The sequence below is a fragment of the Streptomyces sp. NPDC040622 genome, assembly GCF_055593965.1.
On the sequence record NZ_JBVIXD010000009.1, the window covers coordinates 236,329 to 292,131 of the forward strand.

Annotated in this window: 54 protein-coding genes and 3 tRNA genes (2 of these 57 cut by a window edge); 22 read left to right on the top strand and 35 right to left on the bottom strand. The window is 71.2% G+C overall.

The annotated features are described in order from the left end of the window. Window positions 1–461, top strand: partial view of a response regulator gene (locus ACZ592_RS26715; protein ID WP_471584399.1) — the 3' portion only. 181 nt of this gene lie to the left of the window's left edge; 461 of the gene's 642 nt are visible here — the last part of the coding sequence; its start codon lies off the left edge, out of view; the stop codon is at window positions 459–461. Between the two features lie 65 nt (window positions 462–526). Next, window positions 527–901 (top strand): hypothetical protein, encoded by a 375-nt coding sequence (locus tag ACZ592_RS26720; RefSeq protein WP_471584174.1) that lies wholly within the window; start codon window positions 527–529, stop codon window positions 899–901. 135 nt (window positions 902–1,036) lie between these two features. Here the strand turns inward: ACZ592_RS26720 and ACZ592_RS26725 are convergent, their stop codons facing one another. The 9 genes from ACZ592_RS26725 to ehuB form a co-directional block, all read right to left on the bottom strand. Next, the gene (locus tag ACZ592_RS26725) at window positions 1,037–1,681 is read right to left on the bottom strand and encodes a response regulator transcription factor (protein WP_471584175.1); all 645 of its coding nucleotides are present in this window, start codon (window positions 1,679–1,681) and stop codon (window positions 1,037–1,039) included. Beyond that, window positions 1,672–2,826: a sensor histidine kinase gene (locus ACZ592_RS26730; RefSeq protein WP_471584176.1), complete on the bottom strand. Its 1,155-nt coding sequence runs from the start codon at window positions 2,824–2,826 to the stop codon at window positions 1,672–1,674. The genes ACZ592_RS26725 and ACZ592_RS26730 overlap by 10 nt, the downstream gene beginning before the upstream one ends. 10 nt (window positions 2,827–2,836) lie before the next feature. Next, window positions 2,837–3,517 carry a DedA family protein gene (locus ACZ592_RS26735; RefSeq protein ID WP_471584177.1) on the bottom strand — a complete coding sequence of 227 codons (681 nt, stop codon included), beginning with the start codon at window positions 3,515–3,517 and terminating at the stop codon, window positions 2,837–2,839. Between the two features lie 191 nt (window positions 3,518–3,708). Beyond that, window positions 3,709–3,782, bottom strand: a tRNA-Lys gene (locus ACZ592_RS26740). Between the two features lie 70 nt (window positions 3,783–3,852). Next, the gene (locus ACZ592_RS26745; protein WP_471584178.1) at window positions 3,853–4,620 is read right to left on the bottom strand and encodes an IclR family transcriptional regulator; all 768 of its coding nucleotides are present in this window, start codon (window positions 4,618–4,620) and stop codon (window positions 3,853–3,855) included. Window positions 4,621–4,800: 180 nt separating this feature from the next. Further along, window positions 4,801–5,616, bottom strand: coding sequence for an ectoine/hydroxyectoine ABC transporter ATP-binding protein EhuA (ehuA, locus tag ACZ592_RS26750; RefSeq protein ID WP_471584179.1), 816 nt, complete (start codon window positions 5,614–5,616; stop codon window positions 4,801–4,803). Then, complete coding sequence (gene ehuD, locus ACZ592_RS26755; protein ID WP_471584180.1) at window positions 5,606–6,253, bottom strand: ectoine/hydroxyectoine ABC transporter permease subunit EhuD; 648 nt, start codon at window positions 6,251–6,253, stop codon at window positions 5,606–5,608. Before ehuD ends, ehuA begins: the two co-directional genes overlap by 11 nt. Next, a complete protein-coding gene (gene ehuC / locus ACZ592_RS26760; RefSeq protein ID WP_471584181.1) occupies window positions 6,250–6,984 on the bottom strand; it encodes an ectoine/hydroxyectoine ABC transporter permease subunit EhuC in 735 nt (244 codons plus the stop codon). The genes ehuD and ehuC overlap by 4 nt, the downstream gene beginning before the upstream one ends. Beyond that, window positions 6,981–7,913, bottom strand: a complete 933-nt coding sequence (gene ehuB / locus ACZ592_RS26765) for an ectoine/hydroxyectoine ABC transporter substrate-binding protein EhuB (RefSeq protein WP_471584182.1) — start codon at window positions 7,911–7,913, stop codon at window positions 6,981–6,983. The genes ehuC and ehuB overlap by 4 nt, the downstream gene beginning before the upstream one ends. A gap of 97 nt (window positions 7,914–8,010) precedes the next feature. Between ehuB and ACZ592_RS26770 the strand changes: the two genes are divergently transcribed. Further along, on the top strand, window positions 8,011–8,511 hold the full coding sequence (locus ACZ592_RS26770) for a DUF3830 family protein (protein ID WP_471584183.1): 501 nt from the start codon (window positions 8,011–8,013) through the stop codon (window positions 8,509–8,511). Window positions 8,512–8,572: 61 nt separating this feature from the next. On the opposite strand, the gene ACZ592_RS26775 is transcribed toward ACZ592_RS26770, so the two are convergent. Further along, window positions 8,573–9,976: an amidase gene (locus ACZ592_RS26775; RefSeq protein ID WP_471584184.1), complete on the bottom strand. Its 1,404-nt coding sequence runs from the start codon at window positions 9,974–9,976 to the stop codon at window positions 8,573–8,575. Between the two features lie 103 nt (window positions 9,977–10,079). Continuing rightward, a complete protein-coding gene (locus tag ACZ592_RS26780) occupies window positions 10,080–11,036 on the bottom strand; it encodes a D-2-hydroxyacid dehydrogenase (RefSeq protein WP_471584185.1) in 957 nt (318 codons plus the stop codon). Window positions 11,037–11,322: 286 nt separating this feature from the next. Here ACZ592_RS26780 and ACZ592_RS26785 point away from each other — a divergent pair, with 286 nt between their 5' ends. Together ACZ592_RS26785 and ACZ592_RS26790 are read left to right on the top strand one after the other, a co-directional pair. Continuing rightward, a complete protein-coding gene (locus tag ACZ592_RS26785; protein ID WP_471584186.1) occupies window positions 11,323–12,144 on the top strand; it encodes a maleate cis-trans isomerase family protein in 822 nt (273 codons plus the stop codon). Continuing rightward, on the top strand, window positions 12,141–12,878 hold the full coding sequence (locus ACZ592_RS26790; protein WP_471584187.1) for a maleate cis-trans isomerase family protein: 738 nt from the start codon (window positions 12,141–12,143) through the stop codon (window positions 12,876–12,878). The genes ACZ592_RS26785 and ACZ592_RS26790 overlap by 4 nt, the downstream gene beginning before the upstream one ends. A gap of 69 nt (window positions 12,879–12,947) precedes the next feature. On the opposite strand, the gene ACZ592_RS26795 is transcribed toward ACZ592_RS26790, so the two are convergent. Together ACZ592_RS26795 and ACZ592_RS26800 are read right to left on the bottom strand one after the other, a co-directional pair. Continuing rightward, entirely contained in the window at window positions 12,948–13,139 is a 192-nt protein-coding gene (locus ACZ592_RS26795) for a hypothetical protein (RefSeq protein ID WP_471584400.1), read from the bottom strand. A 65-nt stretch (window positions 13,140–13,204) separates the two neighbouring features. Then, the gene (locus tag ACZ592_RS26800; protein WP_471584188.1) at window positions 13,205–13,453 is read right to left on the bottom strand and encodes a hypothetical protein; all 249 of its coding nucleotides are present in this window, start codon (window positions 13,451–13,453) and stop codon (window positions 13,205–13,207) included. Window positions 13,454–13,574: 121 nt separating this feature from the next. On the opposite strand from ACZ592_RS26800, the gene ACZ592_RS26805 reads away from it, so the two are divergent. After that, on the top strand, window positions 13,575–14,708 hold the full coding sequence (locus tag ACZ592_RS26805; protein WP_471584401.1) for an LLM class flavin-dependent oxidoreductase: 1,134 nt from the start codon (window positions 13,575–13,577) through the stop codon (window positions 14,706–14,708). Between the two features lie 452 nt (window positions 14,709–15,160). On the opposite strand, the gene ACZ592_RS26810 is transcribed toward ACZ592_RS26805, so the two are convergent. Further along, window positions 15,161–16,990 (bottom strand): putative bifunctional diguanylate cyclase/phosphodiesterase, encoded by a 1,830-nt coding sequence (locus ACZ592_RS26810; protein WP_471584189.1) that lies wholly within the window; start codon window positions 16,988–16,990, stop codon window positions 15,161–15,163. 327 nt (window positions 16,991–17,317) lie between these two features. Here ACZ592_RS26810 and ACZ592_RS26815 point away from each other — a divergent pair, with 327 nt between their 5' ends. Then, window positions 17,318–18,598, top strand: a complete 1,281-nt coding sequence (locus ACZ592_RS26815; protein ID WP_471584190.1) for a M6 family metalloprotease domain-containing protein — start codon at window positions 17,318–17,320, stop codon at window positions 18,596–18,598. Between the two features lie 69 nt (window positions 18,599–18,667). Here the strand turns inward: ACZ592_RS26815 and ACZ592_RS26820 are convergent. The 7 genes from ACZ592_RS26820 to ACZ592_RS26850 form a co-directional block, all read right to left on the bottom strand. Next, a tRNA-Lys gene (locus tag ACZ592_RS26820) sits at window positions 18,668–18,741 on the bottom strand. After that, window positions 18,732–19,394 carry a bifunctional DNA primase/polymerase gene (locus tag ACZ592_RS26825; protein ID WP_471584191.1) on the bottom strand — a complete coding sequence of 221 codons (663 nt, stop codon included), beginning with the start codon at window positions 19,392–19,394 and terminating at the stop codon, window positions 18,732–18,734. Before ACZ592_RS26825 ends, ACZ592_RS26820 begins: the two co-directional genes overlap by 10 nt. A 115-nt stretch (window positions 19,395–19,509) precedes the next feature. Beyond that, complete coding sequence (locus ACZ592_RS26830) at window positions 19,510–19,860, bottom strand: hypothetical protein (RefSeq protein ID WP_471584192.1); 351 nt, start codon at window positions 19,858–19,860, stop codon at window positions 19,510–19,512. Window positions 19,861–19,997: 137 nt separating this feature from the next. Next, on the bottom strand, window positions 19,998–21,362 hold the full coding sequence (locus ACZ592_RS26835; RefSeq protein WP_471584193.1) for an AAA family ATPase: 1,365 nt from the start codon (window positions 21,360–21,362) through the stop codon (window positions 19,998–20,000). Then, complete coding sequence (locus ACZ592_RS26840) at window positions 21,362–23,011, bottom strand: hypothetical protein (protein WP_471584194.1); 1,650 nt, start codon at window positions 23,009–23,011, stop codon at window positions 21,362–21,364. The genes ACZ592_RS26835 and ACZ592_RS26840 overlap by 1 nt, the downstream gene beginning before the upstream one ends. Window positions 23,012–23,150: 139 nt before the next feature. Beyond that, window positions 23,151–24,332, bottom strand: a complete 1,182-nt coding sequence (locus ACZ592_RS26845; protein ID WP_471584195.1) for a hypothetical protein — start codon at window positions 24,330–24,332, stop codon at window positions 23,151–23,153. Then, on the bottom strand, window positions 24,241–25,212 hold the full coding sequence (locus ACZ592_RS26850) for a phosphatase PAP2 family protein (RefSeq protein ID WP_471584196.1): 972 nt from the start codon (window positions 25,210–25,212) through the stop codon (window positions 24,241–24,243). The genes ACZ592_RS26845 and ACZ592_RS26850 overlap by 92 nt, the downstream gene beginning before the upstream one ends. A gap of 255 nt (window positions 25,213–25,467) precedes the next feature. On the opposite strand from ACZ592_RS26850, the gene ACZ592_RS26855 reads away from it, so the two are divergent. Then, a complete protein-coding gene (locus ACZ592_RS26855; RefSeq protein WP_471584197.1) occupies window positions 25,468–26,061 on the top strand; it encodes a histidine phosphatase family protein in 594 nt (197 codons plus the stop codon). A gap of 61 nt (window positions 26,062–26,122) precedes the next feature. On the opposite strand, the gene ACZ592_RS26860 is transcribed toward ACZ592_RS26855, so the two are convergent. After that, window positions 26,123–27,598, bottom strand: a complete 1,476-nt coding sequence (locus ACZ592_RS26860) for a tetratricopeptide repeat protein (protein WP_471584198.1) — start codon at window positions 27,596–27,598, stop codon at window positions 26,123–26,125. A gap of 294 nt (window positions 27,599–27,892) precedes the next feature. Between ACZ592_RS26860 and ACZ592_RS26865 the strand changes: the two genes are divergently transcribed. Together ACZ592_RS26865 and ACZ592_RS26870 are read left to right on the top strand one after the other, a co-directional pair. Next, window positions 27,893–28,405 (top strand): hypothetical protein, encoded by a 513-nt coding sequence (locus ACZ592_RS26865; RefSeq protein ID WP_471584402.1) that lies wholly within the window; start codon window positions 27,893–27,895, stop codon window positions 28,403–28,405. Between the two features lie 100 nt (window positions 28,406–28,505). After that, complete coding sequence (locus ACZ592_RS26870) at window positions 28,506–29,366, top strand: spermidine synthase (protein WP_471584199.1); 861 nt, start codon at window positions 28,506–28,508, stop codon at window positions 29,364–29,366. Window positions 29,367–29,414: 48 nt separating this feature from the next. Here the strand turns inward: ACZ592_RS26870 and ACZ592_RS26875 are convergent, their stop codons facing one another. After that, entirely contained in the window at window positions 29,415–29,948 is a 534-nt protein-coding gene (locus ACZ592_RS26875) for a hypothetical protein (protein ID WP_471584200.1), read from the bottom strand. A 122-nt stretch (window positions 29,949–30,070) separates the two neighbouring features. On the opposite strand from ACZ592_RS26875, the gene ACZ592_RS26880 reads away from it, so the two are divergent. The 3 genes from ACZ592_RS26880 to ACZ592_RS26890 all read left to right on the top strand — a co-directional run bounded on the left by ACZ592_RS26880 (window position 30,071) and on the right by ACZ592_RS26890 (window position 33,600). Next, on the top strand, window positions 30,071–30,775 hold the full coding sequence (locus tag ACZ592_RS26880) for a response regulator transcription factor (RefSeq protein WP_471584201.1): 705 nt from the start codon (window positions 30,071–30,073) through the stop codon (window positions 30,773–30,775). Continuing rightward, on the top strand, window positions 30,772–32,160 hold the full coding sequence (locus tag ACZ592_RS26885) for a sensor histidine kinase (protein ID WP_471584202.1): 1,389 nt from the start codon (window positions 30,772–30,774) through the stop codon (window positions 32,158–32,160). The genes ACZ592_RS26880 and ACZ592_RS26885 overlap by 4 nt, the downstream gene beginning before the upstream one ends. Before the next feature lie 387 nt (window positions 32,161–32,547). Beyond that, window positions 32,548–33,600 (top strand): chitinase, encoded by a 1,053-nt coding sequence (locus ACZ592_RS26890; RefSeq protein WP_471584203.1) that lies wholly within the window; start codon window positions 32,548–32,550, stop codon window positions 33,598–33,600. Between the two features lie 119 nt (window positions 33,601–33,719). Here the strand turns inward: ACZ592_RS26890 and ACZ592_RS26895 are convergent, their stop codons facing one another. The 7 genes from ACZ592_RS26895 to ACZ592_RS26925 form a co-directional block, all read right to left on the bottom strand. After that, window positions 33,720–35,369: a bifunctional aspartate transaminase/aspartate 4-decarboxylase gene (locus ACZ592_RS26895; protein ID WP_471584204.1), complete on the bottom strand. Its 1,650-nt coding sequence runs from the start codon at window positions 35,367–35,369 to the stop codon at window positions 33,720–33,722. 47 nt (window positions 35,370–35,416) lie between these two features. Next, the gene (gene aspT, locus ACZ592_RS26900) at window positions 35,417–37,120 is read right to left on the bottom strand and encodes an aspartate-alanine antiporter (RefSeq protein WP_471584205.1); all 1,704 of its coding nucleotides are present in this window, start codon (window positions 37,118–37,120) and stop codon (window positions 35,417–35,419) included. Window positions 37,121–37,123: 3 nt separating this feature from the next. Beyond that, complete coding sequence (gene aspT, locus ACZ592_RS26905; RefSeq protein ID WP_471584206.1) at window positions 37,124–38,800, bottom strand: aspartate-alanine antiporter; 1,677 nt, start codon at window positions 38,798–38,800, stop codon at window positions 37,124–37,126. A gap of 183 nt (window positions 38,801–38,983) precedes the next feature. Further along, entirely contained in the window at window positions 38,984–40,441 is a 1,458-nt protein-coding gene (locus tag ACZ592_RS26910; protein WP_471584207.1) for a GH1 family beta-glucosidase, read from the bottom strand. A 64-nt stretch (window positions 40,442–40,505) separates the two neighbouring features. Continuing rightward, window positions 40,506–41,357: a carbohydrate ABC transporter permease gene (locus ACZ592_RS26915; protein WP_471584403.1), complete on the bottom strand. Its 852-nt coding sequence runs from the start codon at window positions 41,355–41,357 to the stop codon at window positions 40,506–40,508. Between the two features lie 57 nt (window positions 41,358–41,414). Next, window positions 41,415–42,434, bottom strand: a complete 1,020-nt coding sequence (locus ACZ592_RS26920; protein ID WP_471584208.1) for a carbohydrate ABC transporter permease — start codon at window positions 42,432–42,434, stop codon at window positions 41,415–41,417. Between the two features lie 5 nt (window positions 42,435–42,439). Next, window positions 42,440–43,774 carry an ABC transporter substrate-binding protein gene (locus ACZ592_RS26925; RefSeq protein ID WP_471584209.1) on the bottom strand — a complete coding sequence of 445 codons (1,335 nt, stop codon included), beginning with the start codon at window positions 43,772–43,774 and terminating at the stop codon, window positions 42,440–42,442. 289 nt (window positions 43,775–44,063) lie between these two features. Between ACZ592_RS26925 and ACZ592_RS26930 the strand changes: the two genes are divergently transcribed. The 8 genes from ACZ592_RS26930 (at window position 44,064) to ACZ592_RS26965 (ending at window position 50,164) form a co-directional block, all read left to right on the top strand. After that, window positions 44,064–45,137, top strand: coding sequence for a LacI family DNA-binding transcriptional regulator (locus tag ACZ592_RS26930; protein ID WP_471584210.1), 1,074 nt, complete (start codon window positions 44,064–44,066; stop codon window positions 45,135–45,137). Between the two features lie 373 nt (window positions 45,138–45,510). Beyond that, window positions 45,511–46,122: a hypothetical protein gene (locus ACZ592_RS26935; RefSeq protein WP_471584211.1), complete on the top strand. Its 612-nt coding sequence runs from the start codon at window positions 45,511–45,513 to the stop codon at window positions 46,120–46,122. A gap of 48 nt (window positions 46,123–46,170) precedes the next feature. After that, window positions 46,171–46,341 carry a hypothetical protein gene (locus ACZ592_RS26940; protein WP_471584212.1) on the top strand — a complete coding sequence of 57 codons (171 nt, stop codon included), beginning with the start codon at window positions 46,171–46,173 and terminating at the stop codon, window positions 46,339–46,341. Between the two features lie 449 nt (window positions 46,342–46,790). Beyond that, entirely contained in the window at window positions 46,791–47,027 is a 237-nt protein-coding gene (locus tag ACZ592_RS26945; RefSeq protein ID WP_471584213.1) for a hypothetical protein, read from the top strand. Then, on the top strand, window positions 47,024–48,379 hold the full coding sequence (locus tag ACZ592_RS26950) for a hypothetical protein (protein WP_471584214.1): 1,356 nt from the start codon (window positions 47,024–47,026) through the stop codon (window positions 48,377–48,379). The genes ACZ592_RS26945 and ACZ592_RS26950 overlap by 4 nt, the downstream gene beginning before the upstream one ends. Before the next feature lie 64 nt (window positions 48,380–48,443). Continuing rightward, window positions 48,444–48,857 carry a hypothetical protein gene (locus ACZ592_RS26955; RefSeq protein WP_471584215.1) on the top strand — a complete coding sequence of 138 codons (414 nt, stop codon included), beginning with the start codon at window positions 48,444–48,446 and terminating at the stop codon, window positions 48,855–48,857. Continuing rightward, on the top strand, window positions 48,844–49,476 hold the full coding sequence (locus ACZ592_RS26960; protein ID WP_471584216.1) for a hypothetical protein: 633 nt from the start codon (window positions 48,844–48,846) through the stop codon (window positions 49,474–49,476). Before ACZ592_RS26955 ends, ACZ592_RS26960 begins: the two co-directional genes overlap by 14 nt. 40 nt (window positions 49,477–49,516) lie before the next feature. Next, window positions 49,517–50,164, top strand: a complete 648-nt coding sequence (locus tag ACZ592_RS26965; RefSeq protein WP_471584217.1) for a hypothetical protein — start codon at window positions 49,517–49,519, stop codon at window positions 50,162–50,164. A gap of 138 nt (window positions 50,165–50,302) precedes the next feature. On the opposite strand, the gene ACZ592_RS26970 is transcribed toward ACZ592_RS26965, so the two are convergent. From ACZ592_RS26970 to ACZ592_RS26985, 4 genes are all read right to left on the bottom strand, one after another. Then, window positions 50,303–50,375 (bottom strand) — tRNA-His (locus tag ACZ592_RS26970). A 110-nt stretch (window positions 50,376–50,485) separates the two neighbouring features. Then, the gene (gene orn, locus ACZ592_RS26975) at window positions 50,486–51,088 is read right to left on the bottom strand and encodes an oligoribonuclease (protein ID WP_471584218.1); all 603 of its coding nucleotides are present in this window, start codon (window positions 51,086–51,088) and stop codon (window positions 50,486–50,488) included. Window positions 51,089–51,098: 10 nt separating this feature from the next. Beyond that, window positions 51,099–52,328 carry a helix-turn-helix domain-containing protein gene (locus ACZ592_RS26980; RefSeq protein WP_471584219.1) on the bottom strand — a complete coding sequence of 410 codons (1,230 nt, stop codon included), beginning with the start codon at window positions 52,326–52,328 and terminating at the stop codon, window positions 51,099–51,101. A 405-nt stretch (window positions 52,329–52,733) separates the two neighbouring features. Then, window positions 52,734–53,057, bottom strand: a complete 324-nt coding sequence (locus tag ACZ592_RS26985; RefSeq protein ID WP_471584220.1) for a hypothetical protein — start codon at window positions 53,055–53,057, stop codon at window positions 52,734–52,736. A 497-nt stretch (window positions 53,058–53,554) separates the two neighbouring features. Between ACZ592_RS26985 and ACZ592_RS26990 the strand changes: the two genes are divergently transcribed. Continuing rightward, window positions 53,555–54,079, top strand: a complete 525-nt coding sequence (locus tag ACZ592_RS26990) for a universal stress protein (protein ID WP_471584221.1) — start codon at window positions 53,555–53,557, stop codon at window positions 54,077–54,079. Between the two features lie 368 nt (window positions 54,080–54,447). Here ACZ592_RS26990 and glmS read toward each other — a convergent pair whose 3' ends face one another. After that, a protein-coding gene (gene glmS, locus ACZ592_RS26995) for a glutamine--fructose-6-phosphate transaminase (isomerizing) (RefSeq protein WP_471584222.1) crosses the window boundary here: on the bottom strand, window positions 54,448–55,803 show its 3' portion. Its footprint extends 462 nt past the window's final position; the window shows 1,356 of its 1,818 coding nt (coding positions 463–1,818); its start codon lies off the right edge, out of view; the stop codon is at window positions 54,448–54,450.

Genomic DNA, 55,803 nt, shown 5'->3' on the forward strand with positions numbered 1-55,803 from the left:
ACGAGGGACTGCGTGCGGCGGTCGAACTCAGGGCGAAACGGCCGACGTTGCCCGTGCTCGTGCTGAGCCAGTACGTCCAACGGTCGTACGCGGCCGAGCTCCTGGACACCGGGGACGGCACGGGCGTCGGCTATCTGCTCAAGGACCGCGTGGGCCAGGTGGAGCAGTTCGTCGAGGGACTGACGCGGGTGGCGCGGGGCGGGACGGTCGTCGACCCGGAAGTCGTACGGCAGTTGCTGCGCCGCCGCCGCGACCCGCTGGAGCAGCTGACCCCGCGCGAGCGCGAGGTGCTCGCCCTGGTCGCCGAGGGCAGGTCGAACGCGGCGGTCGCCGCCGAACTCGTCGTGTCCGAGGCGGCGGTGGGCAAGCACATCGGCAACATCCTCGGGAAGCTGGACCTGCCGCCGGCGGACGGAACGCACCGACGGGTGCTGGCGGTGCTCGCGTACCTGCGGGCGTGAGGGATCCGTGGGGAAGGGACACAAGTCGGTAAAACCGCTCGGATGACCGATTACGATCCACACCCATGAGCGCGTCCGAGCAGACCGAAGAGGAAGCCCTTCGGGAGGAACCCTGTCGGGAGGATTCCCTTCGGGAGGAAGCTCCTCAGGGGGAAGCCCTCCAGGAGGACACCCCCCACGAGGGCCCCACCCCCGCCGCCCGAGCCCGCCGCGCCCGCATGGCCGCCGCCTCGCTGTTGATGGCCGCCGCGGCCGTGGTCCTCGCGCTGCGGCTCGCGAGCCGTTCCTCCGTGCTGGTCGTCGGGGTCTACGGGCTGCTGCTCATCCTCTGCGGCGGAGTGATCGAACTGAGCCGCCGAGGCCGGACGAGGCTCGGCACCTGGCTCCTCGCCGCGGGACTCGCGGCGGCGCTGTTCATGGACGGGTTCGTACTGTCGTAGCGCCGGACCCGCCGGACCCGCCGGACCCGCCGGACCCGCCGGACCCGCCGGACCCGCCGGACCCGCCGGACCCGCCGGACCCGCCGGACCCGCCGGACCCCGCCGACGTCGGAACTCCTGGAATCCCAGACCGCTTCAGGACTCCAGATACCGCAGCACCGCGAGAACCCGACGGCTGTACCCCGTCGTCCGGTTCAGCCCCAGCTTGTCGAAGATCGCGTTGAGGTTCTTCTCGACCGCGCTCAGGGAGATGTGCAGCTTCTCGCCGATGGCCGCGTTGGTGTGGCCCTCGGCCAGGGCCTCGAGGACCGTGCGCTCCCTGGGGGTGAGGCGTGTCAGCGGGTCGACGTGCGTGGTGCGGATGAGCAACTGCCGTACGACTTCGGGGTCGATGGCCGCGCCTCCCGCGTGCACCCGCTCCAGCGCGTCGAGGAACTCCTCGACTTGGGCGACCCGGTCCTTGAGGAGGTAGCCGACGCGTTCGGCGCTCGACGTCAGCAACTGGGCCGCGTAGTTGCGCTCGACGTACTGGGAGAGGACCACCACGCCGATCTCGGGGCGCTGTTCACGGATGCGCACCGCGGCCCGCAGGCCCTCGTCGGTGTGGTCGGGGGGCATCCGGATGTCGGTGACGACGACGTCGGGTGCGTGCGCCTCGACCTCGCGCAGCAGTGCGTCGGCGTCGCCCACGGCGGCGAGGACCTCGTGCCCTTCTTCGGCGAGCAGCCGGACCAGGCCCTCCCGCAGCAGGGTCGAGTCCTCGGCGAGGATTACGCGCACGGCAGCTCCGCGGTGATGGTGGTGGGTCCCCCTGGGGGGCTGTCGACCTGCAGTGTGCCGTCCAGCGCGGCGACCCGGCTGCGCAGCCCGGTCAGCCCGCTACCCGCGGGGTCGGCGCCCCCGGCCCCGGTGTCCCGCACGACGACGGTGAGCGTGCCGCCGTCCCCGCGCACCAGGACGGAGACCTCGTCGGCCAAGGAGTGCTTGGCGGCGTTGTTCACGGCCTCCGACACGACGAAGTACGCGGCGGTCTCGACGGCGGACGGCAGCGGATCCGGTACGTCGTACTCCATGCGCACGGGCAGCGCGCACCGCTCCGACACCCCGCCGAGCGCCTCGCGCAGGCCCAGGCTGTCGAGCGCGGTGGGGTAGACCCGCCAGGCCACCTCGCGCAGTTCGGTCAGGACTTCCCTGGCCTCCTTGTGGGCCTGTTCCAGCAGGGCGTCGGCCCGCTCAGGGGTGCGGCCGCGCCGGGCCCTGCCGAGCAGCATGGCGAGGGCGACGAGCCGCTGCTGGACGCCGTCGTGCAGGTCGCGCTCGACCCGGCGCCGCTCCACGTCGACGGCCCGGACGACCGCGGCACGGCTGGTGGCGAGCTCGTCGATGCGGCGCCGCAGGAGCTCCCGCTCGGAGGGGCCGAAGCACTCGCGGGCCAGCCGGGCGTCCTGCTCGGTCAGGGCGCGCAGGCCCTGCACGGCGAGGAAGAGCAGGGTGCCGCCGAGGACGACCTGGCTGAGCAGGTCCACCCAGGTCATCTGGGACCGGGTGATCGAGACGGCGAAGACTCCGGCGAGGACCGCGCCGAAGTCGACCAGGCCGACCACGACGGCGCAGAGCAGTCCGGAGTACGTACGGGCCGCGAGGTAGCGCAGGATCTGCTGGTCGGAGGCGCGGTGCTCGGGGAAGCTGTCGCGGAAGAAGACGGACCGGCGCCGCCGCTCCAGGGCGGCGAGCCTGCGGGCGCCCGCCGCGAGCAGGGCGTGGGCGCGGCCGCGGGTGCGCGGCCAGAGCAGGAAGGCCCCGAGGGCCGCTCCGGCGACGACGAAGTACAGCAGCCCGAGCAGGGCCGTGAGGCAGCCGACGAGGACACCGGCGACCCGGAGGACGAACGGGGCGGCCACGGGCTGCTTCACGTCGACCGACATTAGCCGACCCCTAGTCGACGCGGCGGTGGCGGGCCTCGGCACCGGCCCGGGGCCGGTTGCGGGAGCGCACGCGCAGCGCCACGTAGAGGGCGACGGCGGCGAGGGCGAGGACCAGGACGACCTTGGAGAGGAGCCCCACGTACGTCTCGACGGCGTCCCACCGGTCGCCAAGCCAGTAGCCGGCCAGGACGAGCACGGAGTTCCAGACCAGGCTGCCCACCGTGGTCAGGGCGAGGAAGACCGGCAGCCGCATGCGCTCCACACCGGCCGGTACGGAGATCAGGCTGCGGAAGATCGGCACCATCCGGCCGAACAGGACCGCCTTGGTGCCGTGCTTGGCGAACCAGGCCTCGGTGCGCTCCAGGTCGGAGGCCTTGACCAGGGGCAGCTTCGCCCAGAGGGCGTGCATGCGCTCACGGCCGAACAGCACACCGATGCCGTAGAGGGCGGCGGCGCCGACCACCGAACCGAGGGTCGTCCAGAACAGCGCCGAGAACAGGCTGATGACTCCCTGCCCCGCGGCGAACCCGGTCAGCGGCAGGATCACCTCGCTGGGCAGCGGCGGGAAGAGGTTCTCCAGGGCGATGGCGAGCCCGGCGCCGGGGCCGCCCAGGGTGTCCACGAGGTCGGCGGCCCACCCGGCGATGCCGCCGGCGGGCTCCTTGGCGAGGGCGAACGTCATGAGGTCCATGGAAGTAACGCTAGAAAGTGCAGGTCAGTGGCGGTATGGGGGTTGCCGTCGGGTCAGGGTGCGGTTTCCCGCACCCCTGTACCCCCGCACCCCCGCAGCTCCCGCCGGGCGGGGAGGGGGACGCGCCAAGGTGTCAGGGGTACGCGAAAGGGCGTTCCCGGAGACCGGGAACGCCCTTTCGCATTCGCAAGTGCGCCGCCAGGGACTCGAACCCCGGACCCGCTGATTAAGAGTCAGCTGCTCTAACCAACTGAGCTAGCGGCGCCTGCTGACTCGTAAATAGTACCTGCTCCACGGGGGTGCCTCTGACCGCGGCCCGGAGCGCGGCCCCGCCTCTAGATCGCCAGGGACAGCAGGACCGGCGCCGCCCCGCGGTTCAGCGTCTCCGCGGCCTCCCGCAGCCGGTGCGCGTGCTCGACCGGCAGGGACAGCGCGAGGCACCCCACCGAGGACCCCGCAGTGATCGGGACGGCCGCGCACACCGTGCCGACCGCGTACTCCTGGAGGTCGAGGACCGGCACGGTCGCGGGCTGCGCGGCGAGCCGGTTCAGGAGCACCCGCTCGTTCGTGATCGTCCGGGAGGTGAGCCGCGCCATCTTGTGCCGGGAGAGGTGGTCCCTGCGGCCGTTCACGTCGAGCTGGGTCAGCAGGCTCTTGCCGACCGCGCTGGCGTGGGCGGAGGAGCGGAAGTCCACCCACTCGTTGACCGCGGGGGTGCGGGGACCCGCCGCGAAGTCGGTGACGCGGACCTCGCCGTCCACATATCGGCTGATGTAGACCGCGGCGCCGATGGAGTCGCGCAGGCCGTCCAGGGTCCGCTGGAGCTTCTCGCCCAGCGCCTCGGCGTGGTCGACGGCCGAGCCGAGGCGGCTGAGGGCCTCCCCGGTGACGTACGCCCCGACGGCTCCGTCGGTGAGCTGCTCGACGTACCCCTCGCGGGTCAGCATGCGGAGCAGGGGCGTGAGGCGGGCCGGGGGCAGGCCGGTGTCGCGGGCGATCCGGGCCGAGGTAACTCCGGTGCCGTGCCGGGCGACGGTCTCCAGCACCCGCAGCGCGCTCTGGACGGAGTGGTACGGCGTCGTCGCCTCGTGCTTCAACGCCACGGCTTCCCCCTGCGTGGAACGGTTCCGGACAGCTGGGCTCGCTACCACGATAGCCGTCAACCGGCGTATTCGGAGCTTCCGTTGAGCGCCAGGATGACGCGCACCCGCCGTGTCAGCAGGAACGCGCCACCTTGGCATATGCCCAGGTCATGAACCGGGGCGGGGGTTTCCGTCCGGCGGTCAGAGAACCGCGCTGAGGAACTCCCGGGTCCGCTCGTGCTCCGGCTCCGTGAAGATCTTCTCCGGGGTCCCGGACTCGATGACGCGGCCCGCGTCGAACATGAGGACCTGGTCGGAGATGTCCCGGGCGAAGTTCATCTCGTGCGTCACACAGAGCATCGTGATGTCCGTGGTGTGCGCGATGTCGCGGAGCACGTCGAGGACGCCCGCCACCAGCTCCGGGTCGAGCGCGGACGTCACCTCGTCGAGCAGCAGCACCTGGGGGCGCATCGCCAGGGCCCGCGCGATGGCGACCCGCTGCTGCTGGCCGCCGGAGAGCTGCGTCGGGTACGCGTCGCAGCGGTCGCCGAGCCCGACCAGGTCGAGCAGCCCGCGGGCCCGCTCGTCGGCCTCGTCCTTGGACAGGCCGAGGACGGAGACGGGCGCCTCGGTGACGTTCCGCAGCACCTTCATGTTCGGGAAGAGGTTGAACTGCTGGAACACCATCCCGATGTTCTTGCGGACCTCGCGGACGTGCTTCTCGCCCGCGGGGACGAGCTTGCCGTTTCTCTCCTCGTGGGTGAGGTACTTGCCCCCCACCTTGATCGTGCCCTCCTCCGGCTTCACCAGCGTCATCAGGAGCCGCAGGATCGTGGTCTTGCCGGAACCGGAAGGTCCGATCAGCGTCACGTGCTTGCCGGAGGCGACGGAGAAGTCGAGCTCGTCGAGGACGGTGTTCGCGCCGTAGCGCTTGACGACCTTGTCGAAGCGGATCAACTCGCTGCCGTCGACGGCCGGGTTGGGGATTTCCTGGGAAGTGCTGCTGTCAGCGGACAAGGCGACGCTCCAAAACTCGCAGAAGAAGAGAGGCCGGGTAGGCGATGACGATGAAGGCGACACCGACCACGCTGATCGCCTCGTAGGTGAAGGTCGCCTGGCTGTAGCCCTGGGCCTGGCCGAGCATGTCGAGCGCGCCGATGGCGGCCATCTGCGGCGATTCCTTCAGCATGACGATCACGTAGTTGCCGAGCGCGGGGATCACCCTGCGCACCGCCTGCGGCAGGATCACGGTCGTCCAGGTGCGGCGCCTGGAGAGGCTGAGCGCGGTCGCCGCCTCCCACTGGCCGGCCGGCACGCCCTCGATCCCGGCCCGGTAGACCTCCGAGGTGTACGTGGAGTAGTGCAGCCCGAGGCCCACGATGCCCGTGGTGAGCGGGGACATCGAGGGGCCCCACTCCGGCACCACGTAGAACAGGAAGAACAGCTGCACCAGGAGCGGGGTGTTCCGGATGAACTCCGTGACCACCGTGACGGGCCAGCGGATCCACTTCTTCTCCGAGCGCTGGGCCACCGCCCAGACCAGGCCGAGCGAGAAGGCGATCAGGGTGCCGAAGAGCAGCGCCTTGAGGGTGAGCTCCACGCCGTCCCAGAAGAGCGGCATGAAGTCGTCGACGTGCGACCAGTTCCAGTTCACTTGGCACCCCCCGTGCCGGTGACGGCATCGATCGTCGACTTGGAGCGCATCCCGCCGAACAGGCTCGACTTCTCGGGGGTCTGCCCGATCTGCTTCTTGGCGTGCCGCTCCAGGAGCCGCATGAGGCGCGTGAGGATGAACGCGAGGACGAAGTACAGGCCGAGCAGCAGCGTGTAGATCGGCGCGCTCTCGTTCTTCACGAGCCGTAGCAGGTCACCGGCGAAGGTCATGTCGGCGACCGCGATGAGGGACACCAGGGACGTGCCCTTGAGGAGCTCGATCAGCAGGTTGTTGAACGGCGGGATCATCTCCGGCCAGGCCTGCGGGAGCTCGATGCGGCGCAGCCGCTGCAGCGGGGTGAAGTTCAGCGCGATGCCCGCCTCGCGCTGCGCGGGCGGCACCGCGGCGAGCGCGCCGCGCACGATCTCGGAGGCGTACGCGCCGTACGTGATGCCGAGCGCCAGCACGCCCGCGAACATCGGCTGGAAGCTGATGTTGAAGACCGGCGGCACCGTGAACGCGATCCAGAACATGAAGACCAGCGACGACGTGCTGCGGAAGATCTCGAAGTAGGCCCCGGCGAGGAAGCGCACGATCCAGAGCCGGGACGTGCGCAGCACGCCGATCGGGAAGGCGATCACGAAGGCGAGGGCCGCGCTGAGGAAGGTGACCTGCACGGTGATCCAGACACCGGGCAGGAACCAGTTCGTGAAGAACTCCGACGACATCATGAGGAGGCGCCCTTCGCAGGGGGGCACAGCTTCTGCACGGTCAGATCGGTCATCTCCGCCTCGGTGAATCCGAACGGCTTCACGATCCGCAGGAGCTCGCCGCTCTCCTTGAGCTTGTGCAGCTCCTTGTTGAACGCGTCCCGCAGGTTCTTCTCGGAGGGGCGGAACGCGAAGCCGCCGGCGCCGTAGGCCGGCTTGCCGTCGACCTCGGGCTGGAAGGGTTCCGTCGCCTCGACCTGCCGGTTCTTCTTGATCACCGTGCGTACGGTGACGTTGGTGCCGGCGAAGGCGTCGACCCGGCCCTGGGCCACGGCGTCCAGCCCCGCCACCTGGTCGGGCAGGATGAGGACGGACTTCACGCCCGCGGCCTTGGCGTAGTCGATCTCCGCGTAGGCCGTGCCGCTCGCCAGCTTCAGGCCCTTCTTGGCGATGTCCTCGTACCCCTTGATGCCGTGCGGGTTGCCCTTCTTCACGATGAAGGAGTCGAGCATGAGGTAGTCGGGGTCGGAGAAGAGCACCTGCGCGCAGCGCGTCGGGTTGATGTACATGCCCGCCGACACCACGTCGAACTGCCGGGCCTGCGTCAGCCCGGGGATCAGCGCACCGAACTTCGTGGGCACCGCCTTGACCTTGGGCACGCCGAGGCGGGGGAAGATGACCTTGGCGATGGCCGGCGCCTCGCCGGTGACCTCGCCGTTCTCGTCGATGTATCCGAACGGGACCTCGCCCGCGACACCGATCCTGACCGTGCCGCTGTCGCGGAGCCGGTCCAGCAGATCGCCCCCCTCAACCTTCCCCTCGTCGGGGACCCGGCTGCATGCCGATACCCCGAAGGCGCCCAGCGCCGCCCCGCCCGCTCCGGTGAGCAGGGCGCGGCGGCGGACCGCTCTGCCTATGAATCCCTCGTTGTTCCCAAGTGGTGGAGCCATGGGCGCGCGGCTACCCGACTCGAAGCAAGATATGCCGATGAATTCCGGCCCCTGATGCAATCGTTGTGGTCTTGACCCAGGGAGGAGCATGGGACACATGTCAGAGCGATTCATCGAAGTCTCCCTCGCCAAGCGGGGAGTTCAGTGCAAGGCGAAACTGCTCGACGACCGGGCGCCGTTGACCTGCGCGGCGGTGTGGGAGGCGCTGCCGCTCGGTTCGGACGTCTATCACGCGAAGTATGCGCGCAATGAGATCTACGCCCTCTTCCCGGCTTTCGCGGACCGCGAGCCGCCCCTGGAGAACCCGACGGTCACCCCCATCCCGGGCGATCTCTGCTATTTCTCCTTCTCCGGTACGGAACTGGGCACTCAGGCGTACGGGTACGAGCCCGGGGCCGACGTGCGGGCGGGCACCACGGTCGTCGACCTCGCCCTCTTCTACGAACGGAACAACCTGCTCCTCAACGGCGACGTGGGCTGGGTCCCCGGCATCGTCTGGGGCCAGATCGTCGAAGGCCTCGACCGGATGGCCGAGGCCTGCAACGACTTGTGGCGGGCGGGAGCACAGGGCGAGACCCTGAACTTCCGGCGGCTGTAGCGGGGGGTGGAGCCGTCCGGCGACGGAGGACCGGTGGCGCCGGGGCGCAGTCCCCGAGTGCCTAGCCCACGACGGGCGGTGCGATACCGCCGGCCCCCGCGTCGTACAGCGCCCGCGCCGCTCGCAGCACCACCGCGTCGGCGTGGCGCGCGCCCACGATCTGCACCCCGACCGGCAGCCCGTCACCGTCCGTGCCGCACGGCACGGACGCGGCGGGCTGCTGGGTGAGGTTGAAGGGGTACGTGAACGGGGTCCAGCCCGTCCACCGCCGGTGCCCGGAACCCTTGGGCACCTCGACGCCCGCCTCGAACGCGGTGATCGGCAGCGTCGGTGTGATCAGCAGGTCGTACGTCGAGTGGAAGCGGCCCATGCGCCGGCCGAGGTCCATGCGGGCGTCGACGGCCGCGAGGTAGTCCAGCGCGCTGTACCGCGCACCCTGCCCGCAGACCTCGCGCAGCCCCGGGTCGAGCAACTCCCGCTGCGCGGGCGCGAAGTGCTGCACGACGCGCGCCGCCCCGCTGAACCACAGGGTGTGGAAGGCGTCCACCGGGTCGGAGAAGTCGGGGTCGGCCTCCTCGACGTACGCGCCCTGCGCCGCGAGGGACTCCACCGCGCGCCGCACCGCCGAGGCCACGGCGGGCCGCACCGCGACCTGACCGCCCAGCGAGGGGGAGTAGGCGACCCGCAGACCGCGCACGCCGCCCTCGGTGCCGGCCAGGAAACTCCCTGCCACGGGCCCCAGTTGGGACCAGTCGCGCACGTCGGGCCCGGAGATCACGTCCATCATCAGCGCCGCGTCCGCCGCGTCCCGCGTCATCGGCCCCACGTGCGCGAGCGTCCCGAACGGACTCGACGGGTACAGCGGCACCCGGCCGTAGGTCGGCTTGAGCGCGAAGACGCCGCAGAACGCCGCCGGGATCCGCACCGAGCCGCCGCCGTCCGTGCCCAGCGACAGCGGGCCCGCGCCGACCGCCACGGCGACCGCGCTGCCCCCGCTGGAGCCGCCCGACGTGCGCGTCGGATCGTACGGGTTTCGGGTGATTCCGCTCTGCGGGCCGTCGGTGACGCCCTTCCATCCGAACTCCGGCGTCGTGGTGCGCCCGACGAAGACGGCGCCGTGCTCGCGCAGGCGCGCCACCGAGGGCGCGTCCTCGTTCCACTTCCCCTCCGGGCGGACCGTCATCGAGCCCCGCAGGGTCGGCCCGCCGCGCAGAAGGAGCAGATCCTTCACCGTCACCGGAACGCCGTCCACCAGGCCCTGCGGCGCACCCCGCCGCCACCGCTCCGCACTGGCCCCTGCCTGCGCGAGGGCCGCTTCCTCCTCGATGCGCACGAACGCGTTCACCGCCGGCTGGGTCTCCTCGGCCCGCCGCAGCACGGCACGGGTGGCGTCGACCGGGCTGAATTCGCCCTTGCGATAGCCGTCGACGAGTTGTACCGCGGTGAGATCCGTGAGCTCGGTCATGCGCACTCCTCGAGAAGCAGTCAGAACCAGTCGGAGCAGTCGTGAGACGGTCGTGAGTCGGTCGCGAGGCAGTCGGTGCGGCTGCCGGGCGCGGCGGGGACGATCAGTGCCCCGGGACGTACCCGCGTTTCTTGTCGACCACGTTCGCGAGCGGCCTGCCCGCCTCCCACGCCTCGTACAACTCGACGAACTGGGCGCCCAGTTCGTCACGCCAGCCGATCGTGTCGCCGCTCATGTGCGGGGAGACCAGCAGCCCCGGCGCCGTCCACAGCGGGCTGTCCGCGGAGAGCGGTTCGTGCTCGAAGACGTCCAGGGCCGCGCCCGCGATCCACCGCTTGGACAGGGCCTCCACCAGATCGTCCTCGACGACGAGGGGGCCGCGCCCGATGTTGACGAACCGCGCCGACGGCTGCATGAGGCCAAAGCGCCGCGCGTCGAACATCCCGCGCGTGTCGTCCGTGAGGGGCGCCGCGCACACCACCCAGTCGGCCCTGGCCAGGAGCCGGTCGAGGTCGCCGGGCCCGTGCACCCCGGCCCGCTCGGTGCGGCCCACCAGCGCCGCGGTGATCCCGAGTGCCTCCAGCGTGGCGACGATCGCCCGGCCGATGGGGCCCGAGCCCACGACGCACGCGCGGGTACCCGCGATACGTTGCGTCTCGCGATGTCGCCAGGAGCGCTCGCGCTGGAGCTCCAGGGTGTGCGGCAGGTCCTTGCCCATGGCGAGGACGAGCGCGGCGACGTACTCGGCGATGGGCTGATCGAAGACGCCCCTGGCGTTCGTCACCAGCGTGTCGGACGCCGCGAGTTCGGGACACATCAGATGGTCCACGCCCGCGCTCGCGGTGTGCACCCAGCGGGGCCTCGGGCCGTCGCCGGGCCAGGCTCGGCGCACCGCGTCCGAACTGAAGTCCCAAACCAACAGGACGTCGGCGAGCGGGAGTTGGGCGGCCAGCGTCGCCTCGTCGGCATGCGCGACACGGGCGCGTCCGGTCAGGCTGCCCAGGCGGGGAGGGGGTGCGGGGGGTCCGGCGTCAAGGACTAGAACGGTCGGTTCGGTCATCGAGGGGAAACCGTTTCGCAATGAGATTCCGCTTCTCTGGAGAGAGGTTCGGTTCAGCCGTCTGAGATGTGCGGATTGACCACGCTCGCACCCGAACCTACCTTCGTCAACAGAGGCACTGCCGTACCGGCAGCGCGAGAAGAAGTACTGTCCGTGCGACCACTCGCACACTCTGTGTGGTACGCCCGCGCAGGCACCCCGTCCCGACGTCCCGGCGCGTCGCCGGCAATGTTCGTCCCGGCCTCCGGCCGGTCCCTGAAACCACGCTCGTACTTGGGGACTGCTCATGGACGTCTCTTTCCTCGGTGGACCGCACCCACAACGCGGTGTCGGTGTCGTCGCCCCTTTCGACTTCGCCCTCGACCGTGAACTCTGGCGCTGGATCCCGGACGAGATCTCGCTCCATCTGACCCGCACCCCCTACGTGCCCGTCGAGGTCAGCCTCGACCTGGCACGCCTGGTCAGCGAGCACGAGACGCTCGCCGAAGCGGTCCGCGCACTGACCGCCGTAGAACCCGACGTCCTCGCCTACGCCTGTACGTCGGGCAGCTTCGTCGGCGGCACCGCGGGCGAACGGGCGATGTGCGAGGCCATGACGCGCGAGGGCGAGGTCAGCTCCGTGACCACGTCGGGCGCGCTCCTGGAAGCCCTCGAAGAACTGGGCGCGCGACGCATCGCGCTCGTCACGCCCTACACCTGGTCGGTCACCCAGTCCCTGGAGGAATACCTGGCCGAGGCGGGGGTGGTCGTCACGGGCCGCGCCTACCTCGGCCTCACCCGGCACATCTGGAAGGTCCCCTACCGGGACGTGGCCGACATGGCACGCCTCGCGGTGGACGGAAGCATCGACGCCCTGTTCATCAGCTGCACGAACCTGCCGACGTACGACATCATCCCGCAACTGGAAGCGGAACTGCGGGTGCCGGTGATCTCGGCGAACCAGGTGACGATGTGGTCCGCCCTGCGTCGGCTGGGTACCCGTGCGGTAGGGCCCTACCAGGCACTGATCAATCCGTCGGCCCGGCCGGGCGCGAGTCCGCTCGACCCGCCGGCACCGCCGCAGGGCCTGCCCGAAGGACCATCCGCAGAAGGAGGAGGCTGGACGTGACGGCACTCGGATTTCTCTACCCGGGGAACTCGGCCGAGGACGACTATCCCCGCATGGAGCAGATGCTCGGCAGCGACATCCGGCTGCAGGTCGTCCACACGGACATCGGCGAGGACGCCCACCGTGTCGACGCGCTGCTGGAGATGGGCTCGGCCGAGCGGCTCGCCGCGGGCGTCGAGGAACTGCGGCTCTCCGGCGCGGAGGCGGTGGTGTGGGCGTGCACCAGCGCCAGCTTCGTCTTCGGCTGGGAGGGCGCCCACGACCAGGTCCGCAAGCTGGCCATGACGGCGGGCCTGCCCGCATCCTCTACCTCGTTCGCCTTCGTGCACGCCGTACGGGAGGTGGGCGCGGCCCGCGTGGCGGTCGCGGCGACGTATCCGGAGGACGTGGCCGGGCACTTCTCGGCCTTCCTCAAGGACGCGGGCGCCGAGGTCGTGACCTCGCGGGGGAGCGGCATCATCACGGCGGCGGAGGTCGGCACGTGGGGCCGCGACGAGGTCCTCGCGCTGGCCCGCGAGGGCGACCACCCCGACGCCGAGGCGCTGCTCCTGCCGGACACGGCCCTGCACACGGCCGCGTACGTCACGGAGCTCGAGAAGGAGCTGGGCAAGCCGGTCCTGACGGCCAATCAGGTCACGGTCTGGGAGGGCCTGCGCCTGGCCCGGCGCCGGGTGAACGCCCCGGACCTGGGCGCCCTGTTCACGAAGGAGCCGCTGGTCCAGGTCAAGGGCTGAGGCGTACGGGCCAGGGCTTTGCCGTACGGGCCAGGGCTTTGCCGTACGGGTCAGGGCTTTGGCTACGGGTCAGGGGCTGAGGATCAGTCTGACCACCGTTAACGTCTGGACCGAACCGGAGACGTAGTAGAGGACGATGGCGCCCTCGACCGTGGCCTCCCTGCGGTCGGGGTCGTCCCGTACGGGCGTGGAGCCGTGCCCGTAGGGGTCGCGGCCCACGGTGCGGGCGAGGGTGGCGCGGAAGGTGTCGGCGTCCCCCATCTTGGTCAGGGTGTCGTCGGCGGGCGGCGCGTAGGTCACGCGGTGGCCCCGGCGATGGCGAGGGCTCACGACGTGCTCCGCCTCTCGGCCTCGTCGGAGGCCAGCCGGGCGAGCCGGGCCTCGGCCTCGGGATCGGGAACGGCCTCCAGCATCCAGTGCCGCATCACGGAGTGGATCTCGTCGACACCGGCCCTGTTGATCGCCCGGTCGAACTCGGCGCGCCGCTCCTTCGGCAGGGCGGCGCGGATGTCCGGGATGGTGTTGGGCACCTCGACCTCGACTCCGTCGACGAGGGTCTTCAGGGGATCAGCCATGGTCAGCACCGTAGCCGCGCGACCGCGCCGACGTGCGGGGAATAAAACGGAGTGACCCTCCTGTTGTGCCGCGCGTACCCACGAGACGCATGTACGCAGTGCAGGAGGCACCCCAGTGACAGTGGACCCGACCGGCGACGGCACCCGTGACGACCGAGGGGCGCGACCGGACGACGACGGCATCCGCGGCGAGCGGCACGGCACCGCGCCCGTACCCCTGTCCGTGCTCGACCTGGTCACCGTCGGCGCGGGGCGCACCGCCACCGACGCGCTGCGCACCAGCGTCAAGATCGCCAAGCTGGCGGAGGCCCGCGGCTACCACCGCTACTGGGTGGCCGAGCACCACTCCATGCCCGGCGTCGCCTCCTCGTCCCCGGCCGTGATCCTCGCCCACCTCGCCGCGCACACCGGGCGCATCCGCCTCGGCTCGGGCGGCGTCATGCTGCCCAACCACGCCCCGCTCGTCATCGCCGAGCAGTTCGGCACCCTGGAGGCGATGGCCCCGGGCCGCGTCGACCTGGGCCTCGGCCGTGCCCCCGGCACCGACGGCGCCACGGCCGCCGCCCTGCGCCGCAGCGACCGCCTGAACGAGGGCGCCGACGACTTCCCGCAGCAGCTCGTCGAGCTCACCCGCTTCCTGGACGACGACTTCCCCGACGGCCACCCCTACGGGCGCATCCACGCCGTCCCCGGGCCCATCCAGGCGACCTCGCCCGGCGGCGTCCAGTCCCCGCACCGCCCGCCGCTCTGGCTGCTCGGTTCGTCCGGCTTCAGCGCCCGACTCGCCGGTGTGCTCGGCCTGCCGTTCGCCTTCGCGCACCACTTCTCCGCGCAGAACACCATCCCGGCGCTCGACCTCTACCGCGAGTCGTTCAAGCCCTCCGCGCTCCTCGACGCCCCGTACGCCCTGATCGGCGTCTCGGCGCTCGCGACCGACGACGAGAAGGAGGCCCGCCGCCAGGTCATGGCCGCGGCCCTGAACATGGTCCGCCTGCGCACCGGCCGCCCCGGCCTCGTGCCCACGCCGGAGGAGGCGGAGGCGCACGAATTCAGCGAGATGGAACGGGACTTCATCACCAGCTGGAACTCCAACGTCATCCACGGCACCGCGGACCAGGTCCGCACGGGCCTGGACGACCTGGCCAAGCGCACGGGCGCCGACGAACTGATGATCACGGGCAACGCGCACGGTGGCGACATCCGCCTGCGCTCGTACGAACTCATCGCCGACGCATACGGGTTGCCCACGGCGTAGGTGGGGGTGGTGCGCGCCCCGTAAGGGGCGCGGGGAACGGCGCGAGCAACCACGCCAGGCCGGTGGTCGCGGTCGAACCGCTGTGGGCAGACGTGTCCGCGCGGTGCGGGCTGGCGCGGGTGGGCCTGTCGGGGGCGCGGGGAACGGCGCGAGCAACCCAGTGGGGCCGGCAGCCGCCGTCGAACCGCCGTAGGCAGACGCGTCTGCGCGGTGCGGGCTGGCGCGGGTGGGCTTGTCAGGGGCGCGGGGAACGGCGCGAGCAACCCACGACGGCCGGCAGTAGCCGTCGAACCGCCGTAGGCAGACGCGTCTGCGCGGTGGCCGCGCCGGCCCGACCCGGCCCGCAGGGGGCTGGCCGCGCAGTCCCCCGCGCCCCGGGACGGGGCGCACCCCGTACCGGCCCGCCCCGCACCCCTGGAAGGGGCGCACCCCGTACCGCCCCCCCGCGCCCCTTAGGGCGCGCCCCGCAGCAACGCGGAGATACGATCCGGCGCCACGGGACGGGAGTACAGCCACCCCTGCCCCGTGTCACAGCCGATCCGACGCAAGCGCGCGGCCTGCGCCGCGGTCTCCACGCACTCCGCGGTCACCGTGAGCCCGAGCCGGTGCGCGAGCTGCACCATCGCCTCGACGATGACCTCGTCGGCGGGGTTGGTGTGCGCCTCGCCCTCCTCGTACTGGAATCCCCGGACGAAGGACCCGTCGAGCTTCAGCACGGACACCGGCAGGCGGCTCAGGTACGCGAGGTTCGAGTACCCCGTGCCGAAGTCGTCGATGGCGATCCGCACACCCATGTCGCTCAGCGCCTGCAAGGCCTGCAGCGGACGGCCGGCCGATCCCATGACGGCGGACTCCGTGAGCTCCAGCTGCAGCAGCCGCGCGGGGAGCCCGGTCTCGGCGAGGATCTCGGCGACGTCCGCGACGAGGTCCGAGTCCCAGACCTGCCGCACCGCCACGTTGACGCTGACGAACACCGGTTCGCGCTCCGGGTGTTCCAGCTGCCAGCGCCGCGCCTGCCGGCAGGCGCTCCGCAGCACCCAGCGGCCGAGCTGCACGATCGAGCCGTCCTCCTCGGCCAGCCCGATGAACCGGTTCGGTGTCAACAGGCCGAACTGCGGGTGCTGCCACCGCACCAGCGCCTCGACCCCGTGCACGCCCTCGTCGTCGAGCCCCACCAACGGCTGGTATTCCAGGACGAATTCGCCGCGCTCGACGGCGGGCCGCAGCGAACTGGCCAGCGCCTGGCGGGTCATGCGGTGCGCGTTGCGCTCGGGATCGAAGAGCGTCCAGCGCGCCTTGCCGTCCGTCTTCGCCCAGTACAGCGTGGTGTCGGCGGCCTGCATCAGCCCCGTCGTGGTGGTCCCCGCGGCCCGCCGCTCCACGACGCCGATGGACGCGGAGACGGAGAGCCGCTGCCCGGACAGGTCGAACGGCTCCTGCAGCGCCTTCAGTGCCGTCTCGGCGAGGTCCACCAGCTGGTCGGTGCCGGTCGAGTCCTCGACGAGCAGCGCGAACTCGTCGCCGCCGAGCCGCGCGACCAGCGGCGCCGGCGCCCTGCCGTACCCGGCCCTGCCGTATCCCGCCCGGTCGGCGCAGCGCGTGAGCCGCGCGGCGACGGCGGCGAGCAGCCGGTCCCCGACGCGGTGGCCCAGGGTGTCGTTGACCGCCTTGAACCCGTCGAGGTCGAGGTAGCAGAGCCCGATCCGGCCGGTGCTCGTGTCGTCGTACGTGCCCGCCTCCAGCGCGCAGGCCAGGCGCTCGAAGAAGAGGTTGCGGTTGGGCAGCCGCGTCACCGGGTCGTGCATCTGTACGTGGCGCAGCCGGGCCTGCAGCTCGCGGCGCGCGCTGATGTCGGCGACGGACAGGAGAACGGCCCCGTCCTCGCCGCGCCCCGCGGGCTCCGGCATCGGCGAGACCGTGATCTGCACCCACAGGGAGTGCCCGTCGGGGTGCTTCAGGCGCCGCGCGCAGCGCAGCCTGGCCTGCCGGCCGCGCAGCACCTCGCGGTACGCGTGCCAGGTGCGGGCGTCGGAGGTCAGGTCGACCAGCTCGGCGGCGACGCGTCCGGCGAGGGTGCCGTGGGCCGCGCCGAAGAGGTCGGCCAGGGCGTCGTTGGCGCTGATGACCAGGCCCTCGCTGTCGACGACGGCGAGGGGCAGCGGTGCGGCCGCGAAGGCTCCGCGGTAGTCGGACCGCTCGGCGGCGCGACGCTCCGTGACATCGCCACGGGTTCGGTCGGGCGCCGTGACCGTGGGGGTGGGCCCTTCGGACGTTCCGTTCACCGCTCGCTCCCGCAGTGCAGTCGTTCTCGAACAGGTCTCGTCGGGCGGCGGGCGGCCGGCGGGCGATGGTGGGGAGGCCGGGCCCGCGCTGGAAAGTGTGCCGATCATAGAGGCTGGCCAGAGGCCTGTTCCAGCCGTGCCACCGGCCCGGGGCGTGCCCGAGGCCGATGGCAGATCGTTTCTGCTCGCCGCTGAACTGGTTCCGTCGCGACTCGATCGGTTGTGACGTTCCGTGAACGGTCGGGGTGTCGTCCCCTCGCCTCGTACTCACTCGGAAGGGCCAGACAAACAGGGCGAACTTCAACAAAACATCACAGGGTGGGTGGGGTGTCCCGCATTCCGCACCCGGAGGTCGACGTGCCGCGTCAGCTCCCCCCTTGGGGACTCACCCGTGGAGGGGGGAACTCCCGTCTTCGCAGCACCGCCGCCCTGCTCACCTCCCTGACCGCGCTGGCCGCCACCTCACTGGTCGCCGGACCCGCGATCGCCGACTCCGCCGCGGGACCGTGTGCCCTGCGCCGCACCGCCGCGCACCACTCGGAGGGCCTGGACACCTGGAACAGCGCCTACCCGCGCCCGACCAGGACCCTGAACGCGGTGATGGTGTTCCTCTCCTTCCCCGACTCGCCGCCCCTGACCACTCCCGGGGAACTGGCCGCCGACTATTTTCCGGCGACCAGCCAATTCTTCGAGCGCGCCTCGTACGGAAAGTTCAAGCTGAACCCGCATCCGCGGCGCGAGTGGGTCCAGATGCCGGAGAACTCCCTCTCGTACGCCATACAGCGTGACTGGAACGCCCAGCGGCGCAGCGCCTACCTGCGCGACGCGGTGGCGGCCGCCGATCCGCACGTGGACTTCTCGCGGTACGACGTCGTCTACTTCGTCGCCGACCCGGACGCGCCCGGCGTCGACTCGGACGCCACGAAGGTCGTGAACTTCGACCGGCCGATGCGGGCCGACGGCACCGACCTGCGGCGCATCGTCACGGTCTTCGAGCGGCACCCGCCGGACCGCAACGTCCTGGCCCACGAGACCGGCCATGTGTTCGACCTGCCCGACCTGTACCACCGGCCGACCGACGGCAAGGGCGACTGGGACACCTACGTCGGGGACTGGGACGTCATGGGCAGCCAGTTCGGCCTCGCCCCCGACCTCTTCGGCTGGCACAAATGGAAGCTCGGCTGGCTGGCGCCGCGGCAGGTGCGGTGCGTGGGCGCAGGGACGGAGCGGCTGAGCCTGGACCCACTGGCGGCGCCGCGCGCCCCCGGCGCCGTCGGCGGCACCCGGCTCGCCGTGGTCCGCACCGGGCGGGGCACGGTGCTGGCCCTGGAGGCGCGCGGCTCGGTGGGCAACGACCACGCGACGTGCACGGAGGGCGTGCTCGTCTACGAGGTGCGCAACGAGACGGCGTCGGGCGGCGGCCCCGTAGAGGTCGTCGACGCCCATCCGGAGTCCGAGTCCTGCTGGGGCGAGTCGGTGTATCCGCAGCTGGCGGACGCGCCGGTGCGGGCGGGGGAGAGCTTCACGGTGCCCGGCGAGGACGTACGCGTCGAGGTCGAGGGGCGCACGGCGTCCGGGGCATGGACGGTGCAGGTCACGACGGGCTGAGGAGCCGGAGCCGGCCCGTGGGCACACGCAAGAAGCCCCTCGCTTCCGCGAGGGGCTTCTCACCGTCTGTGCGCCGCCAGGGACTCGAACCCCGGACCCGCTGATTAAGAGTCAGCTGCTCTAACCAACTGAGCTAGCGGCGCCTGCTGACGTCGTAGACCTTAGCACTCTGATCGCCGCCAGGAAAAATCGATATCCGCACGGCGGAGGAGGCCGCCGACCTGGCCGCACGCACACAGGCCCAGAGCATCACCTCGGGCCCCGGGAGCCAGGGATGCCGGGTGTCGGGGGCCACGAGCCAGCGTGATCCGAGGCGGTCGCCGGAGGCGGCGCCCGGGGTGTCCGCGGCCGTGAGCGGGGGCACGGTGACCGCGTCGCCGGTGCCGTGACAGAGCACGGAGGGGACCGCGCGGCCCCATTCCTCCCACTCCAGGAGGGCGGGCAGGCGCGAGGCGGTGCCGGGGGCGGCGAAGAGCAGGACGCGGCCCCGGTGGGCGGCCACCGGCCCCGAGCCGGGGCCGTCCTCCCATAACCGGTCGAGCATGCGGCGGCCGAAGACCGCGGGCACGCTCACCACGTCGAAGGCGGAGCCGCAGGGGAGCACGGCGGGGGCGCTCGGCCTGCTCCGCCAGAGGGCGAGGGCGCTGTGCGGATACGTTTCGGCCGAGACGAGCCAGGCGGCGCCCGCGGCGGTGACGTCACAGGCGTCGTGGGCCGGTCCCGCGGGGGGCGGGCCGAGGGGGGACCCGGTGGTGGGGGGCGGGGGTGCGGCGGTGTGGAGGGGAGTGCTGCTCATGCCGGCTACATGTACCGGTAGTGAGCGTTCCATTTCTGAGAGTTGCCGGAAACCGGGACAGCGGCGGATGGGGTGAGGTACCTTGCCCCCCTGGCATATGCCGGGCGAGGGTGATCTAGCGCTTCTCGACGCCGCCCCGCAGCAGCTCACGGCCGAACTCGATCATCTTCTTCGTGTAGTCCTCGGTCCACTCCGCGCGCTCCGCGATCAGCGCGAGCGTCAGCCGGTCGAAGCGCCGGGGATCGGCGAGCTGGGCCGCCGCGATCGCCTGGAACTCGATGGACCGGTCCGTCGCGGCGCGGAACGCGTGCGTCAGCTCCGTCGCGCGGGCCAGCAGCTCCCGCGGGTCCTCCATCGACTCCAGGTCGAAGAAGTGCTCGGGGTCGGTGCTCGCCTCCGCCGGCTCGAAGAGCAGGGGCGCGGGGCGCATGCGCTGTTCGGTCCGGGGCCGCTCGGGCTCCGCCATGGTGGATCCTCCTCGTACGGTGCGTAGCGTTCGTCCGGTGTCCGGCCGACTCTCATTCTCCCTTGCCGCGCAAGTGGGCCGGGGGCCCGTCAGGGGTGGTTGCTCGCGCAGCCCCCGCGCCCCTGACGGGGCGGCCCCTAGTGGGGCCGCCAAGTGATGCGGTGTTCCCTCAGTCGGGCCAGGACCGCGTGGTTGGCCTCCCAGCCGTCCGGGAACTTCACCGTGACGCCCAGCTGGACCGGCTCCGTGGACGGGTGGTCGTCGAGGAGCTCGCTGACCCCCGCACGGCAGACCACGACGCAGGCGTGCCGGTGGCGGGAGGCCAGGACGCAGAGGCGGCCCGTCTCCAGGTGGAAGGCCGTGGCGTCCGGGCGGCCCGAGAGCGGGTGCAGGACGACCGTCACGTCGTACTCGCGGCCCTGGAGGCGGTTGGCCGTGTCCACCGTGACGTCCGTGACGCCGAGGTCCGCGAGGGCCGCGCGCACCGCCGCCGCCTGGTCGCGGTGCGCGGTGCCCACGGCGACGCGGTCGGCGGTGAGCGGAGTGGGGTCGGGGCCGCGCTCCGAGGTGGCCGCGCCGCCGCGGTCCAGGAGGCGCCGGACGACCTGGGCGAGCGCGCGGACCGCCTCAGGGTCCGTGCGCGGCGTGTTCCGCGCGGGCAGCTCCAGCAGGCCCCAGCCCGTCTCCGCCGCCTCGTCGATCACCCGGTCGGGAGCCGAACCGTCCGACGCCACCGCGAAGCGCAGCGCCCTGTCCCCGTGGCCCGTGCCGCTGCGGAAGGGCGTGTACGGGTAGAACGCGTCCGAGACCAGGGGCGCCGCCGAGGCGGGCAGCCGCCAGGACACCGGCAGACGGTGCTGAGGCAGCTCCGGATTGTGGGCGAGCAGCGTCGACACCGCGGACGCCGAAGGGTCGTACGAAAGCCCCGCCCACTGCTCCGCGCCGACGATCGAGAACGGGTCGAGCTGCCCCGGGTCGCCCACGAACAGCGCCCGCTCGAAGAGCCCCGCCACGGCGAGCAGCGCGTCCGAACGCATCTGGTACGCCTCGTCGACGATGGCGTGCCCCCACGGCGCGTCCAGCTGGTCGGCCTTGACGTGCGCCCACTTCGCGGCCGTCGAGATGACCACGTCCAGGCCCGCCAGATCGCCCGCCTTCGTGGACTTGCGGACGTTGGCCAGGTCGTCGAGCGCCTTGTCGTACGGGTCGGGGTCGCTGCTGTGCAGCCGGCCGACCGGAAGCCCGGGATCCTTCTCGGCGAGCCGCAGGACCAGGTCGTCCACCTGCGCGTTCGTCTGCGCGATCACCATCAGCGGGTGGCCGGCTGCGGCCAGCTCGCGCGCGGCGCGGACCACGAGCGTCGACTTTCCGGCGCCGGGCGGCGAATCGACGACGACTCCGCGCTGCGTGCCGTGCAGCGTGTCGTGGAGGATCGCCGCCGTGGCACGCGCCGCCTCGGCGCCGGGGTCGAACGTGCCGCCCGCGGGCGGGGCGAGCTGCATCACAGGATGTCCTCCGCGGTCACGGGGTCGGGGAGCTCTGCGGTGGCCGTGGCGACGGCACTCCCGGCGTCAGCGGCGGCACCGGCGCTTCCGGTGTTCTCCGCGTGCTCGCCGGGCGGCCCGCCGTGTGTCCACGGCGTGGCCTCGGGGTCGGGCAGTTTGGGGCCGCCGCGCTGCTCGTGCTCGAAGAGCGTCCAGCAGATCCGGTCGCCCTTGGCGGGGACGGACCCCTGGTCGGGCTCCTTGCCCCGGCCCATCTTGTCGGTCAGGCGCAGCACGACGACGCCCTCGCCCTCGTACGCCACGAACTCGGCGCACTGCGGCTTGCCCCCGAGCGCGCGGTACACCTTCGTGCGCTCGCCCAGGTGCGGGTGGTCGTCCGTGCGGACGGTGACCAGCGGGCGCGGCCGGGGGCTCTTGGCCTCCGTGTACGCCATCACGACCTCGGTCACCTCACCGGCGAAGGCCTCGCCCGCGAGCCGGCGGCCCGCCATCACCAGGGGGTCGTCGAGGGCCTCCTGGGCGTCCAGGCGGGCCTGTTCACGCTCGCGCGCGGCCAGTTTGCCGGCCGCCGTGACGGCGTCGTCGACGCGCGGCTGCGGGGGCTCGCCCGCCGTCACGCGGTCGCGGTGGCCGGTGAACGACCAGCGGTCGCGGGTCCACCGGTCGGGGGCGTGCGCGGCCTCGGGGAGCGTGCACAGGGCGTCGAGGCCGCGCCACACGGCGTCCCAGGTGGGGCGGGTCCTGCTGTCGATCAGGGCGTGGATCTCCCGCTCGGCGGCGGTCAGCGCGCCCAGCCGCTCGTCGGCCTCGACGCCGTCCTCGGCGGCCGCGAGGGCGGTGCGCGCGCGGTCGTAGCGCTCCATGGCGGGGGCGAGCAGGTCGTTGTCGAACGCCGGGTCGGTGGCCGGTCCCGCGGGCGGGCACAGCAGCTGCCCCTGCCCGTCGCGGGCCAGCTCGGCGCGGAGCGCGGCCTCGGCGCCCGAGGTGCCCTCCGGGGCCTCGATCCAGGCGAGCAGGGCGCCCAGGTGCTGGTCCTCCAGGCTGGACTGGCCCGTCGCCCAGTGCCGGGAGAGCAGCTCGGTCATGGCGGTGAGCAGGGACGATCCCGGGACGCGTGCGCGCTCTGCGAAGTGCGTCAGCCAGCGGCCGAGGAGGGGCACGCGGGGCGGGGCCGGGTAGGGCGTTTCGGGGTCCTGTTCGGCGGTGCGGCGAAAGCGCATGGAACGGCCCAGGAGCCGCACGAACTCGATGCCCGCGCGGCTCGGGACGATCAGCTGCGGGGCGTCCGAGCAGAGCTCGACCTCGACCTTGACGCGCTTGCCGGTCTCCGGGTCGGTCTCGTTGCGCTCGGCGGCCTCGACGTCGTGCGCGAACGAGTCGACGTACGGCAGGACGATCTCGGCGAGCTCCGCGAGGAAGGCGAAGCGCTGGTCGCGGTCGCGGGGCTGCGGCACGGCCAGGAGCCGGGGCGAGGTCCGTTCGGTCCCCACGAGGGCGCCGAGCGGCGCGCCCGCCTCACCCGCGGTGATGAGCGGCACGAGGACGAGGGGCCGCTGCGAGACGTGCCGGTGCCGGACCGTGGCCCTGGGCCGCGCCCGCCCCGTGGTGGCCGCCTCCAGACGGGCCAGACTGTCGATCAACGACATGGACGGACCTCCAGTGCCGGGTGCGTCGGGCAGAAGGACGGGTGGGTGGGAGAAACCCGCCGCGAAGCGGCGACCCGCACCCCGAGCCCCCACGACCGGCTGCGATCCCGTCCCCGCCGGGAGGTGACCCACGCGCGGTTCAGCATGCGGATCCCCCTGAGGCGCCCACGCCGGACAACGCCTCGCTGCGCAGCCCCGCCGCCCTGCGCAGCGCCGCCACCGCCGGGTCCGCGGGGTCGCCCGCCGTGCCCGCGGCCGCCGCCAGGACCTCGCCGATGGTCGTCAGACCGCCCAGCTCGCCGCGGATCGCGCGGCCCAGGGACGTCACCTCGCCCTCGTCGCGGGCCCGGTCGCGGCAGTGGAAGGCCAGCTCGCAGGCGGCCAGGCACTCGGGTGCGTACGTCGCGGGGACCGACTCGACCGCCTCCGTCAGCTCGGCGGCCGGGCGCCGCACGTCGAACGTCGTGCCCGGCGGCAGCTCCGCTGCGATGTCCTCGACGCGGGTCAGGCGGTCCAGCTGGCGCCGGGTCACCGAGAGCTGCTTGCGGACGTCGATCGCGGAGGCCGTGGGGAGGTTCGAGAAGTCCTTGGGGCAGACCAGGAGGACGTGGTGGCGGACGTGGGGAGCCGGGTCCATGCGCTCGGCGACCCGCTCGAGGGCCAGCGCGTACACCGCGGACTGCCGGGCGGCCGCGCCGACCTTCGCCGCGTCCGCCGAACCGTCGATCATCGGGAAGGACTTGATCTCGACGACCGTCCAGGTGCCGTCCGGATGGACCACCACCGCGTCCGGCTCGAGGAAGGCGGGCGTGCCCGCGACGTCCAGGGCCAGCATGGGGTGGTCAAGGAGCGTCCAGCCGCCGGATCCGGTGGCCTCCCGCAGGGCGAGCGCGGTGCGTGCGGCGCGGCCCTCGGGGCCTGCCGCCGACAGGTCGGGCACGGCGGCCTCGCCCGGCACGGGCTCGGGCCCGCCGCCCAGGCGGCTGTGGGTCAGGCGCAGCAGCTCGGCGCCGCCGTCGGCCTTGACCCGCGCCTCGAAGGCGTTGCCCCGCATGAACGCGAACTGGGACTGGCCGAAGCCGGAGGGCGAGCCCAGGGTCTGTGCGAGCGCCGTCTTGTCCACGCCCGCGCCGTCGAGCAGCGCGCGGCGTCTGCACCCGGGGTTGGCCGCGAGGGCGGCCAGGGCACGGGCGTCCAGCGGGCGCGGGGGAAGGTCCGCGCCGCGCAGCTCAGTGAGCCGGTGCCGGAGCGCCGTCACCGGCGTCCGCGGGTCTGGCGGCGTCGGCCGGCCGGGCACTCGACTCGGCGCCGGGGGTGGCACTTTGCTTGCGCTGTCGGGGGATTCGCTCACCCGTCGAAGTCTGGCACCCGGCACTGACAATCGTGGACTCTGTGGCGGACGAGGGTGTGGAGGCCGACAGGAAACGGGCCCGCAGCCGGTTCGTCACGGGGTCCGCGAGCCGCTGCACGGGCCGTACGAGCAGGAATCCCACGCCCATCACGGCGGCGCCCGCGAGCGCGTCGAAGAAGTAGTGGTTGGCGGTGCCCATCACGACGATCGTGGTGATGAGCGGGTAGGCGACGGCGGCCACCCTGGTCAGCGGCGAGCGTCCGTACCGCCACAGGACGACACCGCACCACAGCGCCCATCCCACGTGCAGGCTGGGCATCGCCGCGTACTGGTTGGTCATTCCGCCGAGGCCGCGGGGCGCGCTCGCCTCGCCGCCCCACCAGCCGTAGTCGCTGTACTGCGCCATGGTGTCGACGAAGCCGTGGCCCTTGCTGAGCAGCCGGGGCGGGCAGGTCGGCAGGAGCGTGAAGCCGATCAGGCCGATCATGGTGGAGACCATCAGCCACGCGCGGGCCGCGCGGTAGTGGACCGCGCGGCTGCGGAAGAGCCAGACCAGGACGGCGGGCGTGACGAGGTAGTGCAGCGAGGCGTACCAGAAGTCCGCGGGCACGCCGATCCAGGCGTTGGCGGTGAAGAGGCGGTTCAGCGGGCTCTCCGCGTCGAGCCGCAGGAACTGCTCGACCTTGAGGATTCCCACGCCGTGGTCGACCGCACTGGCGACGTCGCCGCGCACGATCAGCCGGCCCGCCGAGTACGCCGCGTACACCAGCACGATCAGCGGCAGCTCGGTCCACCAGCGGAGCCGGTGCCCGGTTATGCCCGTGGTGCCCGGCACGTCGGTCTTCGGCATCCGGTCGGTCCCCCATCGTCTCTGTTCATGCGGTGTACGCCGCCGCCACACTTTACGGCCCACGCGGGGGACGTCGAGGCGTCCCCCGGTCGTCTTAGACGCAGAGATCCGCGACCGGGTTGCCAGTACGGACGAGCCCTCCGTCACAGGTGGGTGATGATGGAGGGGGCGGGCGACCACTGTCCGCACAAAGCAACAAAAGTCCCTCTCGGCACGTGTGGCCGAACGGACATGTGTACGAGTTGGAGAGATTCCATGGCACCCCGCATCCTGCTGGCCCGGCACGGACAGACGGAATGGTCACTGTCCGGGAAGCACACCGGCAGGACCGACATCCCTCTCCTGGACGAGGGCCGGCGCGGCGCCAAGCTCCTGGGCGAGCGGCTGCACCGCGCGCCGTACGACGGCCTCCCGGACGTGGAGGTGCGCACCAGCCCGCTCTCCCGCGCGCGGGAGACCTGCGAGATCGCCGGTTTCGGTGACCGTGCCACCGCGTGGGACGCGCTCATGGAGTTCGACTACGGGGCGTACGACGGCATGACGCCCGCCGACATCCAGGCGATCCGGCCCGGCTGGTTCATCTGGCGCGACGGTGTCCCCGAGGGCGAGACGCTGGCGCAGGTCTCCGCGCGCGCGGACGAGGTGGTGGAGTGGGCCAGGAGCGCCGACCGCGACGTGCTGGTCTTCGCGCACGGCCACATCCTGCGGGTCATCGGCGCGCGCTGGCTGGGTCTCGGCATCGAGTTCGCCGCCCGCGTCCGCCTGAACCCGACGTCCCTCTCGGTCCTCGGCTGGGCCTACGGAGAGCCCGCCATCGAGACGTGGAACGAGACGGGTCACCTCTCCTAGGGCCTGTCGTCCGCCCCTGCCGCGCGCGATCACCCCCCCCGCACGGTCAGCCCCCGCACGGTCAGACGGCGCGCGGCAGACAGGCGTGCCCTTCCAGGAACTCGCTCACCTCGGGGGTGCTGCGGTGCGGCAGGAGCACCCGCGCCGTCGTGGCGAGCATCGACTGGATGCGGGAGGACTGCACCTCGCCGAGGAGCGCGAGCACCCGCAGCCCCGCCGTCGCGGCCTCCTCGGGGCGCCCCGCGCGGGCCAGGTCGTCGGCGAGCTCGGCGGTGTAGAGCGCGATGTTCCGGGTGAACTGCGGGGTCTGCGAGGCCGCCGTGGCCGCGGCGAGCCGCGCGTGTCCCGCGGCCCGCGCCCACTCGCCGAGCGCCGACCAGCACTGCGCCTCCAGTCCTGCCAGCTCCGCCGGGCCGTAGAAGCTCATCCACTCCGGGTCGCCGTCGCACGCCCCGCGGGCGAAGAGGCCGTGGGCGCGGGTCAGCGCCTGCTCGCAGCCCACGCGGTCGCCGAGCCCCGCCCAGCCCCCGGCCTCCCGCAGCGCGATGAGCGAGAGCAGCCGCGGTGAACCGAGGTTGCGGGCGGCGCGCGTGGCCGCCTGGGCCGCCCGCACCGCCTCCCGGGGGCGTCCCGCGTCCCGGGCCAGGAAGGCGGTGTTGCAGAAGGCGTGTGCCTCCAGGGCGGCGTCGCCGGAGACCCGGGCGGTGGCCAAGGCCTCCGCGTAGTGCGAGCGGGCGTCGTCGAAGCGCCCGGAGTCGTGGGCCAGCCAGCCGACGGAGATGGCCAGTTCGCCGGCGCCCGCGTGCAGCCGGTCCGAGGTGGACTGGCGGGTGGTGGTCCCCGCGTCGAGCAGGGTGAAGGCGGTGCGCAGCGGGGCGGACGCGCGCCGGTAGAGGCCGTCGGCGCCGTGCCGGTCGTCGAGCAGGCGGATCTTGCGCACGGCCTCCTCGACCGCGCCGACCTCGGCTTCCCCGACGCGCCGCCCGCGCAGCGCGGCGGCCTCCGCGGGGCCGCCCAGGGTGAGCCCGATGGGCCCCAGGGCGGCGGCCACGGTGGCCGTGGAGCCGGTCATGAACGCGCGACGCTGCACGTCGCTCTCCTCGTGGGTCTGGACCGCGTACGGATCGCAGACGCGGGGGTCGGACCCGGACGGATGGGACTCGTACAAGTGGATCGTGGTCGGTTGGTGGAACGTGGTGCCGGTGTGGAGCGTGCCGTGGCCCGGGGGCGCGTCGGTGTCGCCGCGCGCGCCCCGTCCGCGCACCAGGGCGCGGGGGGCGAATCCCAGGTCCGTCAGCGTCCGGCCCGGGAACATGTGCAGGAACACGCGTTCGTAGGCGTAGTTGGGGCAGCGGATCTCGCCCGCCTCCACCCGCCCGATGTAGCGCGCGTCGCAGCTGACCCGTTCGTCGATCTCACGGGCGGCCCGCCGGACCGCCGAGGCGAACTCGCCCGGTGAGCGCTGTCCGCGGAGCTGTCGGAAGGCAAGGTTCGGTCGTGGGGACTGAGTTGACGATGCCATCGGGGAGGACGCCATGGCCGGACCCTCTCGTACGGATCATGCCGGACCGTGCTCACGCTCGCGCACTCGATGCCGCGCCCACGCACGTGCTCTCGTGGGGCTGCCCCTGTTCCGGCGGAGCACGAACGTACCCGCTGTGACGGGTCCGGCACGCGGAGTTTGGCTACAAACGGGATATCTCACCCGAGATCCGCCATGAACTGCCATCCTTTGCGGCGGCGTGCCGCAGTGCCTGTTGACGCCGACGCGCGTTGGACAACGAGGAGCGGGAGCCGGGCGGCTGTCGCACTGCGAGGAGGGGTCCCCTTGTTGGAGATCGGCACGAAGAACAGCGACTCCCGTACGGACAGCGGTGCGTCCCCGGCGGCTCCCGCGTCCCTGACGACGGCGCGCCACCGGCCCACCCAGGACCACAGCGCCCCGCCCCCCGGCGCGGCGCCCTGCGACGACGAGTGCTGCGACCTGGTGACGGTGCCGGCCAGGCAGGGCCTCGAAGCCGTCGACATCCTGCGCCGCGGGGCGGGCGACACCGTCGGCCCCGTGCTGCACGACGGGGGCTGCGACACCCTCGGCTTCCTCGTGCCGCCCGGCACCGCCGACGGCTGGGACCTGCCGGGCAGCGCCTGCACCCAGACCTTCGGGCGCGGCATGAGCGTGTACACGGACCCCGATCCCGGGCCCGTCGTCCCCGAGCCGCCGGTCGCCGGCACCGGCTGGCTCCTGCCGCCCGGCGAGAGCGACCCCCTCACCGACCCGGCCGTCCTGCGGGCCGCGCTCGGCCAGGCCGCCCGCACCATCGAGGCCGCCGACAACTGCCGCTGAGCGACCCCCGCGCGATCTCGCACGACCCCGCGTCCCTGCCCCCGCACGGCCCCCGCACCGCCGTCGGGCCGCTTCCTCCCCGGACGCGGATAATGGCCTGATGGCTAGGAACAAGCGGTCCCGGGAAGCGCGGGAGGCCGTCGTCGAGAAGGTGGACGGCGGACTCGCCGAACTCATGCCGGACCGGGACAGGCCGCGCGCCTGGACGCTGCTCGTGGACGGCGCCCCGCAGTCCCACGTCGACCTCGACGACCCCACGCACCTCGACTTCGAGTACCAGCGCAGACTCGGCCACATCGCCGACCTCGTGGCCCCGCCCGGCAAGCCGGTCCACGCCGTGCACCTCGGCGGCGGCGCCTTCACCCTCGCCCGCTACACAGCCGCGACCCGCCCCCGCTCCACCCAGCAGGTCGTCGAGCGTGACACCGCCCTGATCCAACTCGTCCGCCGGGAAATGCCGTTGGACCCCCAGGCGCGGATACGGGTGCGCGGCACCGACGCCCGCGAGGGCCTCGCCAAGATCGCCGACGGCTGGGCGGACCTCGTCATCGCCGACGTCTTCAGCGGGGCCCGCACCCCCGCGCACCTGACCAGCACGGAATTCCTCACCGACGTCCGCAGGGTCCTGAAGCCCGGCGGGTACTACGCGGCCAACCTCGCCGACGGCCCGCCACTGGCCCACCTGCGCGGCCAACTCGCCACCGCCGCCGCGCTCTTCCCCGAACTCGCCCTCGTCGCCGACCCCGCCGTCCTGCGCGGCAAACGCTTCGGCAACGCCGTGCTGCTCGGCTCCGACCGCGCGCTGCCCGTCGCCGAACTGACCCGGCGCTGCGCGGGCGACCCGCACCCCGGCAGGGTCGAACACGGCCGCGGGCTCGCGGGCTTCAGCGGGGGAGCGGCGGCCGTCACGGACGCCGCCGCGGTCGCCTCACCCGCGCCGCCGCCCTCGGTCTTCCGCTGACGGCCGACGCCGTCACGCAGTGCTTCCGCACGCCCGCACGTCGATACGTCAGTATGTGTCGATCTGTACCCGCGGTGCCGTGTCGTGCCAGGTGCAGAAGACCGAGACCTGGGCCGCGCCTGCCGTGAACTCCACACGGATCCACGTGCCCTGCTTCCACGTCTGCACCGACCAGCCTGCCGCCGGGGTCGCCGAGACCAGCGTCGCGGAGTCCTTCGCGAGATCGAAGACGACCCGGCCGCCGTCCGTGTTGTAGCTCTTGACCGTGCCGGTGCTGGAACTGGTGGGCGGGGGCGAGGTGCGCCTGCCCGAGGGTGTTCCGGACGGTTCGGGGGCTTTCGGGGACTTCGACGGCTTGTGGGACGTGGTGGGCTTTTCGGCCGGTGACGACTCGGGGCGGTGCGTCGAGGAGGCCTGTGGCTCCGCGCGGTCCTGGCCGCCGTCGTCGGCCGCCAGCGGCAGGGCGCGCGGCGGGTCGTAGGCCGTGCCCGACATCACCGTGTGGACGCCCCACCAGGAGAGCGTGACCGCCGCGCCGGTGGCGAGCGACCAGGCGATTCCGTGTACGAGTCCTCTGTGCATCGCGGGCCATACTGCACCACGCCGCGCGCCCCTGTCCCGCCGGGCATCCGCACATCTGCACGCAGGGGGAGCCCGCGTACCGGAGAGGACCGCGTTCCTCCGTATGGCGTACGGTGCCGCCCATGGCAAGTGTGCTCGTCGTCGAGGATGACCAGTTCGTACGCTCCGCCCTCATCCGGCACCTGACCGAGGCGTCGCACACCGTGCGCAGCGTCGGCACGGCCCTGGAGGCGCTGCGCGAGGTCGCCCATTTCCGTTTTGACGTGGTGATCCTGGATCTCGGCCTGCCCGACCTCGACGGGTCGGAGGCGCTGAAGATGCTCCGCGGCATCACGGACGTCCCCGTGATCATCGCGACCGCGCGGGACGACGAGGCGGAGGTCGTCCGGCTCCTGAACGACGGCGCCGACGACTACCTCACCAAACCGTTCTCCGTCGAGCACCTCTCGGCCCGGATGGCCGCCGTGCTGCGCCGTGCGCGCGTCACCGCCGGCGAGGCGCCGCCCAGCAACGTGCTCCAGGTCGGCGGGCTCTCCATCGACCCGCTGCGGCGCCAGGCCGAGCTGGACGGGGCGCGGCTCGACCTGACCCGGCGCGAGTTCGACCTCCTCGCCTTCCTCGCCGGGCGGCCCGGCGTCGTCGTGCCCCGCAAGGAGCTGCTCGCCGAGGTCTGGCAGCAGTCGTACGGCGACGACCAGACCATCGACGTACATCTGTCGTGGCTGCGGCGGAAACTGGGCGAAACGGCCGCGCGCCCGCGCTACCTGCACACCCTGCGCGGGGTCGGCGTGAAGCTGGAGCCACCGCTGCCGGAGCCACCGCTGTGAGGTGGGCGCTCGTCAAGGTCTGCCTGGCCGTCACGACGATGGTCGTGGTCGCCTTCGCGGTGCCGCTCGGCCTCGTCGTCAAGGAGATGGCGAGGGACCGCGCCATCTCCAACGCGGAACGGCACGGCGCGGGCATGGGCCCCACCCTCTCCATCACCACCGACCGGGGAGAGCTCACCCGGGCCGTCGCCTCGTCCGAGGCGGGCGGCGACGGGCGGATGGCCGTGTACGTCCCCGCCGTCGACAAGGCCCCCGCGTTCGAGGTCGGCGACCCGCGGGCCGAGGCGCGGGCCGTGGAGGCCACCCGCAAGGAGGGCCGGGCCAGGACCGCCGAGGTGCCCGGCGGCTTCGTGGTCCTGCAGCCCACCGCGCTCAGCTCGGGCACGGCGGTCGTCGAGATATTCGTCCCCGAGGCCGAGGTCAGCAACGGCGTGACCACGGCGTGGGTGGTCCTCGCGGGCGTCGGCATCGCGCTGGTCATCGGCTCGGTGGCGGTCGCGGACCGGCTGGGCGTACGCATGGTCCAGCCCGCCAAACGCCTGGTGGGCGCCGCCCACGACCTCGGCGAGGGCAAGCTCGGGGCGCGGGTCCCCGAGGAAGGGCCCACCGAACTGCGCCTGGCCGCCGTCGCGTTCAACTCGATGGCCGACCAGGTCGTCCAACTCCTCGCCAACGAAAGGGAACTGGCCGCCGACCTCTCCCACCGGCTGCGCACGCCCCTGACCGTCCTGCGGCTCAACGCGGCCTCGCTCGGCGAAGGACCGGCCGCCGAGCAGACCCGCACGGCCGTCGAGACGCTGGAGCGCGAGGTCGACACGATCATCCGCACCGCGCGCGACGCCAAACCGCAGACCGCGACGGTCGGCCCGGGAACGGGCTGCGACGCGGCCGAGGTGATCCGTGACCGGATGGCCTTCTGGTCGGCGCTCGCCGAGGACGAGGGGCGCGAGGTCCGCGTGGCGGGCGTCGAACGCCCGGTCCGCATACCCGTGGCCCGACCCGAACTCGTCGCCGCGCTCGACGCGTTGCTCGGCAACGTCTTCCGGCACACGCGTGAGGGCACGGCGTTCGCGGTGGACGTGCACAGCGGCGAGGACGCGGTGATCGTCCTGGTCTCCGACGCGGGCGCGGGCATCGCCGACCCCGAGGCCGCGCTGGCGCGGGGCGCGGGCTCCGGGGAGGACGGGTCGACGGGGCTCGGCCTGGACATCGTGCGCCGCCTCGCCGAGTCGACGGGCGGCGACGTCCGGGTGGGCAGCTCGGTGCTCGGCGGCACGGAGGTTCGCATCTGGATCCAGCTGGACTCCCGCGGGCCGGGGGAGGGGCGGCGCGGCCATCGCGGTCCGACGGTCCGCCGTCGCCGGCGGGCACCCAGCGCGGGCTGAGCGGTCTTTCCCCGGGGGTCTTTGCTCGGGTGCGGGTGCGGGTGCGGGTGCGGGTGCGGGTGCGGGTGCGCGTGCGCGTGCGCCGTGGCTTGTGGCCCCACGCGGGCGGAGCCGCACATGTGACAGCCCCGCGCCCCTGAAATCCCCCCCCGCATCGGACGATCGAGTCCCCAAACAGGGCGCGGGCGAGTGCCTTTGGGGTGCGGGGAACCGCGCGAGCAACCACGACGCACCCGCACCCGACGACGACCTTTAACCACCCCCGATCCCTCCCTTAAGCGCACCCTAAGATCCCCGCCCCGGACCGGGGTTGCCCCTTTTGTCGCTCCCCGCGCGGCTAGCGTGATCGCACTCCCCCCACCCCCGCACAGCGAAGGCAGGCACGCGATGAGCAGCACGCACCGGCGCACGGTCAGCACTCGGTCCAAGGTCGTCGGCGGACTGGTCGCCGCCTCACTCGTCGGCGGCGGCGCCTTCCTCTTCTCCGGGACCGCCCTGGCCACCAAGGCCGCCCCGGCGAAGCAGGACAAGGCCGCGTCGGCCGGATCCGCGGCCAAGTTCGCGCCGTTCGTCGACACGTCCCTCGCCCCGGCGTACGACCTCGTCGACACGGCCGAGAAGACCGGCGTCAAGGAGTTCAACCTCGCGTTCATCACCTCCGGCGGCAGCTGCGAGCCCCTGTGGGGCGGTGCCACCGGTCTCGGCGACGACAAGGTCGCCGCGCAGATAGAGGACCTGCGCGCCAAGGGCGGCGACGTCCGCGTCTCCTTCGGCGGCGCCGCGGGCTCCGAGCTCGGCCTGAAGTGCGACAGCGCGGACGCCCTGGCCAAGGCGTACGGCAAGGTCGTCGACACGTACAAGCTCACGAAGGTCGACTTCGACATCGAGGGCGCGGCCCTGCCGGAGACCGCCGCCAACACCCGCCGCGCCGAGGCGATCGCCACGCTGCAGAAGGAACACCCGGACCTGAACGTCTCGTTCACGCTGCCCGTGATGCCCGAGGGACTGACCCAGCCCGGCGTCGACCTGCTCGCCAACGCCAAGGAGAACGGCGTCAAGGTCGACGCGGTGAACATCATGGCCATGGACTACGGGCCCTCCTACAGCGGCGACATGGGCGAGTACGCCGTGCAGGCCGCCACCGCCACGCAGAAGCAGGTCAAGTCCGCGCTCGGGCTCTCCGAGGAGGCCGCGTGGCAGGCCGTCGCCGTCACCCCGATGATCGGTGTCAACGACGTCACGACCGAGGTGTTCAAGCCCACCGACGCCGCCGAGCTCGTGAAGTTCGCCGAGGCCAAGGGCCTGGGCCGGCTGTCGATGTGGTCCTCGACCCGCGACAAGGCCTGCGAGGGCGGCGCGTCCGACTCGGCGCAGCCGACGTGCTCGTCGATCGAGCAGTCGCCGCTGGAGTTCACGAAGGCGCTGGGCGCGTACAAGTAGGCCCGTACAAGCAGGCCCGTACAAGGGGACCCGTACAAGGGGACCCGTATACAAGTAAGCCCCCTGATACAGATGCCCCGGCCGGTTCCCCCACCCGGCCGGGGCATCGCATCGTCCGGTCAGGACTTGGAGGCCTGCCACTCGGCCGCGTAGTCGTTGAAGATGCCCCGCAGGTGGTGGCCGATCTTCAGGTAGTCGAGGTCGTCGAGGTTGGCGAGCGAGACACGGACCGACCACTCGGGGCCGTCGAAGCCGCCGCCGTTCAGGAGCACCACGTGCGTCTGCTCGGCGAGGCGGAACAGCGGGTCGACCGGCTCGTAGTTCTTCTCGAGGAAGTCCGCGAAGTCCTTGCCGTGGACGCGTTCGGCCTCGGCGAGCAGGTCGAGCTCGATGTAGTACGCGGCCCGCTTCGGATCGTCGGAGATCTTCATCTGGGCGCCCTCGAGGAGCAGGTCGAGCCGCCGCTGCACGATCGAGCGGATCCGCTCCTTGTACGCCTGGCCCTCCTCCAGCATGTCGAAGAGCGAGAAGAGCGACATCATGACCTGCTGGGGGAGCGAGAGGCCCGCCGTGTGGTTGAGCGCGACCTGGCGGGAGTCGGCGACCAGGCGGTCGATGAACCTGATCTTCTCGGGTTCCAGCGACAGCGTCCCGTACCGCTTGGCGAGCCTGTTCCTCTCCGCGTCGGGCAGCTCGGTGATCATCTTGTCGATGACGTTGTCGTCGTGCAGGCCGATGACGCCGAGCCGCCAGCCGGTGCATCCGTAGTGCTTGGAGTACGAGTACACGAGCAGGGTGTTGCGCGGCAGGTCGGCGGCGATCGAGCGGAAGCCCTCCACGAACGTGCCGTACACGTCGTCGGTGACGATCAGCAGGTTCGGGTTGTCGTGGGCGACGATGTCCTTGATCTGGTTCGCGACGCGCTGACTGAGCGCCAGCGAGGGCGGGTTGGACGGGTTGACGACGCAGAGCAGCTTGACCGCGGGGTCGGCGAGCTTGGCGACCTCCTCGGGGGGATAGCGCCATTCGCGGACACCGGTCTCGGTGAACAGGCTCGCCTCGACCTGCACGACGTCGAACTCGTACGTGTCGAGCTCGGGGATCTCGATGTACGGCGTGAACACCGGCACCATCAGGGCGATCTTGTCGCCCTTCTTCAGGATCCCGTTCTTCATCAGGGAGTCGAAGATGTAGCACATCGCCGCCGTGCCGCCCTCGGTCGCGAACAGCGAGAGGTTGTCCTGCGGCGGCTTCTTGGCGAACATCTCGTCGCCCAGGTAGCCGCGCACGATCCGCTCGGCGTGCGTCAGCATCCGGTCGGGGACCGGGTAGTTGTCGCCGATGGAGCTGTCGGTCAGCTCGTGGACGAACTCGTCACGGTCGAAGCCGAAGCGCTCGACGGCGTACGCGACGCACTTCTCCAGGAGCTCGATGCCGGGCAGGTCGGGGTGGCGGCGCACGAACGTGTCGAAGCGCTCCGCGGCGCCCGTCTTCTCCGGCATGCCGCCGAGGTTGTCCGCGGTCCACACCCTGCGCGACTCGGAGAGGGCGAAGTAGCCCAGCGCGTAAAAGGCCTCGCGGGGGCCTGTCGCGGTCCAGTTGGGGTTGCCGCGGCCCGCGTTGAGCATCTGCGCGCTGGACTTCTCCTTCTGCCCCGGCTTGTCCTCCTGCACCGCCTGCGCGATCTGGATGAACTTGTCCTTCAGTTCGAAGGGGCTGAGCTGGGCGAAGGACTGGATTTCCTCGCGGGTGAACGTGGTCTTCGGCACGGTGCTTCCTTACGTACGACGTGCGGACGGGCTGGACGGTGTGGGCCTCAGTGGTGGAGGAGGACGATGACGGCGCCCCAGATGGTGAGCAGCACATTGCTCACGGCGTACGGGATCGTGTAACCGAGCGTCGGGACCTGGGACTTGGACTGCTCGTTGATCGCGCCGATCGCCGCCGTGGTGGTCTGACCGCCCGCGAGGACGCCCATCAGGATCGGGAAGCGGATCTTCTGGATGTAGTGGCCGACGAGGAACCCGACGATCAGGGGGATCAGCGTGGCGACCGCGCCGAAGACCAGCAGGCCCCAGCCGGCCGTGGAGAGGCCGCTGGTGAAGCTCGGACCCGCGTTGATGCCCACCACCGCGACGAACAGGCAGAGCCCGAGCGTGTCCATGAACCACTGGGCGCCGGGCGGGACATTGCCGTACGTCGGGTACTTGCCGCGGATCCAGCCGAAGACGAGGCCCATGATGAGCGCGCCGCCGGAGGTCGAGAGCGAGATCGGCACGCCGCCCGCGGTCAGCGCGGGAATGCCGATGCAGCCGCCGAGGAAGATGCCGAGGCCGACCCAGACCATGTCGGTGGCGAAGGACGTCGGCACGGGCTTGCCGATCTCCTTGCCCGCCGGGTCCACCAGGCGCTTGGGCCCGGTGAGGATCAGGGTGTCGCCGCGCTCCAGCTTGGTGGCGAGCCGGTAGGGGAACTCGGATCCGGCGCGGAACACCTTGTCGACGTAGACGCCGACCATGAACGGCTGCGTGCGCAACTCGCCGATCGTCTTGCCGAGTTGGGCCTTCTCCGAGACGACGACGTGCAGGGACTCGGTCTGGTAGCCGAGCAGGTCGACGTCGTCGGCCTCGCCGCCCACGTGGGTGCGGGCGTCGTAGGTGACGAGGTCGCCGCGGATCGCGCTCATCGCCACGATGTCGCCCTCGCGCAGCACGGTCTTCTGGTCGTGCGGGAGGATCTCGCCGTCGCGCCGCACCCCGGTGATGTAGAGGCGGCGGCCCAGTTCCTTCTGCTGTTCCTCGAAGTCGTCGATGGTGCGGCCCACCACGTCGGGCCGTTCGACCCGGTAGGCGCGCAGGACCACCTCGTAGTAGCCATCGCCGAGGTCGGGGTTGTCGGCCGGGGCGTCCAACTCCGCGGCGAGCGCGGCAGATTCGGCCGCGAGGTCCTTGCGGTACAGGCGGGGCAGGACGTTCGCGAGGAGCATCGCGCACAGGATGGTGCCCAGCGGGTAGCAGACGGCGTACCCGATGGCGACGAGGTTCTCTTGTTCCTTGACCTGACCGGAGGAGAGCCCGGGCAGGTTGCCGATGGCGTCCTGGGCGACACCGATGACGGCGGACTGGGTGAGCGCCCCGCCGAGCAGTCCCGCCGAGAGGCCGGGCCCGTAGCCGAGCATGGCCGCGAAGCCCCAGCAGACGAGCAGGCCCGTCACACACACCACGACGGCGTTGACGACCTGCGGGATGCCGTCCTTCTTCAGGCCGCGGAAGAACTGCGGGCCGACCTTGTAGCCGAGGGCGAAGAGGAACATGGTGAAGAAGAGGTTCTTCACCGTTCCGTCGATCGTCACCTTGAACTGCGCGCCGAGCAGCAGCCCGGCGATCAGGCAGCCGGTGACCGCGCCGAGCCCGATGGCCTTGTAGCGCACCTTCCCGAAGAGGAAGCCCAGGGCCACGGTGATGAAGACGAGGAGTTCGGGGTGGGGCTGGAAGATGTTCCGATCGAGGAAGTCGATCACTGTCTACGCTCCTAGTACGCCGACGAGGATCGGCCCGGTCAGGGGGAGCAGGAAGTTGGAGAGGGCATAGGTGATCGTGTAGCCGAGCATCGGCACGGAGCTCTGGGCCACCTGGGTGACCGAGGTGATCGCGGGGGTCGAGCACTGCTGGCCCGCGATGGCTCCGATGAGCAGCGGCTTCTCGATCTTGAGGATCTTGCGGCCGATGATCAGGGAGAGGGTCGCGGGGATCAGGACCATGGCGATCCCGGCGAACGGGAGCAGCGCCCCGTACTCCTTGAGCAGCGGCCAGGCCTGCGGGCCCGAGACCAGCCCGGTGCAGGCGATGAAGACCGCAAGGCCCATGTCCTTGATGGTCGCGGCGGCCTGTGGCGGGAAGGCGCCGAAGGTCTGCTTGCGGGAGCGGAACCAGCCGAAGAGCAGCCCGGAGATCAGGCAGCCGCCGCCGGTGCCGAGCGACATCGGGACGTCGCCGAACTTCACGACGACCTGGCCGAGCAGCGAGCCCGCCGCGATGCCGAGACCCAGATAGATGAAGTCGGTGGCGTCGTTCTTGACGACCGCGCCGATCCGGGTGACCAGCTTGTTCAGGCCGGAGCGGGCGCCGACCAGGGTGAGCACGTCACCGCGGTGCAGGGTCGTGTCGCCGGCCGCGGGCAGGTGCTGGTCGCCGCGGAGCACGTCGGTGACGTACACCCCGTCCTTGATGAACTCGGGGTGGGCCTTCTGCAGCTGGTCGACGGTGAGGCCGTCCGTCTCCTTGTCGGTGACGGCGACCTGGTTGCTCGCGAGCGGGGTGTCGACGCCCGGGATACCGGGGGTCTCGGGACCGATCAGGTGCCCTGCCTCGATGGCGTTGGCGCGCCGGCCGACCACCAGGACCAGGTCGGAGAGGGTCAGCGCCAGGCCGGGCGCGGGCGTGAGGAGCTTGCTGCCGCGCTTGACGGCCTCGATGGTGATCCGGCCGTCGAGCTCGCTCTCCAGATCGCCGACGGTCCGGCCGTCGGCCGTCGTCACCAGGTAGGTGCGGCCGACCAGACCGGGCAGGGCCGCCCGCTCGTCGGCCTCCAGGCCGCCGCCCCCGCGCATCTTCTCCCACAGCTCCCGGGAGGCGTCGCGGAGGTTGACGCGCAGCAGCATCGGCATGATCTGGCTGGTGTAGATCACGATGGTGATCAGGCCGAAGAGGTAGCAGACGGTGTACGCGGTGGCGACGTGCCCCTGGTACTCGCTGATCTGCGCCTGGGTGAGGTCGCTCAGCTTGCCGATGGACTCGGTGGCCGTGCCCACCACCGCGGACTCCGTGGCGGCGCCCGCGAGGATGCCGGACGCGGTGCCCACGTCCAGGTCGAAGGCCTTGGCCAGGCCGAGAGCGATGGCCAGGACGCAGACCAGCTCGATCCCGCAGAGCGCGAAGAAGCGCAGGCTCTTGCGGTTGAGGTTGGCGAAGAACTGGGGGCCCGCCATGTAGCCGAGGGCGAAGATGAAGAGCGCGAAGAAGATCGTCTTGACGTCGTCGGAGACGGTGACCTTGGTCCAGGCTCCGAGCAGCAGCGACACGATCAGCGTGCCGCAGATGCCGCCCAGGGTGATGGGCCCGACGCGCAGCTTCCCCACCAGGTAGCCGAGGGCGAGGCAGAGGAACAGCGCGAGCTCAGGATGATCGCGGAGTACGCCCATGGCTCACCGAGCCGGTTCTGTTGCGGAATGTCCCGTATTTCGCATATCCGCAAGGTAAGGAGCCGAGTGGGGGTGTGCCACTCGGCTCCGGGCGTCTCCGACTCTTCCCGGGCTGTCCGATCCGATCGATCCGCTCGATCCGCCCGCTCTGACTGATCTGGCCGATCCGGCCGATCTGCCCGCTCAGTCCCGCGCGGGGCTCGGCGGCAGCTCGCCGGTGGCGGCCGCCCGTGCGTACCAGTGGGCGCTGGACTTCGGGATGCGGGCCTGCGTCTCGTAGTCGACGTAGACCGCGCCGAAGCGCTTGCTGTATCCGTACGCCCATTCGAAATTGTCGAGCAGTGACCAGAGGTAGTACCCGCGCACGTCGGCGCCCTCGGCCATCGCCTCCCGCACCGCGCGGAGGTGGCCGTGCAGATAGCGGATGCGGTCGGGGTCGTGGACCTGGCCGTCCGCGCCGGGCTTGTCGTCGTAGGCCGCGCCGTTCTCCGTCACGTAGAGCGGAACCCCGGGGGCCTGAGCGGTGTACTCAAGGAGAAGGTCCTTGAGGCCGGTCGGATCCACCGGCCAGTCCATGGCGGTGAGTTCACCGGGCGCCCGGTGGAAGGAGACGTGCTCGTCGGCGCCCGGCCAGGGGGAGTGGCTGCTGGCGCCGTGCCCGTCGGGGCGCGGCCTGTCGGATCCGTCGGCGGCGGCCGACACGACAGAGGGGGCGTAGTAGTTGATGCCGAGGAAGTCGAGCGGGTGGTGGGCCGTGCGCAGGTCGTTGTCCCTCACGAAGGACCAGTCCGTGATCCGCGCGGTGTCGGCGAGCAGATCGTCGTCGTACACACCGCGCAGCATCGGCCCGGTGAAGACGCGGTTGGCCAGCGCGTCGATCCGGCGCCGCGCGTCCTGGTCGGCGGCCGACGCGGTGAGCGGGCGCACCGCGCTCGGATTGAGGCTGACACCGATCCGCGCCCGGCCCGGCAGCCCGTCGCGCAGCGCCTGCGCGCCGAGACCGTGCGCGAGGTTCAGGTGGTGAGCCGCGCGCAGGGCCGCCGCCGGATCGGTGCGGCCCGGGGCGTGCACCCCCGAGCCGTAGCCGAGGAAGGCACTGCACCACGGCTCGTTGAGCGTCGACCACATGTCCACCCGGTCCCCGAGCGCCCCGGCCACGATCCCCGCGTACTCCGCGAAGCGGTACGCGGTGTCGCGCTCCGGCCAGCCGCCGCCCGCCGCCGAGCCGCTGGGGAAGGCGTCCTCCAGCTCCTGCGGCAGGTCCCAGTGGTAGAGGGTGACCATCGGCCGGATGCCGTGCGCGAGCAGTTCGTCGACGAGCGCGCGGTAGAAGTCGAGCCCGCGCTGCACGGCGGGCCCGCGCCCGGTGGGCTGCACCCGCGACCAGGACACCGAGAAGCGGTACGCGGACAGCCCCAGGTCCGCCATGAGCTGCACGTCGTCGCGCCACCGGTGGTAGTGGTCGACGGCGACGTCCCCGGTGTCGCCGCCGAGCACCTTGCCCGGCGTATGGCTGAACGTGTCCCAGATGGAGGGCGTGCGGCCGTCCTCCCGCGCCGCCCCCTCGATCTGGTACGCGGCGGTCGCGGCGCCCCACAGGAAGTCGGAGGGAAAGGGCCGGCCGGCGGAGGTCGAAGGCATAGGAGCGCTCCCATGGTTCGTACGGAATGAGGAGTTGACGCGTCGGGCGGATGGGAACGAGGGCTCAGCCCTTGACCGCGCCCTGCATGATGCCGCCCACGATCTGCTTGCCGAACAGGACGAAGGCGATCAGCAGCGGCAGCGTGCCGAGCAGCGCGCCCGCCATGATCACGGACTGGTCGGGGATGGCCCCGCGGCCGAGCCCGGCGAGCGCCACCTGCACGGTCGGCCGGCCCTCCTGGGTCAGGGCGATGATCGGCCAGAAGAAGTCGTTCCACGCCATGACGAAGGTGAGCATGGCGAGGACCGCCATGGCGGGACGCGCGGCCGGGAAGACCACGTGCCAGATCACCCGCCAGCTGCTGGCCCCGTCCATCCGGGCCGCCTCGATCAGCTCGGTCGGCAGCGCCTCCATGAGGTACTGCCGCATGAAGAACACCCCGAAGGCGCTGACCAGGGTGGGCAGGATGACCGACTGCAGCTGGTCGGTCCAGCCCAGATCCGCCACCACCATGAACAGGGGGACGACGCTGAGCTGGGGCGGCACCATCATCGTGCCGATCACCAGGAGCAGCAGGAAGCCGCGGAAGCGGAAGCGGAGCTTGGCGAAGGCGAAGCCCGCGAGGGTCGAGAAGAGCACGGTGCCGATGGTGATGGAGCCCGCCACCACCAGCGTGTTCAGCAGGGCCGTGCCCATGTTGGCGTCGGTCCAGGCGATCTCCAGGTTCTTGAAGAGGTTGCCGCCGAACCAGAAGGGAGGGGGCGTCTCGGCGAGCCGCGTGTTGTTGCGCGAGGCCGCGATGGCGGTCCACACCAGCGGGAAGAGCGAGCCGACGGTGAAGACGATCAGCACGGCGTACGTCACCTTGCCGCCGTGCAGCTGGCGCCCCGCGCCCCGCTTGCGCGGGCGTTTCACGTCCCGCGCGCCGTGCTCGCGGGGCCCGGTGGACAGAGTGGTGGTCACGTCATCCCCTCACGCGCTCTTGCGGATCCGGCGGCTGATGGCCCAGTTCAGGAGGCCGATCAGCACGAGAATCAGGAACATCGTCCAGGCGATCGCCGAGGACCGGCCGAGGTGCTGGTTGAACCAGCCCTGCTCGTAGAGGTAGAGCCCCAGGGTCTGGAACTGGTGCTCGGTGCCCCCGGTCGGACTCGCGCCCTGGCTGAACAGCAGCGGCTCACCGAAGAGTTGGGTGGCCCCGATCGTCGAGACGACGCAGGTGAACAGGATCGTCGGCCGCAGCGAGGGGATCGTGACGTGCCGGAACTGCTGCCAGCGGCTCGCGCCGTCCAGGGCCGCCGACTCGTACAGATCGTGCGGGATGGCCTGCATCGCCGCCAGATAGATCAGCGCGTTGTAGCCGGTCCACCGCCAGATCACGATGGAGGAGACGGCGAACTGAGCGGTCCAGTCGCCGTTCTGCCAGTCGACCGCGTCGACGCCGACCAGCCCGAGCCCCCAGTTGATCATTCCGTGGTCGGTGCGGCTGAACATCAGCACGAAGACCAGCGTCGCCGCGGCCACCGACGTGGCGTACGGCGTGAGGATCGCGACCCGGAAGAACATCGAGCCGCGCAGCCGGTAGTTCAGGAGATGGGCCAGGCCCAGCGCCATCAGGAGCTGGGGCACGGTCGAGAGGAGCCCGATGGTGAAGGTGTTGCGCAGCGCGTTCCAGAAGAACTCGTCGTCCCAGAGCCGGGAGAAGTTGCGCAGCCCCACCCACTCCATGTCGGTGGGCGTGCCGAGCTCCACGCGGTGCAGCGAGGCCCACCCCGTGTAGAGCAGCGGGAAGAGCCCGAAGGCGACGAAGAAGAGGAAGAAGGGGGCGATGAGGGCATAGGGACTCCACTTGACGTCCCAGCGGTAGCGGCGGCTGCGCCGTGCGCGGCGGCGCTCCTCTGCGGGGTCCGCCGACCGTGCGGCGGCCCCGGTGCGGGGGGCCGCGCCCTCCTCCCCCTGGGAGGGCGCGGCGGTGCTTGCGTCGCTCGTCATCCCGGTCACTGGTCCAAAGCGTTGTCGATCGTCTTCACGGCCTTGTCCCAGGCCTCGTCGGGAGCGGTTCCCTTCTGGTCGACGCCGAGCATCCCGGTGTCGGCCAGGTACTGGGAGATGATTCCGTCCTTGGGCCCGATGGGCTGGACCGGCACGCCCTCGGCGGCCCGGGAGAAGATCTGGCCCACGGGCGCGTTGTCGAAGTAGGGGTTCTTGGCGTCCTTGACCTCGGGCAGGTCGTAGGCGGCGTCGGCGCTCGGGAAGCTGGCGCGCTCGTCGAAGAGCTTGGCGAGCTGCTTGGGCTCGGTCAGCCAGGCGGCGAGCTTGGCGGCCTCCTCCTTGTTCTTGCCGGCCTCGGGCACGGTCAGGAAGGAGCCGCCCCAGTTGCCGGGCCTCGGCGAGGGGGCCACGTCCCACTTGTCCTTGCCCTTGTCGCCCGCCTTGTCCTTGATGTAGCCGAGCATCCAGGGCGGGCAGGTGATGGTGGCGAACGAACCGTTGGAGATGGCCTGGTCCCAACTGGGCTGGAACTGCTGGAGCTTGGCGGTCAGGCCCGACTCGGCGAACTCGGCGGCGAGGTCCCAGCCCTCCTTCACGGTGGGGCTGTCCTTGTAGACCAGCTCGCCGTCCTTGTCGTAGAACTTCTCCTTGCCCGAGGCATGCACGGCCGCCATGACGCCGGTCGCGCCGTCCACGAAGGAGGTGTCGTCGGGCGCCTTGGCCTGGTAACGCTTGCCCGCCGCGAGGTACTTGTCCCAGTCGCCGGCCCAGAGCTTGCCGACCTTGTCGCGCTCGGTGGGCAGCCCGGCCTTCTTGAAGAGGTCCTTGCGGTAACAGATGCCGGTCGGGCCGATGTCGGTGCCGAGACCGATCGTCTTCCCGTCCTTGCTGGTGCCCTGCTGCCACTTCCAGTCCAGGAAGTCGTTCTTGTCGACGCCGTCGACCTTGCCGAGGTCCATGAGCTTGCCGGAGTGCGTGGTGGTCAGCTCGGCGATGTTGCCGACCTCGACGGCCTGGATGTCGGAGAGGCCGCTGCCGCTGCTGAGGTGGGTGAGCAACGCGGGCCAGTAGTTCTCGTTGCGCTGCACGGAGTTCTGTTTGATCTTGATGTCGGGGTTGAGCTTCTCGTACTCCTTGTAAAGACCGGCCTCCTGCAGGCCGAAGGCCCCGAAGACGCCGACCGTCAGCGTCGTCTTGCCCTTGCCGCCGCCTCCGCCGCCCCCGGAGGAGCCGCCGGAGTCCTCCTTGTCCTCGGCGCAGCCGGCCAGCAGGCCTGCGGCGAGGGCGGTGACGGCCGCGAGGACCGTCACCCTGCGGTACGTGCGAGTCCTGTGGCGCATTGCGTCCTCCTCGTGCCCTGACGTGCCGACCGCCCTTGGTCAACTGTGATGATGGGACTGCGAGTTGAAGCTGTCGGACGCGGGCGGGGAACGTGCGGGTCGTGTAAGAGCCAGGTACGGTGGGAGCGCTCCCATGTGTGATGTCTTGAAGAGTCGCGGCTCTGTGCGGGGGTGTCAAGGCGACGGACGCCAAGAGTTGAAGGCATCCGGCGAGCGGTGGCAGGAGCGGGTACTGCCGGGCGGCCGGCGGTGGAGCGACTGTTAGATTTCGCGTCGTTGGGAGGCACAGATGGGGACTGGTCAGCCCAGGGGACGGAGCGGGGGGCGCCCCACGCTCGAGGAGGTGGCGGCCCGCGCCGGGGTCGGGCGCGGCACCGTGTCCCGAGTGATCAACGGCTCGCCGCGGGTGAGTGAACGCACCCGTGCGGCGGTCGAGGAGGCGGTGGCCGAACTCGGTTATGTTCCGAACACGGCGGCCCGCGCGCTGGCGGCCAACCGGACGGACTCGATCGCGGTCGTCGTCCCCGAACCGGAGTCGCGCTTCTTCGCCGAGCCGTACTTCTCGGACATCCTGCACGGCGTGGGCCAGGCCCTCGCCGAGACGGACATGCAGCTCCTGCTGACCTTCGCGGGCGGCGACCGGGAGCGCAGGCGGCTCGCCCAGTACCTGTCGGCGCACCGCGTGGACGGCGTGCTGCTCGTCTCGGTGCACGCCGACGATCCGCTGCCCGACCTCCTGGAGCAACTGGAGATCCCCGCGGTGATCAGCGGCCGCAGGTCGGCCGAGGAGACGCTGGCTTCGGTGGACTCCGACAACTTCGCGGGGGCCAGGGCGGCCGTCGCCCACCTGCTGTCCCGCGGCCGCCGCACCATAGCCACGATCACCGGGCGCCTGGACGTGTACGGCGCCCAGCGCCGCCTGGACGGGTTCCGTGACGCCCTGGAGAGCGCGGGCCGGCCGGCCGACGAGTCGCTGATCGTGCAGGGCGACTTCACCGAGGAGGGTGGCCGCCGGGCGATGACGGAGCTCCTGGAGCGCGCCCCGGACCTGGACGCGGTCTTCGCGGGCTCGGACGTGATGGCGGCGGGCGCACGGCAGGTGCTGCGCGCGGCGGGCCGCCGGATACCGGAGGACGTGGCGCTCGTCGGCTTCGACGATTCGGCGATCGCCCGCCACATGGACCCGCCCCTGACGAGTGTGCGCCAGCCGATCACGGAGATGGGCCGCACGATGACGTCCGTCCTGCTCGCCGAGATCGCCGAGACCGCCGACTTCGCGTCCGCCCGCCCGCCGGGCGCCCACCGCCCGCATCGCCCGCAGATCATCCTGCCGACGGAACTGGTGGAGCGGGCGTCGTCCTGAGCGGGCCGGGCCGGGCCGGGGCAGGGCAGGACGGGACAGGACAGGAAGGGACAGGACAGGAGGGGGCAGAACAGGACAGGGCGCGGCGGGGCGGCGGCAGGCGTGCGGTGTTCCGCCGGACCCCGGGCCCCGGCCATGACCCTCGTCACACGTACGGGCAAAGCGACGGCAAAGGGCAGGTCAAGGAGGCGGTGGCCCAAGGGTGCCTGGAGCGCGGCGCGTTGGACGCCCGGCCGCCTCGGCAGGGCCGTCCGCTCGGCCGCACCGTCCAGCCCGTTGCGCGGCGTGAGTCGCCGTCCGAAGTTCGACACGCTTGTAGAAGATCGTTACGGTCTCCTCCGACCTGTTCCGCGCAGACCTATGGGGGGTTCCCGTGCGCGCGTTTTCCGCTGCCGCCATGGCCGGTGTTTCCGTCGCCGCTCTGATCGCTGTCGGCACTTCGCCGGCTCACGCGTCGGACGACATTCCGTCCGACTATTCGGGTGAAGTTCTCGCCGACGACGTCGTCATCGAAGACGTTCCCGGTGAAGAAGTGACCCCGGAAGAGGAACAAGAGGTAAAGGCTCCCGACTATTCGGAGCTGCCCGACGGAGTGCTGAGATCGGCAACGGGCTCGACGGCCCTCGGCGTCTTCACGTACTCGCACGGGGGAGTGACCATCAAGGTGCCCTCCGGCTGCTTCCTGACCCACTCGGTCAAGGGCTCGGGCAAGAAGGTCAGCAGTCAGATAGCGGGTGTCGACTGCGTGGGCCCGGCGGCGCTCGCTTCGCGGTTCTGCAACGCGCGCCTCGAATTCCACTACGCCGACACCGCGGGCAAGACGTACAAGATCAAGCGGGGTCCGCTGCGGAAGAAGTGCTACACGGGGACGTTCCCCACCTACAAGATCGGTGCGCACACGCTGCCCAAGCACGGAAAGGCCTGCGCGCAGCTCTTCATCAATGGCAGCCGCAAAGCGGTGCAGTGCCACTTCATCACGAAGTAGGTGGTGACCGTGGACCGCGCATACACCTCTCGCAATTGGTGGACTGAAATGGCGATCGGCGTGCTGGTCACGCTTGCCTGCACCGGCCTCCTGCTCCTGGTGGGCATCTGGGCGCTGGAGGGGCGCGGCGGCACCGTGAACCTCCTGAGCTGCCTCGTGCCGGGCCTCGTCGCCGGCATCTGGTCGGCCCGCCGCTACCGGCGCCGCCACAGCGACTGACCGGACGGCGCGGCCCGCGACGATCACGGACGTCACGGACCTCGGCCGCCGGAAACCGCACGGACTTCGACCGTCACGGGGAGTGTCTCCCGGTGGCGGTCGAAGTCCGTCGCGGCGCCGCGCGGACCTCTCCCGGCGACGGGCGGCGGGGCATCGCCGATGATCGGATCGGCCCCGTCGGTTACGATCCCCGGAGTCCCGCCGGGCCGGGACGGATGGCGTGGGCGGTCTGCCTCCGTCCGGGCCTCTGCCACTCCGGCGACGGCGTGACGCACGTATTGCCCGAAGTGTCCTGGACGCCGCCATCGCGCAGCTCCAGGTCATGCACTGAACATGCTCTGCGGCCTGCCGGCTACAGCGGTCAGGCCACGGGAGGGAGAGCTGTGTCCGGTAGCGATCTCACGGTCGACTATGAGTTCTTGAACGATTGCGAACGTCAACTCGGCAGCTTGCAGACGACGTTCAAGAACATCGAGAACCGTCGTGACGACATGGACAAGCACTGGGGTGCCGGGAACGTCGCGGAAGCCATGGGCGATTTCGTCGACAACTGGGACGACTACCGCACCAGGCTCATCGAGGGCCTGGAATCGACGGGCAAGCTCGTCGCGGAGACGAAGAAGTCGTTCGAGTCCCTGGACCAGAAGCTCGCCAAGCAGGCCAAGGGCAAGGGCGGGGGCAAGTGACCGCCACCGCGTCGAAGCCCCGCCCCGCCGACTGGGAGCCCCTGCGCGAGAGCGACCCCGTACCCGGTGACCCGGAGGAGATCCGGGAAGAGGTCCGGCACATGGTGGCGGTCGCGGAGAAGCTGCGCAAACAGGCCCGCAACCTCAAGGCCATCTCGGACGAGGACAAGCTCAAGGGCAAGTACGTCCAGCGCCTGCGCGAAGACTCCGGGACGCTGGAGAAGCACATGCGGGAGGTGGCCTCCCGCTACGAGCGGGTCCACGGGCACCTCACCAAGTGGGCGAACAAGCTGGAGGACCACCAGGGCGACGCCGACCGGATTCTGCGTGAGGCCAAGGAGAAGCACGCGGAGGTCGAGCGGGAGAAGACCAAGGCCGCCGAGAAGCCGGACGGCGACAAGAAGCCGACCCCGTCGGTGAGCGGAGACGATCACGACCCGCTGCACACGTACAGGACCCGGCTGAACACCGTCACCGGGCACCGCGACACCGACGCCGGCGAGTGCGCCAAGAAGATCAACGACGAGATCGACGACGTCATCGAGGACTCGTGGTGGGACGACGTCAAGGGCTGGGCCCATGACAACGCGGACCTGATCAAGGCCTTCATCGATGTCATGGGCTGGATCGCGACGGCGGCAGGCTTCCTGGCGCTCGCCATTCCCGGCCTGAATCTGCTCGTCCTCGGCATCGCGCTCCTGACGATCGGACTCAGACTCCTCCTGGTGGCATCCGGCGACGCCACCTGGACGGATGTCATCTTCGACGTCGTGGGCGGCCTGCTCGTGGTGGGTGGCATCGGGGCCGCCGCGAAGCTCGCCAGCGGCGCCAAGGCCACCGTGGGCGCTGCCCAGACCGCCCGGACCGCCGGGCTGAGCAGAGGGCTCAGCGGCGTCAAGGGCGTCATGGACGACATGGGCCGGTTGATGACCAGGCTGCCGGAGGGGCAGGGACGGCAGGCCATCGGCGGGGCTCGTAACGCCATGCGCAAGTCCATCTCCCAGAACGTCGGCCTGGTGGTCAAGAACCCGATGAGGGTCAGCCCGCTGTCGACGCTGGTGCACCTCGGCGACAAGGAGATGGCCGGCATGGCGAAGATGCTGCAGGCCAACAAGGCCACCTTCCCGGCGGCCGCGGGGGCCGCCGCGGACAAGGCGTACAAGTCCTACCGGGCGGGCCTCGGCATCGCCTGGACCGGCATGGGGATGGACGTCACGGACAAGGCGCTGGGCAAGAGCGACCTGACGAGCGTGACCGACGAGAAGTTCAAGACCGGCGAGAAGCCGTACAACGAGGCGTACTCGGACTGGAAGGACAACACCCTGAAGCCCGCCCCCGACACCCACTGGTAGCGATACGGGTTTCTGGACCGGCGGATCCCGCCGGACCTCCGCACTCCACCCTTGAGGAACGACCATGGACCTGCACTCGGCACGCCGTATCGCCGAGGCCGAAGCCGCTCGTACCGGACTCGGCACCGGCCCCAACCGGCGGCTCCGGCTGACCCTGATCATCGGAATGCCGCTGTTCCTGCCGGTACTGGGGATCATGATCCTGGTGCCGAAGTCCCTGATGAACGACGTCCTGTACGTCTATGAGGCCGGGATCGTCGGCTGCCTCCTGCACTACGTCTGGGTCTTCGCGAAGTACCCCCGGTACGCGGGCCGTCCGCCCTACCTCACCCGGGATCTCGCCATGGGCGGCGGCTTCTTCCTGCCCTCGCTGTTCTTCGGTTTCTGGCCGGGCATGATCGCCGCCCCGGCGTGGGCGCTCTTCGTCGGCGTCGCGTACGTCGTGGAAGGGATGCGGGAGCGCAATGGCCACCACTGAGCACCGCCGGACTCCGAACGGCTTCAACCTGGTGCCGCCGCCCGGCTGGGACGTGATCCCGCTGCACACGGGGACCGGCGAGGCGACGGACCGCATCGTCCGCAAGGCGGTCGCGCAGCTGCCCGTCGGCTTTCCCAAGGACGACGTTCCCAAGGCCCGGATGAAGCTCACCCAGGAGATGAAGAAGGTCGTCCGCCGGGCCAAGGCCAAAGGGGGGATGACCCTCTATCTCCCCACCGAGCGTCTCCACGGTGTCGCGCTGCCCGTCTCGATCGTCGCCTCCGAGCCGATCGAAATTCCGAGGGTCAGGCCCGACCGCGGCCCGGAAGCGGTCCTGCTCGCACTCGTCTCCGAGACTCCCGGGGCCGAGGTGCGGGAGCTCGACGAGACGGCGGCCCTGCGCTCGGAGCGGGATGTCCCCGCCGACCCCGCCCAGGGCGTCGACGTCGCTCACCGCCAGGTGGAGTACTTCGTGCCGGTGCCGGACAGCGACCCCGACCAGTACCTCACCTTCTCCTTCAGCGCCCTGATCGCGCCCGGCTCCGACCCCGCCTTCTACGACACCCTCGTGGAACTGTTCGACGCCGTCATGAGCACCTTCCGCTGGAGCTACGCCTGAAGGCTCCGTTCTTCCGCGCCCCCGACGAAAGAGATCCCTCATGTCCGAAGGCACCCTGTGGAGCGCCGACCTCGGTGCCCCGCTCCACGTCGACACGGATGCCAACCCCGACCTCTGGGGCTACCTCCACCTGCAGATCGACAAGAAGACCTTCAAGGAATGGCTGGACCTGCACCTGACCGGTCTGGCCGCCGTCCACGGCATCGAACTCACCCGCAAGCTCCGCCGCTTCCACAAGAGCTTCTACGAGCAGACGATCGTGACGCTGCGGGACAAGCTCCAGGCCGACGAGGCGTTCATCTACCACCCCGTCCCGCTGACCTCCATGCCGCTGGTGGTGCACGCCACCCGTCTGCACTGCGAGGCCCCCGACGCGGCTTCCTGCGAGGGGATCGCCGCGCTCACCGTGCCGCACGCGGACATCCCCGAGTGGCAGCAGCGGGCCGGGAGTGTCGCTTTCGCCTCGCCGTACCTGGGCGGGGACGGGGTCCGGGTCACCCGTTCCTATCCCGCGGACAGTTCCCTCATGATGACGTCGGTGTCGTACCACTGGCACACGCCGCCCGGAGTCCCCGACGTCTGCCTCCGCGGGCACCACGACGATCCGGAGGTGATCGCCGCGGCCCTGGAGCCCCTGGACGCCTTCGCGCGGACGCTCCGGCTGCCCGGGGCGGCTCAGGCCCGCTAGGCGGCAGGGGGGGGCAGGGGGGGCAGGGAGCAGAGGGGGGCGGGAAGCCGCCACGGTGCCCCGCGCCCCGCGCCCCGCGGGAGTCACCACGTGAAGAAGGCCCGGTCCGCTTTCGCGGACCGGGCCTTCTTCCATCAGGGTGAGTGACGGGACTTGAACCCGCGGCCACCTGGACCACAACCAGGTGCTCTACCAACTGAGCTACACCCACCATGTCCGGTCTTTTGTCGTTCTTCCGACCGGCCGAGAAAAAGTGTACAGGGTCCGAAGGGGTGCTCGCGCACACGTTTTCCGGACCCCGTACAGGGGCGTCCCGCGGAGCTACTCCGCAGGCAGGACGTGCTTGGCCGCGATCGACTTCGCGGTGTCCGAGTCGGGGCCCGGCTGCGGGACGAAGATCGCCTCGCGGTAGTAGCGCAGCTCGGCGATGGACTCGCGGATGTCGGCGAGCGCGCGGTGGTTGCCGTTCTTGTCCGGACTGTTGAAGTACGCCCTCGGATACCAGCGCCGGGCCAGCTCCTTGATCGAGGAGACGTCGACGATCCGGTAGTGGAGATACTCCTCCAGCGTTCCCATGTCCCGCAGCAGGAAGCCGCGGTCCGTACCGACGGAGTTTCCGCACAGGGGAGCCTTCTTCGGCTCCTTGACGTGCTCACGTACGTACGCCAGGACCTGCTCCTCGGCGTCGGCCAGCGTCGTGCCGCCGGCCAGCTCGTCGAGGAGCCCCGAGGCGGTGTGCATGGTGCGCACCACCTCGGGCATGGTCTCCAGCGCCGCGTCCGGCGGGCGGATCACGATGTCCACACCTTCGCCGAGCACGTTCAGTTCCGAGTCGGTGACCAGTGCGGCCACCTCGATAAGTGCGTCGTCCGTCAGCGAGAGCCCGGTCATCTCGCAGTCGATCCACACCATGCGATCGTTCATGCGTCTTACCCTACGGCGCACTCCTCTGGCCGGGCAGTGGCGCACGTCCTGGCGCGTACACGTCCGAGTGCGGTTTGCCGGGATCGGTGGGCACCGAGGCCGAGGGTCCGAGCGCGCTCGCGGCCGCCGTACGCCGGGTCTGGGACGGCACGGGACCGGCCTCCACCAGGGTCGGGACCGCCTGCGCCGTCGCCGCCACCGACTCCAGCGCCCGCTCGCCCTGCGGCCTGCGGGCGCGGTAGGCGGCCCGGTAGGCGGCGGGGGACGAGCCCAGCTGACGCCGGAAGTGACCCCGCAGCGCCACCGGCGAGCGGAAGCCGCAGCGGCCCGCGACCTCGTCGACGGAGTAGTCGGAGGTCTCCAGGAGCCGCTGTGCCTGGAGCACCCGCTGGGTGATCAGCCACTGCAGCGGCGCGCTGCCGGTCAGCGAACGGAACCTGCGGTCGAAGGTGCGCCTGCTCATGTAGGCGCGCGCGGCCAGCGTCTCCACGTCGAACTGCTCGTGGAGGTGCTCCAGCGCCCAGGCGACGACCTCGGCGAGCGGGTCGGCGCCGATCTCCTCAGGTAAAGACCTGTCGAGGTAGCGCTCCTGGCCGCCGGCCCGGCGCGGTGGCACCACGAGCCTGCGGGCGAGCGCGCCCGCCGCTTCGTTGCCGTGGTCCGTGCGCACGATGTGCAGACAGAGATCAATTCCGGCCGCGGTGCCGGCGCTCGTCAGGACGTCCCCGTCGTCGACGAACAGCTCGCGCGGATCCACGTGGACGGACGGGTAGCGCTTCGCGAGCGTCGGCGCGTACATCCAATGGGTGGTCGCCGGGCGACCGTCGAGCAGTCCCGCCGCGGCGAGCACGAACGCGCCGGTGCACAGTCCGACGATGCGTGCGCCCTCCTCGTGCGCGCGACGCAGCGCGTCGAGCGCCTCCGGTGGCGGTGGCGATGTGATCGACCGCCAGGCCGGTACGACGACCGTGCCGGCCCGGCCGATCGCCTCCAGCCCTTGTGGCGCCGTGAGTTCGAGCCCGCCCGTGGTCCGCAGCGGTCCCTCTTCGCCGGCGCACACCAGCAGCCGGTATCGGGGGACTCCCGCGTCCTGCCGGTCGATGCCGAACACGGAGAGCGGTATGGAACTCTCGAAAATGGGACCGCCGCTGAACAGCAGCACCGCTACGATCTCCCGGCGGCGGCGCCCCGAAAGTTTCCGAGCCGCAGCCTCCGGCGCGGCAGTGGAGTCGTGGCTCATGGTGCTAAACCCCCCTCGGGCGTCGCGTCTCCCTGTTCGTGACGTGCCTGACGTGCTTGCTGGGCCTGTCGCTCCTGCACGTTTCCCCTCGGTCCTCCACCAGTCCCCCGCCGTAATACAGTCAAGATCGAATCTATAGCGTCCCGTGCTGCCGGGGTGACCAGTTCATCACTCGGCAGATTGTCGACATGGCAACTTGGCGTAAAGCATTCGATCACGAAGCGTGGCACTTGGGCGGCTTGCTGGGAAGTGCGCCTTGGCTCCGTGGCCGGTCCCCGTAGGGTGCGCACGGCCCGAGTGCACCTTTCAGCCCTGGTCGGACGGGGGTTGAGGGGGCGTTCGGCCAAGGAATCCAGGACCCCCGGAAGTTGGCTGAAAACCTACGGGAGCGTGTGTGTGAATCGGTCAGTCCACCGGCGCACTGTCGGCACTTTGACGAGTGCCCCTGTGCGCCCCCGGAGCCGTCCTGCCGTGCCGCGCGCGGTGTCCGTTGTTCTGTTCTGCAAGCACTCGCGCGGCGCCCCGCTCGGACTGCCGCAGGAGCACCCGGCAGACCCCGGTGACGGCCACCAGGCCCAGCGCCGCGCCGGCCGCCCCGGCCAGTGAACTTCCGTACCCCACGAGGACGACGGGGACCAGTACGCAGCTGAACGCGGCCCAGCGGACCACGTCGCTCGCCGAGTCCTGCGCGGGCGCGCCCTGCGGCTCCCGGTTACGGGGTGCGGGCACGCCGACGCGCCGGTGTTCGCGCGCCCCCTCGGGCGGTCGCCGGCGGCTGTGCGCCGGGGCGTGTTCCTCCTGCGGTGCTTGCTCGGGTGAAGACGGGAAGCGGGTGGAGGGTGGGGACGCGGTCGAAGGTCCAGGCACGGCGTGCTCCCTGTGGCGGTGGCGTACGGAGGTTCAACGCGTGGTCCTCCCGGGGGTCACTGGGAAGACAGCCGGGTGGCCGCCGGACGGGTGGGCAAACCGCCTGTAGGAGGCAGCAACCATTGCCATACGGGCGACGCTCGTGCATGCTCCGGTGAACGCCGGGAGGCCCCGTATCAAGGGCCCGGTGCGGCCCCCGCGCGGGGCTCTTCGCAGGCTCTGGGCAGGAGAGGAGTGTCGCCGTACCCTTGGGGGTATGGGGTTGGGAAGATGATTCCCGGACGACCTTCCAGGTCCTGATCCTTCGCACCACCCGAAAAGCCGACCCTCCCACAGAGGACTCCTTCGCCGAGACACCCATGGCCGGTCACGAATACTCCGAACCTGCGGACCGCAAGCGGCAGGTCGCCGATCCGACAGCGACCCCCCGTGCGGCGGAAGAACCGCGTCACTCCTGCGATCCCGCCTTCCGGCACGGTGTCGTCGTCGGCTTCGACGGCTCGACCTCCAGTGAGCGGGCCCTCGCCTACGCCATCGGCATGGCCCACCGCTCGGGCTCGGGTCTGATCATCGTCCATGTCGCCAACCGGCTGCCCACCACGGTGTGGGCGGGCTGCGAGCCGCCGGTCTTCGTCGACGTCCCGGACCACCGCACGGAAGTGCTCGGCCTGGAGCTGGCCTGCGCGGAGTACCTCTCCGAGGTGCCGTGGATCCTCGTCGAGCGCGGCGGGGACATCTGCCACGAGCTGGAGGAGGTCGGCCGCGAGTACAGCGCGGACGCGATCGTCGTCGGCTCCACGCACGGCATCGTCGGCCGCATCTTCGGCTCTGTCGCGGGGCGCCTCGCGCGGCGCGCGCAGCGGCCCGTCATCGTCATCCCGTAACACCCGCCAGGACCGGGCCCGTAACACCCGCCAGGGCCGGGCGAGTTGCGTGGATCTCCCACTCGACTCCCCATGTGGGGCGGTTTTGTGAACAGATAAATCTACTCACGCGTAGAGGTGGGTTGTGCCCTTGTGAAGGGTACATATAGGTCGTCCACGCACATCGCTTCACGGCTCATCCGGGGCGCTCTGCGAGCCGGGGCGTGACGGCCACCGGGCGAGACGGGCGCGGGTCGGGGTAATGGGCGACCCCGGCCCTTTGAGGAACGACCCCCTGTGTGCTGGTGGCACGCACAGGGGGTCGTTCACGTCCTGGCCCGGGGGAGGGCGTCACCCGCGTGAGACATCGCCCGGACGGCGTACGGGGACTACTCCACCGTGACGGACTTCGCGAGGTTGCGCGGCTTGTCGATGTCCCGGCCGAGCGCCAGCGCCGTGTGGTAGGCGAGGAGTTGGAGCGGGATGCCCATCAGGATCGGGTCGAGCTCGTCCTCGTTCTTCGGGACGACGATCGTCTGATCGGCCTTCTCCTGCTCCTGGTGCGCGACCGCGAGGATCTTGCCGCTGCGGGCCTTGATCTCCTCCAGGGCGGCACGGTTCTTCTCAAGGAGGTCGTCGTTCGGGACGATCGCGACCGTCGGGAGCGCCGGCTCGATGAGCGCGAGCGGGCCGTGCTTGAGCTCGGAGGCCGGGTAGGCCTCGGCGTGGATGTACGAGACCTCCTTGAGCTTGAGTGAGGCCTCACGGGCGACGGGGTAGCCGCGCACGCGCCCGATGAAGAGCATCGAACGGGCGTCCGCGTACTGCTTCGCGATCTTCTTGATCTCGTCCTCCTGCTTGAGGACCTCCGAGATCTGGCCCGGCAGCTTGCGCAGGCCCTCGATGATCCGCTTGCCGTCGGAGACCGACAGGTCGCGGATGCGGCCCAGGTGCAGGGCGAGCAGGCCGAAGGCGACCGTGGTGTTCGTGAAGCACTTGGTCGAGACGACGCAGACCTCCGGGCCCGCGTGGACGTACACGCCCGCGTCGGCCTCGCGGGCGATCGCGGAGCCGACGACGTTCACGACGCCCAGGACGCGGGCGCCCTTGCGCTTGAGCTCCTGGACGGCGGCGAGCACGTCGTACGTCTCGCCGGACTGGGAGACGGCGATGTAGAGCGTGTCGGGGTCCACGACCGGGTTGCGGTAGCGGAACTCGGACGCCGGCTCCGCGTCGGCGGGGATGCGGGCCAGCTCCTCGATCATCTGGGCGCCGATCATGCCCGCGTGGTACGAGGTGCCGCAGCCGAGGATCTTGACGCGGCGCACCTTGCGGGCGTCGTGCGCGTCGAGGTTCAGGCCGCCCAGGTGCACGGTGGAGAAGCGGTCGTCGATGCGGCCGCGCAGGACGCGGTCCACGGCGTCGGGCTGCTCGAAGATCTCCTTGTGCATGTACGTGTCGTGGCCGCCCATGTCGTACGACTCGGCCTCCCACTCCACGGTGGTCGGCGAGGCCGTCGTGCGCGAGCCCTCGGTCGTGTACGTGCGGTAGTCGTCGGCCTTGATGGTGGCCATCTCGCCGTCGTCGAGGGTGACGACCTGGCGGGTGTGGGAGACGAGCGCGGCGACGTCCGAGGCGACGAACATCTCCTTCTCGCCGATGCCGAGGACGACGGGGGAGCCGTTGCGGGCGACGACGATGCGGTCGTTGAAGTCGGCGTGCAGGACGGCGATGCCGTACGTGCC

Excerpts from the sequence above, each read along its gene's own strand:
- ACZ592_RS26720 (WP_471584174.1), top strand. The coding sequence starts at position 527 with ATGAGCGCGTCCGAGCAGACCGAAGAGGAAGCCCTTCGGGAGGAACCC.
- ACZ592_RS26730 (WP_471584176.1), bottom strand. The coding sequence starts at position 2,826 with ATGTCGGTCGACGTGAAGCAGCCCGTGGCCGCCCCGTTCGTCCTCCGG.
- ACZ592_RS26735 (WP_471584177.1), bottom strand. The coding sequence starts at position 3,517 with ATGGACCTCATGACGTTCGCCCTCGCCAAGGAGCCCGCCGGCGGCATC.
- ehuC (WP_471584181.1), bottom strand. The coding sequence starts at position 6,984 with ATGATGTCGTCGGAGTTCTTCACGAACTGGTTCCTGCCCGGTGTCTGG.
- ehuB (WP_471584182.1), bottom strand. The coding sequence starts at position 7,913 with ATGGCTCCACCACTTGGGAACAACGAGGGATTCATAGGCAGAGCGGTC.
- ACZ592_RS26770 (WP_471584183.1), top strand. The coding sequence starts at position 8,011 with ATGTCAGAGCGATTCATCGAAGTCTCCCTCGCCAAGCGGGGAGTTCAG.
- ACZ592_RS26775 (WP_471584184.1), bottom strand. The coding sequence starts at position 9,976 with ATGACCGAGCTCACGGATCTCACCGCGGTACAACTCGTCGACGGCTAT.
- ACZ592_RS26780 (WP_471584185.1), bottom strand. The coding sequence starts at position 11,036 with ATGACCGAACCGACCGTTCTAGTCCTTGACGCCGGACCCCCCGCACCC.
- ACZ592_RS26785 (WP_471584186.1), top strand. The coding sequence starts at position 11,323 with ATGGACGTCTCTTTCCTCGGTGGACCGCACCCACAACGCGGTGTCGGT.
- ACZ592_RS26795 (WP_471584400.1), bottom strand. The coding sequence starts at position 13,139 with ATGGGGGACGCCGACACCTTCCGCGCCACCCTCGCCCGCACCGTGGGC.
- ACZ592_RS26800 (WP_471584188.1), bottom strand. The coding sequence starts at position 13,453 with ATGGCTGATCCCCTGAAGACCCTCGTCGACGGAGTCGAGGTCGAGGTG.
- ACZ592_RS26825 (WP_471584191.1), bottom strand. The coding sequence starts at position 19,394 with ATGAGCAGCACTCCCCTCCACACCGCCGCACCCCCGCCCCCCACCACC.
- ACZ592_RS26830 (WP_471584192.1), bottom strand. The coding sequence starts at position 19,860 with ATGGCGGAGCCCGAGCGGCCCCGGACCGAACAGCGCATGCGCCCCGCG.
- ACZ592_RS26835 (WP_471584193.1), bottom strand. The coding sequence starts at position 21,362 with ATGCAGCTCGCCCCGCCCGCGGGCGGCACGTTCGACCCCGGCGCCGAG.
- ACZ592_RS26840 (WP_471584194.1), bottom strand. The coding sequence starts at position 23,011 with ATGTCGTTGATCGACAGTCTGGCCCGTCTGGAGGCGGCCACCACGGGG.
- ACZ592_RS26850 (WP_471584196.1), bottom strand. The coding sequence starts at position 25,212 with ATGCCGAAGACCGACGTGCCGGGCACCACGGGCATAACCGGGCACCGG.
- ACZ592_RS26855 (WP_471584197.1), top strand. The coding sequence starts at position 25,468 with ATGGCACCCCGCATCCTGCTGGCCCGGCACGGACAGACGGAATGGTCA.
- ACZ592_RS26860 (WP_471584198.1), bottom strand. The coding sequence starts at position 27,598 with ATGGCGTCCTCCCCGATGGCATCGTCAACTCAGTCCCCACGACCGAAC.
- ACZ592_RS26870 (WP_471584199.1), top strand. The coding sequence starts at position 28,506 with ATGGCTAGGAACAAGCGGTCCCGGGAAGCGCGGGAGGCCGTCGTCGAG.
- ACZ592_RS26875 (WP_471584200.1), bottom strand. The coding sequence starts at position 29,948 with ATGCACAGAGGACTCGTACACGGAATCGCCTGGTCGCTCGCCACCGGC.
- ACZ592_RS26880 (WP_471584201.1), top strand. The coding sequence starts at position 30,071 with ATGGCAAGTGTGCTCGTCGTCGAGGATGACCAGTTCGTACGCTCCGCC.
- ACZ592_RS26890 (WP_471584203.1), top strand. The coding sequence starts at position 32,548 with ATGAGCAGCACGCACCGGCGCACGGTCAGCACTCGGTCCAAGGTCGTC.
- aspT (WP_471584206.1), bottom strand. The coding sequence starts at position 38,800 with ATGGGCGTACTCCGCGATCATCCTGAGCTCGCGCTGTTCCTCTGCCTC.
- ACZ592_RS26910 (WP_471584207.1), bottom strand. The coding sequence starts at position 40,441 with ATGCCTTCGACCTCCGCCGGCCGGCCCTTTCCCTCCGACTTCCTGTGG.
- ACZ592_RS26920 (WP_471584208.1), bottom strand. The coding sequence starts at position 42,434 with ATGACGAGCGACGCAAGCACCGCCGCGCCCTCCCAGGGGGAGGAGGGC.
- ACZ592_RS26925 (WP_471584209.1), bottom strand. The coding sequence starts at position 43,774 with ATGCGCCACAGGACTCGCACGTACCGCAGGGTGACGGTCCTCGCGGCC.
- ACZ592_RS26930 (WP_471584210.1), top strand. The coding sequence starts at position 44,064 with ATGGGGACTGGTCAGCCCAGGGGACGGAGCGGGGGGCGCCCCACGCTC.
- ACZ592_RS26940 (WP_471584212.1), top strand. The coding sequence starts at position 46,171 with ATGGCGATCGGCGTGCTGGTCACGCTTGCCTGCACCGGCCTCCTGCTC.
- ACZ592_RS26955 (WP_471584215.1), top strand. The coding sequence starts at position 48,444 with ATGGACCTGCACTCGGCACGCCGTATCGCCGAGGCCGAAGCCGCTCGT.
- ACZ592_RS26960 (WP_471584216.1), top strand. The coding sequence starts at position 48,844 with ATGGCCACCACTGAGCACCGCCGGACTCCGAACGGCTTCAACCTGGTG.
- ACZ592_RS26965 (WP_471584217.1), top strand. The coding sequence starts at position 49,517 with ATGTCCGAAGGCACCCTGTGGAGCGCCGACCTCGGTGCCCCGCTCCAC.
- orn (WP_471584218.1), bottom strand. The coding sequence starts at position 51,088 with ATGAACGATCGCATGGTGTGGATCGACTGCGAGATGACCGGGCTCTCG.
- ACZ592_RS26980 (WP_471584219.1), bottom strand. The coding sequence starts at position 52,328 with ATGAGCCACGACTCCACTGCCGCGCCGGAGGCTGCGGCTCGGAAACTT.
- ACZ592_RS26990 (WP_471584221.1), top strand. The coding sequence starts at position 53,555 with ATGGCCGGTCACGAATACTCCGAACCTGCGGACCGCAAGCGGCAGGTC.